This is a genomic window from Sphingobacterium sp. GW821-FHT03E03 (genome assembly GCF_059420745.1).
In genome coordinates this window covers 1-57,671 of sequence record NZ_JBWKUH010000005.1, presented here as the reverse complement: position 1 = coordinate 57,671, position 57,671 = coordinate 1, and the positions used below count along the sequence as shown (strand labels likewise).

Genomic DNA, 57,671 nt, shown 5'->3' with positions numbered 1-57,671 from the left:
ATAAAAAGCTCACTGGCGCTCTTCTTAAATGAAATCTTGTATAAAGTACTAAAAGAACAGGAAAGTGACCCCTATTTATTTGAATTCATCCATCAGTCTATCCGATGGTTAGATGAAACCCATTTAAATCTAGCCAATTTTCATCTGGTATTTCTAATCAAACTGACACGCTTTCTTGGCTTTTATCCGACCGCATCCAAACAGTCTCTGCCCTATTTTAACCTACATGAAGCAACATTTTCAAACAGTCTCCCAGAACACCCGCTTGTACTTCAGGAACCACATACTTCAATTTTCCGGGATTTAATAACATCAGAATACTCAAATTGTGATCATATCAAAATGTCTAGTACAGACCGACAATTTTTATTGGAAAAGTTACTGGATTTCTACCGTCTTCACCGCACAAATTTCAAGGAGATAAAATCGCTCTATATACTTGAAGAGATTTTTCGGTAGTGCTGTACAACTGTTATTATAAATAGGTCATCCCCAAGACAGACCTGTACATTTGGAGGAATAAAAAGATACACTCAATGGGAGACCAATGAGCACATAACATTAGGATCTATTTTAAATTAATATTAAATTGAGCCCAATGGGACTTCCATAATAATTGTTTAACCAGATAAATTCTTGGTACATTTATTGTAACAGAACCATATTAACAAATGATTTACTAACATATTTTTCACCTAAAAATCTAAAAATTATATGGAAATTAAAGATTGGTTTTTAAAAGTTGTACGGGATAACTATGCAAACTTTAATGGACGTGCACGCCGTAAAGAGTATTGGATGTTCTTTTTGGCAAACGTTATCATTGGAGTAGTCTTCGGAATACTCGGCCGAATTGCAGATGTATTTTCTTATATTTCTGGTTTAATAAGTTTAGCATTACTTATCCCAGGTATTGCTGTTGCAGTACGAAGACTACATGACACAAATAAATCGGGCTGGTTTTTACTGTTGGCTCTTATTCCATTTGTCAACTTATACCTGATTTATTTACTGGTTATTGAAGGAGACAAGGGGCCTAATCAATACGGTCCTGATCCAAAAGCGGAGGAAAATGGAACAAACCATCCATTCAATCAGCCACAAGATCCATTTGGTTCTTCACAACCGAATAACCCCTTTGGAAGTTCACAGACACCAAGCTCATCTTCAACACCTCCTGCAGATAACGATCCTTTTGCATAGGTCGTTCGAAATAAGAAAAAAGAGCTTTCATTTAATATATGAAAGCTCTTTTTTCTTATTCGCTTTTTGTCGATTGCGGAATTTTCTGCAAAAGCGAAAAATCCCTAAGATTAATGTTTATGTTTCTTTTTCTTCTGTTGTCCCGGAGCAAAATCTTTTGCTGATTGTTCTCCATAATATTTTTTTGCCTGACCAGGAGGCATACCTTTTGATCCACGCCCGTGTCTATGTCCATGATGCGAGGAATAACATGCGGACATCGAAATTGCCAGCACCACAGAAAGAATCAATACTAAAGTACGTTTCATGTTAAACTATATATTTGAAACATATTAATACAATTATCAGTCCAAAATATTTGCTCAATAAAAAAGCCCATGCTGATGGCATAGGCTTTTTCACAATAAATATATCTTGAATCTAATTAGATAACTCTTACATTTACCGCATTAAGACCTTTACGGCCTTGTTCAACTTCGTAAGATACATTGTCATTCTCACGAACTTTGTCAACTAATCCAGAAACGTGAACAAAAATTTCGCTCTCGCCTGAATTAGGGATGATGAAACCGAAACCTTTGGTCTCATTAAAGAATTTTACTTTACCTTCTTGCATGGCACTATTTTATTAATTTCCCTAAAGGTATAGAAATAAAATTAAAAATCTTAACGTTTTTATTTTTTTTATCCGTTAAACTTTTTTGTCTACTTTGGCTCCAATCTTGTAGCAATGCGACAATAGCAATCGTATTATTATAAAACTTTAAGATAGTAAAACATGAAAAAAATATTATTAGGACTGGCTTTTTTAGGTTTGATGACAAAACTAAACGCTCAACAAATGGTAAATAAAGAATTTGTATCCACAGTGGGTCGCGCTGAAGAAGAAGTGACTCCAGACATCATCTATATAGATGTTACATTAAAAGAGTTTTATGACAATGGAAACACCAAGAAAAAGGTTGCTATAGACAAGTTAGAAAAAGACTTATTTGATTCGGCAACAAAAGCTGGTGTTAAAAAAGAAGATTTTACGATCCAGAATATCTGGAGTTACAATACTCCGGAAAAAAAGAAAAAGGATACGGATATCTTGCTTTCCAGACAATACCGCATCAAGGTTACCAACTTAAACAACTTAGATCAATTATTGGATGGTGTCGATAAGGCTGGTATTCAAAGCACCTACATTAGCGAATACGATTATTCGAAGAAAAAAGAACTTGAAAAGAGCTTAAAAACAAAAGCGGTTTTAGATGCCAAATTGAATGCTCAGATTCTTGCTGAAGCAGCAGGACAAAAAATTGGTAAAGCAATCGTGCTTTCGGAGACGCCTCAACAAATTATTTTTGGTGTTCAGCCGATGATGCGTAATGCGATGTATAAAGGCGCCATGGCAGAAATGGCAGACGACGCGGGTGGTAATGGGCTGGACTTAAATATCAGACCAATGAAAGTGACCAGCGAAATCAGCGCTTCTTTCGAACTATTGTAATCATGCATAGAGAATTATCTCAAGAAGATAAGAAGAAACAAATAGACCAAGATTTCGGTTGGATCAACCGAATATCTTGGTTAATGGATAATCAATTCAAGATTGGTAATTTCCGGTTCGGATTAGATCCAATTTTGAATTTGATTCCTTTGGGCGGTGCTATTGCCGGCTTTGGCACATCACTGGTTCTGGTCATCGCCATGTGGCGAAATGGGGCAAGTCCAAAATTAGTTATCCGCATGCTACTCAATATCAGCCTCGACGCAATCTTAGGAAGCATCCCTTTTCTGGGTAATATCTTCGATTTCTATAGCAAAGCCAATGAAAAGAATATCAAACTTTTACGCGAGCACTATTATGAGGGGCGACACAAAGGCTCTGGTATAGGTATTATCCTAACGATAGTATTCCTACTATTTATCTTAATAGGAGGTACTTGTTACCTGATTTGGATTTTCTTTTCCTGGGCTTTTTCTCTTCTAAATGGGATTTCTTTTTAAGATCCAGCCTTTTTTACCCCTCCCTCCGTACACAACAAATCCTTCGTACAAAAACAATTGTGCATATCTGATATCTATTTAATAATTTTGATAGCGATAGATAATGTTTTTACCTGATCTATCAACACTAATTTTAGTATTATAAAATGAGTAAAAAAAGAATATTTGCCCTACTTCTGGTTGTCATCATGCTAGCGGCCATCCTGACAAATCCAAGCAAAGAGGAGCATGAGAAAATTGTACGTGCAAAAGCCGAGCAATTATTGAAAAGTCAGCTTCATGCAAAAGACCAGGCCTTTTTTGGATTGGGCATGCAACTTTTTGGGAACAAATTAGTTGATGATTTTGTCCAAAATTCTGTTATTATAGACAACTATTATCTCTTTTCCCTCACCAAGATCAAATGGCAAGGCACAGAGCAGATTATAGGTGGTGGCGCTTTTAAACAGATTTGGTTGAGTCCCAAGATTGATGAAAAAGCAGATGAAATCATAGCTGCATTGAAAAAGATCTAATATGTCCTTAGAAATTCTTTACGAAGACGAATCCATCGTAGCGATTAATAAACCCCATGGTCTATTAGTGCATCGCTCATCCATTGCGCGTGATACATCCGAATTTGCCCTTCAAATACTACGGGATCAGCTCGGAAAAACGGTGTATCCGGCACATCGCTTGGATCGTAAAACGGGCGGTGTGCTGTTATTTTCCCTGAATAAAGAAACAGATCAATACCTACAAAAAAGTTTTCAGGAACATCAAATAGACAAAAAATACCTCGCCGTACTGAGAGGCTTCGCCCCTGAAGAAGGGATTATCGACTATCCTTTGAAAAAAGAAAATGGCACGATTCAGGAAGCACAGACATCATTTAGACTATTGGCTAAGAGTGAGCTCGATATTCCTTTCGGGAAATTCCCAACCTCGCGTTACAGTCTTGTTGAAGCCAACCCGCTGACTGGTCGCATGCATCAATTACGGCGTCACTTTGCACACATCTTTTACCCCATTATCGGTGATCGTCCGCATGGCTGTAACAAGCAAAATAAATTCTGGAAAGAGAACTACCAGATGGATACAATGCTACTTCATGCCTCTGAATTAACCTTCAAACATCCGCTGTCAGGTGAAACTGTTCATGTAAAAGCAGCTATCCAATCCGATTTCCAGAAAGTACTTGGAATCTTAAACATACACGAATTATGTTAAAATTAATTCTCGAAGCATTTATCAGCATATCGGGCATCGCCGCAGCATCTGGGATTGTCTACAATAATGATGAACTCCATATTGTATCGGATAACAGCAATTACCTCTATAGCTACAACCTCACCCACCTACGCTTATCCAAAACAGTCTTATTTGAAGCTGAGCCCATGGAAAATATAAGCAAAGCTAATAAAATGGATCTTGAATCTATTACTTTCTATGGCAATCGTTATTATCTCTATGGCTCAGGGTCAACTGAAAAAAGAAACAATCGTTTTATTTGGGACGGAAAAAAGGTCATACAGGAAGACTATAGTAAAATCTATACGCATTTTATGCAGAAATTTGGGATAAGCAAAGAGGACTTTAACATAGAAGGCGTAGTACATATTGATGACCGGATATTGTTTTTCAATAGAGGAAATGGCCCCAAAGGCATCAATGCTGTTTTAGAATATAACAGTAATGCTGAAGATAAATATAGGTATATTCCTATTGAATTACCCAAGTTAAATGGGATCAGTACTGGTTTTTCCGATGCGACAGTTGTCGGTGATGACATTTATTTCATTGCAACTGCAGAAGATGCAAAATCGACCTATCTCGATGGGGAGATCGCCGGATCTTTACTTGGGAAAATATCAACAGATCTGTCCTCCAAACCTGAAGTATTTCAAATACCCGAAAATCACAAATTTGAGGGGATCACCTTCAAAGAGAAAACTGATAACGGTTTAATTTTCTTACTTTGCGAAGATGCTGATACAGAAGATGCTGAGTTGATGGTTTATTCGTTGAAAGTAACGAATTAAATCGTTTGTTCTAAAATAGATTCAAGGCTAGGAATCACGTATATTTTATTAAATTTGCAACTGATTAAAACTTAATTTTTATGTTAAAAAATACTGCCCTTTCGGAGACGCACATTGCTTTAGGAGCAAAGATGGTTCCCTTCGCAGGCTTCAACATGCCAGTACAATATACAGGTATCAATGATGAGCACGAAACAGTTCGTACAGGTGTAGGAGTTTTTGATGTAAGCCACATGGGCGAATTCATCCTCAAAGGAGAGAAAGCCCTGGATCTTCTTCAAAAAATTTCTTCAAATGATGTATCGAAATTATATGACGGCAAAGTTCAATATGCTTATATTCCAAACGAAACGGGCGGTGTAGTAGATGATTTTCTGACATACAGAATAGACGATAACACTTATTTTTTGGTTGTCAATGCGTCCAATATTGAAAAAGACTGGAACTGGATTTCCAAATACAATACCGATGGCGTAGAAATGAAAAATATTTCTGACCAGACTTCTTTATTTGCAGTTCAGGGCCCTAAAGCAGCGGATGCTTTACAATCGCTGACAGATATCGAGCTTGCACCAATGGAATACTATACCTTTGCCAAAGGTACTTTTGCTGGGGTAGATAACGTATTGGTATCCGCTACAGGATATACTGGTGCTGGTGGTTTCGAGATTTACGTTGCCAATGAAGATGCTCAGAAAGTTTGGGATGCTATTTTTGAAGCTGGAAAAGCTTACGGAATTAAACCTATCGGATTGGGTGCTCGCGACACTTTACGTTTAGAAATGGGTTTTTGTCTTTATGGAAATGACATTGATGATAATACTTCTCCTTTAGAGGCCGGATTGGGTTGGGTAACGAAGTTCACAAAAGACTTTGTAAACTCTGCTGCACTTAAAGCTGAGAAAGAAGCTGGACTTAAAAAGAAACTGGTTGGTTTTGAAATGATCGACAGAGGTATCCCGCGTCACGATTATGAAATCGTAGATGCTGATGGCAATGTGATTGGCCGTGTTACTTCTGGAACGCAATCTCCAACATTGAAAAAATCAGTAGGTTTGGGTTACGTAGATACTGCATTTGCAAAAGATGGTACAGATATCTTTATCCATATCCGTAATCAAAAAGTTAAAGCTAAAGTAACGAAACCTCCATTTGTAAAATAAGAACAGGTGTAGATAATATAAAAAAGAGCAGAAGACTATCGTTTTCTGCTCTTTTTGTATGTGATAAGTAAGAAACTCGCTACTATTTATTTTTTCCCTTTGCTTGCTTAGCAGCGTATTCCTGTTTTTTTTCACGATCCTTTTCTTGGATAACGACTTTTATCCGCTTGCTTAAGACAACCTTAAGGTAAATCAGAACAACCAAAAATGCGATAGACAGTCCTGTCACCAACATATTTCCGGCTTTATACCCTTCAAATCCACAATAAGCCAAAAATACAATGGCCAAGTTCAATACAATATTCAGTATAAAATATTTTGTCATGTTACTTTTTTGTTAATCCCAATACACGTGGTCGCCACACAAAGAAATAGAAAATTCCGCCGATAATATTAAGCAGTACGATAGCCAGTGCCATCAACATCCGTTCACCATTGGAAATGGTCTTGGAAAACATAATTTCTCGCAGGGCCAATATCACCCATAAAAGGGACAATAAAATAGAGAGACTACCTAATACAGGGAAGACACCTAAGTTTAAGAGCCTAGTTAATAGGGCTACGATATAAAAAGCAAGACTAAACAAGAAAGCTTGTTTAGTCTGATGCTCCAAATTTTTCATATTAATAAACGTCTAACTCTGGATCGATTTCCTCTTTCCAGGCCAAGATGCCGCCTTTTAAATTTGCTAGATTATCAAATCCTTGTTGCTCCAACAACATAATTGCCTGTGCTGAACGTTTTCCAGAACGACATTGAACGATAACCGGTTTATCCTTCGCAATCTTATCGGACTCGATCAAAATTCCCGAAAGTGGAATATTTAAACCGTCCAAATTTGAAACTTCGTATTCAAATGACTCACGCACATCAATCAATTGAAAATCTTCGTTATTATCGATCTTGTTCTTTAATTCTTGTACAGATACTTCTTTCATTGTCAAATAATTTATACTCAAATATACTACATTTTTTTCTGAATCGTCTGTCTTCAAACGCCATCAAGAACTTTCGTACCTGTTGCCAATTCAATGGATCCTCGAAAGGTTTATTGAAAGCATCTTTTCTCGGAATTCATTAACATCCTCCATTTCAACTTTCATGACCTTGAGCATAAAGATGATATGGGTGTATGGTAAGGCATTACGAATTTCCGCAAAAATTACATGCGAAATCATTATCTTCATCCGAACATTACTAACTTTATGAAATCAGCACCTAAAATATTTTTAGCCTTATCGTTAATTGCGCTATCTTCCATGACATTTGGACAGCAAGTGATTTCCGAACAACAAGGTCAGGACGTGAGTCGTATCTTAAATACGTTAGCCTCGGATAATATGCGTGGACGATCAGCCTTAACAAAGGACATTGAGCCTGCTGCAGATTTTATCGCGGGAGAGATGAAAAAAATAGGTCTTAAACCTTATGCCGAAGAGTCTTTCAGACAAACATTCCAACTGGACAAACTCTCGCCAAAAAGCAATACCGCAACCATAAATAAAAAGACAATTCCCGCGGAGCATATCATATCGCTTGGAAACCATGTGGATCTCAAATGGGATGATAAAAGTCCCATTAAAATCGTTAACATTACATCCGACTCAGATTTCGCTCAGGCCTTCCGGGAACAGTCCTTATCCAAGGAAAATACACTTGTATTGGTAGATCCATCCTTTGAAGCCTCTTTTGTTCGTTTTGGCCAGATGCTTAGCACCCCAAAATTTATTGAAGATTCAAGTATACAAAAACCCTCAATAGTTTATCTGCTAACCAAGGAAAAACCAAAAACATTCCACATTCACATTGAACGGAATCTTCAAAACTTTCCACTTTTTAATGTTGCGGGAGTTATCCCCGGAAAAAGCAAGCCAAATGAATATGTGATCTTTTCAGGGCATTATGACCATATTGGTATATTACCTGCTGTTGGACAGGATTCGATCGCAAATGGAGCCGATGATGATGCTTCGGGAGTAACAGCGATGTTGACGCTGGCAGACTATTATAAAAAGAAAAACAGCAATGAAAGGACACTTATTTTTGTGGCATTTACAGCAGAAGAGCTCGGTATGTATGGTTCAAAATATTTTTCTAATCACATCAATGCGGACCAGGTTGTGGCAATGGTCAATATGGAAATGATCGGAAAAGATTCAAAATTTGGCCCTAATACGGTCTATATAACAGGATATGATCAATCCGATTTAGGCAAATTAATGCAGGAAAATCTGAAAAACACAAATTTCAAATTTTATCCTGATCCTTATACAAAACAAAATCTATTCTATCGAAGTGATAATGCTGTGTTAGCGGCTAAAGGTGTTCCCGCGCATTCATTTTCTACATCGCAAATGGATAAAGACGAATATTACCACACCGTAAAGGATGAAGTAACCACATTAAACGTTCAAAATATTATCTCCAGTATCGAAGCGATTGCGATTGGGGCCTCAGGTATTGTAGAAGGCAAGCAAACTCCCTCGCGTGTGGAAAAATTAAAAGACTAGGAAGTGGCTGTACGATCTATTGCCAGCTGCATGACATAGTCATTCAATACATAGTCATAATAGGGAATATCAACAGTTTCAATAACCTGAAAACCCTGCTTTAAATAGAAATGGTAAGCAGGGTTATTTCTATTTACATTGAGTTCCAAAATGTCCTTACCTTTGGCTTTCGCTTTTTCAATAGCAAAGTCAATCAATGCTTTCCCAAAACCTTTTCCCTGAACATTGGGCATCAAATAGAGCTTCTCAATACGGAGTTTATCTGTAAGAGTTTTCAATGCAACAAAACCTTGGCCAATACCGTCTTCCTTCAGAATATAAAAGAACTGTCCACCGACCATTCCTTCAGCTAAGCCCTCTATGGTATAGCTTTTCTCCAGCATGAAATCAATTTGGTCTTTTGAAAGTATTTCTCCATAAGCTTCAGGCCATATAATATGCGCCATATTAGAAATGCTCCGGATATCTGTCTGTTCAGCTAATTCTATTGTTATCATGAGATTGTCTCTCCTATTAAAATATATTTTGATTTCGAAAATCTGAGGGTAAATAAGCCATCCGCTACTGTTTCATAAAGATCTTCACCAATTTTTCGAAGCCCTTCTGTCGTGATTTCTTCACCTTGGGAATCTATGTTTAGCTGTTCACCCTCCGTTTTCCATTTTGTAAAACCGGTAGGTACAAAATAGTAGCGTACCCCCTTAGCTAACAAGACCACATTGATCTGATCCAAATAGTGTTGATAGTGTGCAAGACTTATTTGATCCGTAATAATATTGACCGCCCTATACTGATGTTTAATGAGATATCCAATGGCCGATTGTAAAAAACTATCGATATATGGAATCACTTTTAAATTCTCCTGCGCTTGATTCGCTTGGGTCTGTGCAAAAACAATATCAAACTTGTATCCTCTAGCGTCCAATGGATCAACCATATTGTTTTCTATAACAATTGTTGGACTCCATTCAAGCAATTGCCCCAAATCTTCTTCGTCTATGAGAAAAAGGTCTTCAATCAGCAGAGCAGGCTCCTGGTTCTCACGAACGATATGATGCGATGACATACTAAAGATCTAATAGCCTAATCTGCGCAACGTGATATACGCCATTAGCCCTGTACTGATCTCCAACGAGGACTCGTCAACATCGAAGGTTGGTGTATGAACCGCAGAAGTTATTCCTTTCGCTTTGTTTCCCGTGCCCAGTCGGTAGAAACAAGCATTGATTTCTTGCGAATAGTAGGAAAAATCTTCAGCAGCAGGCCAAAGATCTAAATCCACGACATTCTCTTTTCCAAGATATTCCTCCGCAAAAGTACGCGCACTCTTTGTCAGTTCAGGCTCATTGATCAAAAATGGATAGCCTCTGCGAACCTCAAAATCACAGGTAGCACCCATACTTTCTGCGATTCCAACAGCCATTTTTACCATCTTCTCATGTGCTTCGGCGCGCCATTGCTCATCGAATGTACGGAATGTACCCTCGAGATAAACTTGGTCAGGAACAATATTTGTTGCACCGTTAGCGATGATTTTGCCAAAAGACAAAACCGTCGGTGTACGCGGATCTGCAAAGCGGCTTGCTATCTGTTGTAAAGCAGTAATAATATGTGCTGTGATCACAATCGGATCAATATTCTGATGTGGATGTGCTCCGTGCCCTCCTCTTCCTTTAACGGTCATAAATAACTCGTCACAGGAAGCCATATACTTACCTTCACGAAATCCGACTTTGCCAACTTCGATAAACGGCATTACATGTTGACCTATTATAGCAGAAGGTGCAGGATTTTGTAGTGCTCCTTCTTTGATCATAATGGATGCTCCTCCAGGCAAACGTTCTTCGCCTGGCTGAAAGATTAACTTTACCGTACCACCAAATTCAGCTTTCAAGCTATGTAATATCTTCGCAGTTCCTAAAAGCGAGGATGTATGTACATCATGGCCACAAGCATGCATGACGCCTGGGTTATTGGATCCATAAGGTCGTCCTTCGACTTCCTGAATAGGTAATGCATCCATATCCCCTCGCAATGCGATTACTTCATCTGAAGGGAGTTCACCTTTAATTAGTGCTACAATACCCGTATCTGCTTTTACTTCGTAAGGGATGCCTAATTGATCCAGCTGCGCCTTTACAAATGCCGAAGTATTATACTCTTCAAAGGAAAGTTCAGGGTTTTGATGAAGATGTCTACGGTTAGCGACTGTATCTTCAAAGTATTGATGGGCTAAGGCCAGGACTTTTTCTTTCGTACTTGCCATGAGGTTGTTTGATTTATTGATAGACAAAAACGCTTTCTGAAAATACGAAAACGTTACTAAAATATTGACGCAGCTCACGCATAAACGCATTTGCTTCGGAACGACTTCTAAAGTCGCCCACCTTCACCCGATAATTGGGTTCATCATAGGTGATATAGGTATCAACATCTTTATACATTCCCCGGAAACGAGTTTGCTCCGAAAAAGCTTGATTTCGACTAGATCCAGCAAAGATCTGTACGCGAAAGCCTCTCACCTTGACTCTTGTTGCAGCAGAACGTACAACAGGTTTCGAAGGAACTGTTGTGATTTTGCTTTCGACAGGATTGATTCCCATGGCAGCCCTAAAATTTTGTAGCTGTGTAATCAAAGAATCTTTGGTTACAATAACTCCACCCTTTTCTTGCGCCTTTACATTAACGATCGTAAATAGCACAAGTGCATGTATGAAAATCAATCCTCTCTTCAGCATAGTTTAACTTTTCTTATCGATTAGTTATTTGCGCCGTGGCAATTTTTATATTTTTTTCCTGAACCACAAGGACATTCGTCATTGCGTCCTACTGTATTCTCGTTGCGAACAGGTTCTTTCGGTCCATCATTCACATCTTCTTCACTGACACCTGTTGGTGAAACTAATTCTGCTTTTGTTTCAATCGTCTTTACAGGAGCTTGATTTACTTGTCTAGCCTGTAATGAAGTTGTTTCCTGTCCAGGGATCTCACCTTTGAATATAAAGCTCACGACATCCTTGTTCATAGAAGCCAACATGGATTTGAACAAGTTAAAGGCTTCCATTTTATAGATAATAATCGGATCCTTTTGTTCATAAACAGCATTTTGAACAGATTGTTTTAGATCATCCATTTCACGTAAATGCTCTTTCCACGCTTCATCGATCAATGCCAAGACGATTCCTTTTTCAAACGATTTGAAAACCTCTTTACCATTGCTCTCAATCGCTTTCTTCAAATTAGCTGAAACTTGAATACCGCGGATACCGTCTGTAAATGGAATAACCACATTTTCAACAATCTGACCGCGTTCTGCATACACATTATTTAATACCGGAACAGTCAATGCGCCAATAGCGTCAATTTTATGATGGTAAGCGTTAATTGCTTGCTCGAAAAGACGATCTGTCAGTCCTTCAATCTTACCTTGTGCAAACTCTTCAGCAGTAATTTCCGGAGTAATCGCAAAAATACGGATTACTTCGATTTGGAAGTCTTCAAAATTACCTTGCTCTTTGGCTTCAGCAACAATCTCTTCAGCAACGTCAAAGATCATATTATTCAAATCCACGTCTAAACGCTCTCCGAATAAAGCATTTTTACGTTTTGAATAGATTACTGTACGTTGGGAGTTCATGACGTCATCGTATTCCAATAAACGTTTACGAATACCGAAGTTGTTCTCCTCAACCTTACGTTGTGCACGCTCGATAGATTTGGTCAACATGCTATGTTGCATTACTTCACCCTCTTCAACACCCATTTTTACCATGATATTGGAGATTCTTTCAGAAGCAAATAGACGCATTAAGTTATCTTCCAAGGAAACAAAGAATTGTGATGATCCTGGATCCCCCTGACGACCTGCACGACCACGTAACTGACGGTCAACACGACGCGATTCATGACGCTCAGTACCAATAATAGCAAGACCCCCAGCGTTTTTAACGATCTCGGTCAATTTAATATCGGTACCTCGACCAGCCATATTCGTAGCAATGGTTACTTGGCCTGGTTGGCCAGCTTCTGCAACGATATCGGCTTCTTTCTGGTGCAACTTCGCGTTCAAGACATTATGTTTGATCTTCCGTAATTGAAGCATACGACTCAATAATTCGGAAATTTCTACCGATGTTGTACCAACCAATACAGGACGACCTTGTTCTGTCAGACGTTGGATTTCTTCCGCCACCGCATTGTATTTTTCACGTGCAGTACGATAAATAAAATCCTGTTGGTCATTTCGTTGGATACCACGATTCGTAGGGATTTCAACAACATCCAATTTGTAGATTTCCCAAAGCTCTCCCGCTTCTGTTGAAGCTGTACCAGTCATCCCCGAAAGTTTGTGGTACATACGGAAGTAGTTTTGTAATGTAATCGTCGCATAAGTCTGTGTCGCATCTTCGACTTTTACATTTTCTTTCGCTTCGATCGCTTGGTGTAAACCGTCCGAGTAACGACGACCATCCATGATACGGCCTGTTTGCTCATCAACAATTTTCACTTTACCCTCGTCAACGATATATTCTACATCATTCTCGAATAGGGTATATGCTTTCAATAATTGATTGATCGAGTGAATACGATCAGCCTTAATTGAGTAATCGCGTAACATATCTTCTTTCTGAGCGGCTTTTTCTTCCAAAGTCAACGAAGACTTTTCAATTTCCGCGATCTCAGTACCTACATCAGGTAAAATAAAGAATGAAGGATCCTCTCCTGTGGCTGTGATCAATTCAATACCTTTTTCAGTCAGTTCAACCTGATTGTTCTTCTCATCGATGACAAAATAAAGCTCGGCATCAACTTTAGGCATATTTTTATTTTGCTCTTGCATATAGTAGTTTTCTACTTTTTGCAATATAGAACGATTAGCACCTTCACTCAAGAATTTGATTAAGGCTTTATTTTTAGGTAAACCTCTGTAAGCTCTTAATAAAGCTAGGCCACCACCTTCTACATCAGAATCACCTGCAGCCAATGCTTTTTTAGCATCGTTTAATACGGTATTGATATAAGCCTTTTGGACATGTACCAAACGCTCAATACGTGGTTTCAATTGATAGAACTCATGTTGATCACCACGAGGGATCGGACCTGAAATAATCAATGGCGTACGGGCATCGTCAATTAAAACCGAGTCAACCTCATCGACCATGGCAAAATGCAATTTACCTTGCACCAATGCATCAGGTGTCTGAACCATATTATCACGTAAATAGTCGAAACCAAATTCGTTGTTCGTACCATATACGATATCTGATTGGTAAGCTTTACGGCGTTGCGGCGAGTTTGGTTGGTGTTTATCAATACAATCTACTGATAATCCGTGGAATTCAAATAATGGGGCGTTCCATTCAGAGTCACGACGAGCAAGATAATCATTCACGGTCACGATATGCACCCCTTGTCCAGAAAGTGCGTTCAAATAGGTTGGCAAAGTTCCAACCAATGTCTTACCTTCACCCGTAGCCATCTCAGCAATCTTACCACTATGTAATACAATACCACCGATCAACTGTACATCATAATGTACCATGTTCCAGGTTACCTCTGTACCTGCAGCCATCCATTTGTTTTTCCAAATGGCTTTATCACCATTGATAATAACGTTTGGCTTGTAGACAGCCAATTCTCTGTCAAAATCACTGGCAGTAACTTCCAATTCTTCATTTTCTGTCAAACGTCTTGAAGTTTCCTTCACCACAGCAAATGCTTCTGGTAAAATATCCTTCAATACCTCTTCCAACTTCTTATCACGATCTTTAGACAATTTGTCTACTTGCTCATAAATAGAAGTTTTTTTAGCCATATCGTCCTCATCTTGATCCGCCTCTTTTTTAAGCGTATCTATTTCTTGGTCAATATCTGCAAGGTAATTTTTAATTCTTTCTTTGAAGTCAGCGGTCTTGGCACGTAACTCGTCATTGGTTAGATTTGAAAGTTTATCATATTCAGCTTTGATTTGCTCTACAACTGGCTGAATCCCCTTGATATCTCTTTCGGATTTACTTCCAAATAATTTACTTAAAAACTTTAACATAATTTTTTTTCTATCTCAACTAAAGATTTTGTACAATAATGACTCCAAAGTAAAATTGCAGACAATTTGACACTAATCGGGCAAATTTAGTTATTAGATATGATATCTAACAGCTTACCCCTATTTTTTTTGCGTTATTTTTTTCAATCGGATTAGCTTGTTATTCTACTCATCTCAATTTACCGTATTATCTACGACCTCTTGTTCCGGCTATGCTAGTTATTTGATCATTAAACCCAAAAATAGTCACATTGAAACCAAACTGGTAGAGTTCCTATACAAGCGGCCTGCTCATATGGCTACTAAATATCAGTGATGATGTTATGAAAGAAACAGTTTTTTATCCGAATGTGGAATAAACCCCATTTCCTGCGCTTTCTGAAACATCTTAGTAATTGCATTACGTCCTTCGACCCCCAATTCAACGGAGTATTTATTGACATACAGTTCAATATGCTTATACATCACCTCCTCACTCATCTCTTGCGCATGACTACGGATAAACTCCAATCCGGACTTTGGATTTGCAAAAGCAAATTCAACACTTTCTTTTAAAATTGTATTAAGCGTGTCTTTCACATCTTTCGGCAACGAACGTTTTACGACAATACCACCTAGCGGAATCGGAAATTTTGTCGTACTTTCCCAATATTCCCCCAAATCGACTACTTTATACAGTCCTTTTTCTGCATAGGTAAACCGATTTTCATGAATAATAAGCCCTAAATCGATTGAGCCATCTAATAAAGTTCCCTCAATATCAGAAAAGACCAGCTCTATTTTATTGGTTAATTCCGGAAATGCTAGCCCCAACAGGAAATTTGCTGTTGTAAACTTCCCCGGATATCCCACCTTTAACTTATTGAATTCACCCAAACCGTCACCATTTTTTAGCTTCGCTTGGAGCGTTTCGGCCAAAGTCGCATCTTTTGTAATCAGCATTGGCCCTACACCAAAGCCCAAAGCACTACCTGCATCCAATAATTCATAGTCTTCAACGGCATAAGCAAAAGCATGATAACTCAGTTTAGTGATGTCCAGATCTCCTTGAAATGCCTTCAAATTTAATGTCTCAACATCCTGATATTCCACCTCAAAATCAAGCCCTTTGGTGTCAATTTTATGATGAATCAAAGCATCAAAAATAAATGTATCATTTGGACAGGGAGAAAACCCCAATGTTAATTTCATTTTATTCCTCTTAAAAAATAAACAATAAAAACTTCGCAAATAACCTTCGCTGTATAGCTCGGATATCTTTACATTTCGTTTTATACAGTCACTTTATGTGTAATTAAATATAATATCATGGCCAAAAATGTCATGATGATAATTCCTTTCCCTACCTGATCATTACCTGAACGGTATGCAAACCTTAAGAAAATCAAATTGATCAAAACGGCAATGGTATACGTTGCCATTGGCTTCTCGGGCAGAAAATGAAGTTCGATGTCGGTGAAGCGTACCAATAAAAATGCCAGCAAGGGAAAAGCAATTCCTACGCCCGAGCCTACCCAAAGATTATTTCTCACCGTTGCTGTGTTTCGTCGTACCTTCCAAATGATCAAAACTCCATGAATTGAGCTCTGGGATAGCATGATGTGCAGTCATGTCGAATTGTGTAGGAACTACTGAAACATAACCATTTGCTAATGCAAAACTATCCGTATCTTCTCCACGGTCTTGTAAGACAAACTTCCCTGTCGTCCAATAATAATCACGGTTATGTGGATCTATACGTTCATCAAATTCCTCCACCCAATGTCCTCCAGCCTGTCTGCAGATTTTAATCCCTTTAAATCCTTGTGTTTGTGGAAAGTTGACATTTAGCAGTGTATTTTTGGGTAAACCATTGGCCAAAACCTGTTCCGTTATGGAAATCACATAAGGCCTACAGTAGCTGAAGTCTGCATCATGGGAAAAATTATCCAACGAAAAGCCAACAGAAGGTATTCCCTCTATAGCTCCTTCGACCGCAGCAGACATTGTTCCAGAGTATAACACGTTAATTGAATTGTTGAGCCCATGATTAATACCGGAAACACAGATATCCGGCTTCTGTCCTTTGAAGACTTTATTAACAGCAAGCTTGACACAGTCGACCGGTGTTCCAGAACATTGGTACATCTCAACTCCCTCATAGAGATTGATTTTATCCAATCGAAGTGGTCTACCAAGCGTGATCGCATGCCCCATACCCGATTGTGCCGAATCTGGTGCTACGACAACCACATTACCAATTTTTTGCATTTCTTCTAACAACACCTTAATTCCCGGAGCTGTGATACCATCGTCATTAACAACTAAAATATTCGGTTTCTTCTTTACCATATACGAAGTTAGCAAATCTGAAAAATAAAAACCGCAAGAAAATTTGTCTTAATAGATCCTTTACATAAGTACGACATCGATTGCGTAAGATTGTATCGTTTTTGAGAAATATTAGCCCTAAATTTAGATTTCAAATAAAGAAAAATCATTCCGTTATGAGCATTAATTTTGAATCCCGCTATGCAATCGGGCCGAAAGAATACAAAACATTAGATACACAAGGATTAAGAGATAATTTTCTCATTGAAAAAGTTTTTGAAACTGATAAAGTTAACTTTGTCTACACACACTATGACCGTTACATGGCTGGTGGTGCAATGCCCGTAAATTCTAAAATTAAATTAGAAACAATCCCTGAATTATTAAAAGAACCTTACTTTCTCTCTAGAAGAGAATTAGGTATTATCAATGTCGGTGGCAATGGGCAGGTAGAAGTAGATGGAACATTGTATGAACTTAAAACCAAAGAAGCTCTCTATATCGGTCAAGGCGCAAAAGATATCTATTTTTCAAGTCAAGAAAGTGCGAATCCGGCAAAATTTTATTTAAACTCAACACCAGCGCACCATAGTTATCCTACCAAAAAGGTCACTAAGGAAGATGCTAATAAAATAGAATTAGGATCTCTGGAAACAGCCAACCACCGTACCATCAACCAGATGTTATTGAATAAAGTTGTACAGACCTGTCAGCTGCAAATGGGAATGACAGAGCTAAAGCCAGGATCCGTGTGGAATACGATGCCATCTCATACACATGACCGTCGTATGGAGGTCTATTTTTACTTTGAGTTACCAGAAGGTCAGGCTGTATCTCATTTTATGGGGCCGATAGACGAAACACGTCATATCTGGATGCATAATGATCAGGCTGTCATTTCTCCACCTTGGTCAATTCACTCAGGAGCTGGAACATCCAACTATACTTTTATCTGGGGTATGGCGGGCGAAAACCTCGACTACGATGATATGGATAAGTGCGCTATTACTGAGCTTAAGTAGTATTTAGATATTAAATGACAGATTTGAGATCTCAGTTCGTCAATCCTCCGGTTTACAAACGCTGTCTTTAATCTTTTTTCTTTAGTCCTTTATCAAATGAAAAGAACATTCATATTAAGTTTAACGCTAGGGCTTTCGAGCATCGCTTTTGCCCAAAACAATAAGACGATTACGGTTAAAAATCCTTCAGCCGTATCTAGAACAGAGCTGATCAGTATTCCTTATGCAACATTCGAAAAACATTTTGAGTTGAAGAAAAATGTCTTTACGATTGTTGATAGCAAGGATAAAGCGGAATTGGCTTACCAACTGGAACAGCTAGGACAGTCAATCCCTCAAAATGTACTGATACAAGTATCTATTGCGCCTAAAAGTGCTTTGACTTTTGGTGTAACTGGAAATAGTCCAAAAACCGTTGCTACCAAGACTTTTGCGCGTTATGTCCCAGAACGTAAAGATGACTTTGCTTGGGAAAATGACATTGCTGCATTCAGAGCCTATGGAAAGGCATTAGAAGGTAGCTCCGAAGATGCCCAAGGATTTGATTTTTGGTCTAAAAGGACGAATGATCTTATTATTGACGAATGGTATAAAACAGGGGATTATCATGCCGATCATGGTAAAGGTTTGGATTACTATTCTGTGGGTCAAACACTAGGAGTAGGCGACGCAACTCCATTTATTGATCAGCAGGTCGTCTATCACAAACATTATCGTCAATACGAAGTCTTAGATAATGGTCCTTTACGGACTACATTTAAGCTTATCTATGAGCCAGAAAATGTAAAGGGTCAACATATACAAGTTGAAAAAACAATCTCTCTGGACGCGGGAAGCCAACTGAACAAAATACGTTATGCAATCAAAAATACGACTTCAAGCAGCACCCCTGTTGTCGTTGGTCTTGCCAAACGAAAAGAGGATAAACCTCAGCTGTTAAACGACACCAAAAATGGTATTTTGGCTTATTGGGAGCCTGCTGAGGGAGATAAAATCACTGGGACCGCCGTGATCTTGCCTAATAAAGTAAAATATGTATTTAAGGATAATCCAAAACAGTTTTTATTGGCAACTTCGGTCAAAAACAACAGCCCTTTGATCTATTTTACCGGAGCTGCATTCAATAAAGCGGGAAAAATAACCAGTTTTGATCAATGGCAATCCTATATCAAAGAATTTAGAAATAACTTAAATCAACCATTAACGATAAAATACTCAAAATAATGTCCATACTGCAATCTTTTGATTTGACCGGGAAGGTCGCTTTGGTAACTGGCTGTAAAAGAGGAATAGGTAAAGCTATAGCTGAAGCATTAGCGGAAGCTGGGGCAGATATCATTGGTGTTTCGGCATCGCTGGAGACAACAGGGTCGGCAGTAGAAAAATCCATCCAAGCATTAGGAAGGAATTTTTATGCTTACAAATGTGATTTTTCAAAAAGAACCGCACTCTATCAGTTTATTGAAAAAGTAAAATCGGAGCATCCAACCATAGACATCCTGTTCAACAATGCTGGAAATATTCTGCGTAAACCAGCAGCTGAACATCCCGATGAGTACTGGGATGAAATTATCGAAATCAATCAAAATGCGCAATTCATCCTGACAAGGGAAATTGGAAAAGATATGATTTCACGTGGAACTGGAAAAATTGTATTCACGGCATCGTTATTGACTTTTCAAGGCGGTATCAATGTTCCTGGATATGCAGCCTCCAAAGGTGCAATAGGGTCATTGGTAAAGGCTTTTGCAAATGAATGGGCCTCCAAGGGAGTGAATGTAAATGGTTTTGCTCCAGGTTATATAGCAACGGATAATACGGAAGCATTGAGAGACGATCCAGAACGTTCTAAATCTATCTTGGATCGTATACCTGCTGGACGCTGGGGTACGCCAGAAGACTTTAAAGGACCAGCGGTATTCCTTGCTTCAAAAGCAGCAGATTACGTACATGGCACCATCTTTACTGTCGATGGTGGCTGGATGGGAAGATAAAAAATCAACATTTTAAGATTAGTTTGTTTTAAAAGTCTTTATCCTTCGGGGTAAAGGCTTTTTTTACGATCCTAAATCCGAGATTACTGAATGAGGCATTCGGGCTAACAGAGCCAATATAGACCGTATTGAAGGCCGAACAGCTATTTCTACTGCACCACCATGACCCTCCTCTTGCATGTGCTACATGACGCTCCCCATCTCTATTTAGCTTGCCTGAACAAAACTCAAATACATTACCGAACACATCATAAAGTCCCCATGGATTCGGTTTGAATGCCCCTACAGGGGAAGTATACATATAACCATCCGAATAGTCTGCTTTAAGGTGATCTCTGCTATGCCATATATTAGCATATTGACCTATATTTTCTTTATTCACCCCTTCAAAATAACGTCCATCATTGCCTGCTCTCGCAGCGATCTCCCACTCCTCAAAAGTGGGTAACCTACAATCAGCCCAAGCGCAATAAACCAATACGTCTTTAAAAGATATACAGGTAACAGGATGATCCATTTTGTCTACTATACCTCCACGGCTTATCCCATTTGGAAAACGCCAATAAGCAGTGCTGTCTTGCAGCCACCTGAATTCGGCAAGTCCAGGCTCAAATACCATTGCATTATGATATCGTTCTGCCAAAGTCTGATAGCCCGTCGCCTGTACAAATTTTTCAAATTCGGCATTGGTCAGTTCGTATTGAGCAATCCAAAAAGATTCTATTTGTACTGTTCTTTTCGGATTATCCATACTCATCGTATCCCCCAATTGATAATCTCCTCCGGGAATTAAAACATACCCTTTCTCCTGCCCTACTAATGATATATAGCCCAAGAGAAACAAGATCAATATGGAAAGTGCTTGTTTCACTGGTTTTTACGTTTTTTATATAGCGCTTGAGCGGATTCAATAATATACTCTTCGTTGGCTCTTGAAAAATTCACCCAGCTATCAGAATGCGTATTTTCTCCGTATAACTTGTTGTATATTTTAGACTGTTCAAATGCTCCAAAATTTGACGTTTTCAATAATTGAAGCAAAGTAGTCAATATATCTTTGTCCTTTGGATTCTTTTGATAGAAACTGACCAAAAAGGGAATACTATCCCAAGCATCAATTTCTATTAACGCTGTTTTATAATTCAATCCAAGTGTATTGCTACGTGTTGCTTGGTCTGTAATCAAGTCTATTACTCTTTTTCTATTTTTCTTCATAAAATGAAGTTGACGATCACTCCAAAAAACGCCATTATAAACAAAAAGCAAATGCCCGAATATTTTGCTTTGGGGGTCAAATACAAACATGCGCTCTGCGCAAGCCTGACTGTAAATTTCAGGATAGATCATTGTATAGGTAAACTTCTCTTCGAAGCTCAACTTATCAAAGTCAGCTCTCGAAATTCCAGCATCATAGTCTACCAATGCTTCATCCGGAAGGCTTTTCAGTCGCTGTTCAACTAAGCCTTGGACCTTTTTGAGACCAAAAGGTGGTGTACTTGTTTTTTCCCGCATGCCATAATATGCTGAATCATTTGGACGAGGTTCATCCCAGGCAACATCTTTATATTCTTGGCCAAAACTCGGATTACTGATAAAGCCCAGCAAGATCAGGCAGCAAGCCCATATTTTATTTACCTTTTTTTTCATTGTAATACCCCATTGCTCTACGATATATTAGTGCTTCGTTTTCTTGATTATAATCTAAGTAGGAATAGTAATTACTTGTCTCGCCATATAACTTTTTGAAGGATGTAGACTTCATAAATTCGCTATATTCGCCACGTTTCATCAGTAACAACAGCAAAGTTAATGCATCCTTATCTTTAGGAGTTTTCTTTGCATATTCAATAACAAATGGAATCATTTGCCAGCCATTGATCTGTTCAATCGTCTCTTTGTAATTCACCCCCATTCGTTTGCTTCTCAAGACAGACTCTTGAATCAGCTTCATAACCGAATCTCTGTTTTCTTGCAAAAAATCGATCTGTCTTTCTGACCACCAAGCTTCATTAAAACCACCGAGCAACTTACCGAATATTTTCTTGTCAATAGCTTTCTGATTTTCTGGTATATCGCAATTCTGGGCATATACCTCAGCATGAATCATGGTATACGTAAATTTTTCGCGTAAACTTAAATTCTTAAAATCCGTTGCAGAAAGAGCAAGCACACCAGTATCTGTCCCATCTCTATCCGCTACAGGAGATAATTTAGCAATCAAAGCTTTCACCTTTGCCAAACCATAAGGTGGTATTGTCATCTTTGTCCTAAGTTCAATAGCAGCGGGATCCATGATATAATTACTTCCTTCCTCATTTTCTGTCTGTGCAAAAGCCCAAGTCCAACTACTTAGGCAAATAAATAATAAAATTAAACTTCTCATAAAGTATACATAATGCTATTTAAAAGTAAGGAAATTATTTCTACCAAAAACAATTCCATTTTTTTAATCTAATACCATAAATTTTATTTATTTCTGATCTATAAAGGTATCACTTTCGATATTTCTACATGTTCCAAAGCTATGCGCTGCAAGATTAGCTTTCTAACTACGTAGAAAACAAAAATCCCTGGACTTCCTAAGAGATCCAGGGATTCACTTTGTATATTTTGCAGTCCTTATGAATAAAGCCCCTTTTTATCTATAAAATCAATTACTTTTTGCGGTGTAAAAAACTGAATATTCTTATTCTCTTTGATCGCTTTTCGCAGAAAAGTAGAAGAGAGTTCCATTAATGGTGTATCTGTCATGGTTATGGAAGGATGATCCTTAAGTTTTCCCCCATTATAACCTGGACGAGGGTACACATAAATATGAAAATCGCGCAAAATAATCTCCGGATTCTTCCATTTCTCCAATGACTCTAAGATATCCTCGCCCATCAAAAGCACAAATTCTCTAGTTGGATATTTTTCTTTTAGAAATGTTAAGGTATCTATTGTATAAGACGGTACCGGTAAATGAAATTCAATATCACTCACGCGCAAATGTTCACAATCCTCCACTGCAAGATTTAGCATCTCTAAACGATCGTAGGGATCCGCTAAGGTAGATTTTTTCTTAAATGGATTCTGTGGAGAGACCACAAACCAAACTTCATCCAGTCCAGTAAAATTGGCCATGTAATTTGCTATAATCAAATGCCCAACATGCACCGGATTAAAGGAGCCAAAAAACAAACCAATTTTTTTCATTTAACCCTTTATTTATTGATGAAGCCCATTACAATTTCTTCTGCGTCGGCACAAGCAGTCGCGAGGTCAAAATTTTTCAAGATCACATCAAACTTATTCGCATAGGTAAGTTCCAATTCCGCTTTGGCAAATCTTTCTTGTAGTTTTTCCTCCGAATCTGTGCCACGTCCGGTTAGACGTTCTTTAAGGACCTCTAAAGATGGTGGCTGCACAAATATAGAGATTGCCTGTTCTGGAAATTTAGATTTCAGGCGTAATCCCCCGACGACATCAATATCGAAAATAACATTTTTACCCTCTTTCCAAATACGTTCAATTTCGGAACGCAAAGTACCATAAAATGTGCCAGAATAAACCTCTTCAAATTCGATAAACTCTTGTTTGGCCACTTTATGCAAAAATTCTTCTTTGGACATAAAGTAGTAGTCTTTTCCATCGACTTCCTGTCCCCTTGGATCACGAGTGCTCGCAGAAATAGAAAATTCTATTTTATCTCCATGTTTACTTAAAAGGTCTCTTACTATAGTTGTTTTTCCCGCACCCGACGGTGCTGAGAAAATAATTAATTTACCGCTCATCCTTATAATACGTTGAGCAACTGCTCTTTTATTTTTTCTAATTCTTCTTTCATTCTAACCACAATCTGCTGTATACCGGCGTGATTAGCTTTAGATCCCAAGGTATTGATTTCACGGCCCATTTCTTGAGAGATAAAGCCTAATTTCTTACCATTTGAATCGGCCGAATCAAAGGCTTTTAGAAAGTAGTTACAGTGTGAACGGAGTCTAACTTTCTCTTCAGTGACATCTAATTTATCGATATAATAAACAAGCTCTTGTTCAAAACGATTCTGATCTACATTCTCTTTACCCACGCTATCATTGAGAAATTGATCTATACGTTGTCTGATCAAAGGAATACGCTCAACTTCCAGTGCTTCCACTTCGCCCAAATAGATCAAAATCATTTCAGCTCTCTTTTTTAGATCTTGAGCCAATACATTTCCTTCATCTTCACGGAATGTATTGAAATGTCTTACCGCATCATAAAAAGCATCCATCAATACGCTAGATTCTTCATCATCTACGGTATCGTCATTGTTGGTGACAACTTCGGGCATATTTAACGCCAATTCGAATAGATTGACATTTGTATCATTTAGCTCATTTGCGATCTGCTGCAATTGACCATAATATTTTTTCAGTAAATCAGCATTGATAGATGAGGCCTTGGCTGTTTGATCAGCATATTCTACGGTCACGTTCAGATTAACTTTTCCGCGTTCAATAAGCTTACTGCACTCGGTGCGCAAGGTCAATTCTTTGTCCGATACTACTTTAGGTAGACGAAGATTTAATTCAAGGAATTTTGAATTTAAGGACTTTATTTCGACACTATATTTGACTTTACCGTTCTCTTTGGAAGCCGTGCCATATCCTGTCATGGATTTTATCATATGCAAAGGTATGACTTTTCGAATAAAAGTTGAAGACGCAACATAGATTAATTGCTGATACTCCTCAAATTACCTCCAAATAGGACTGTTTATTTACCAATCATGCTTTGCAATAATAACAACAAGATAGCTTTCATAAGGACTAGCTCCCTTGCACTTCACATAACCAATCCCAATATCATATAATGATCCGTTCCATTGATCCATACCCAATAAATGCGTACGATGGTGGTAACCTGGCGCTTCTCTTCCGATAATCAATGCTTTAATAGCATCGGTTGCACTAGCACGATTAGCAGCAATGGATTCAAAGTTATTGGCGCTCCTTTTTTTTAGCCAAGACTGATTTAACTCGTATCCGGCTTCTTCTATAAAATAATTGGGTCCATAGCCCTCAGGAGAGACATGATCAAAATAAGACCGTTTGGCCATATCTTTAGCGCGATATTCTGCAACTTCGGCAAGCTGCTTGTTCCAATTAAGCTTTGTTCGTGTAATCTTTTGTAGATTGAAAAGTTTTAATTCCTTTTTATATTTCTCAGGATTTGTTCGAATTTTATTCAATAGATCGTAAGCCTCTTTTGCTTGACGCCGATCGACAGAGACACGCTGCCCTAAAGCAAGCTGTGTGACAAATAAGGTAAATGCTAAAATGAAATATTTCATATCAATCCTTTAACCTTAAAAGACTGACTTTAGTATTTAACGTTTAATCTTTTTTTGACCTTTTAACAGCTAAAAACTGTATCAACATGGGTATTAGGCTAATAAATATGACAGCTAATACAACTAGGGAAAAATTCTGCTTGAAAAAAGGAATCTGCCCAAAAAAGTAACCCGCTAGAATAAATAACGATACCCATAATATACCACCTACTATATTGTATTTACCGAAAATGCGGTATGGCATCCTGCCAATACCCGCTACAAAAGGGGCAAAGGTTCGGACAATAGGTACAAAACGAGCATAAACAATGGTTTTAGTACCATATTTAGCATAGAAATCTTGTGTTTTTTGAAGATAGGATGGTTTAAAAATTTTTGAGTCTGGTTTAAAAACTCGAATTCCAAAATATTTACCTATCTCATAATTCACAAAATCGCCAGAAATAGCCGCACATATTAGAATAAATAGGAAAAGTAATAGTGAAAGATTGCTTTCTGGTCTTGCAATAATGGCACCCAATGCAAATAATACTGAATCCCCCGGAAGGAATGGTGTAACCACAAATCCTGTTTCAGCAAAGATAACCAAGAATAGAATGAAATAAGTCCATCCAGCATAGGTATTGACAATCTGCAGCAAGTGTTGATCAATATGTAAGATAAAATCGACCAGTTGAGAAACAAACTCCATATTCGATAAATAAAACCTTCATGCTCTTTATAAGCTCCAACAGCTATGAAAATCAACTGAAGGTTCTTTCTGACTAATAGAAAACAGATACTTTCAGAAAAAAAGGGAGTCCTATTGAACTCCCTTTTTAGTTTTTATTTTTTCTTTTACCAATTCAAATATAATAGGTAGTACTGAAATAAAAATGATCAGTAGTACCACTTTCGAAAAATTATCTCGAATAATTGGAATATTACCCAAAAAATAGCCAGCTAATGTTATGCCGCCCACCCACAACACAGCTCCGACTATATTGTAAGTAATGAAAGTACCATAATTCATCTTGCCAATACCACCAACAAATGGTGCTAATGTACGTACAATGGGTACAAAACGGGCTATGACAATCGTTTTACTTCCATACTTTTCATAGAAAGCATGTGTTTTGGCAATCTGTTCATCCTTGACAACCTGTTTCCCAAAAAGTTTGAATTTTGTCAATCGCATCCCAAAATGCTTTCCGATGGAGTAGTTAAGAGAGTCTCCTGATATTGCAGCAATCAGCAGGATCAATATCATCAACCAAACATTCAGTTCATTCGGTTGTGCAGCAAGCATTCCGCCAGCAAACAGCAAAGAGTCTCCAGGTAAAAAAGGCATTACGACCACACCTGTTTCCACAAAAATGATAAGAAACAAAATAAGGTATGTCCATAATTGATAATCATTGACAATTTCAACCAAATGTTTATCAATATGGAGAATAAAGTCAATAAGATGTGTAATTATTTCCAAAACCGAAAAGAAGATTAAGCGTTATTTAACATCACTGGCATAACCAACATCAAAATGTCCTCATGATCTTCAGACGTCGCAGGAATCAATAAACCGGCACGATTTGGTGTACTCATTTCGATAACAACCTCTTCGCTTTCAAGGTTATTTAACATTTCAACCAAAAATTTAGCGTTAAATCCGATCTCCATATCATCCCCCTCAAATTGACAAGACAAGCGTTCGTGTGCTTCGTTGGAGAAATCCAGATCTTCAGCAGAGATATTCAATTCGCTACCAGATATCTTCAAACGTACTTGATGTGTTGTTTTATTTGCGAAAATAACAACTCTTCTCAAAGTGTTTAAGAAAAGTAACCGATCAACTGTTAGCTTATTTGGATTGACTTGAGGAATTACCGCAGCATAGTCAGGGTAACGCTCATCGATCAAACGACAGATAAGATTGATATTACCAAAACTAAAAAATGCGTTGGTCTGATTATATTCGATAGATACTTTTGTATCATCTGATGGTAAGGACGATTTTAATAAAGAAAGTGCCTTCTTAGGTAGGATAAGTGAAGCAGGTTTTTCAGCACTGATATCTGATCTGGTGTAACGTACCAATTTATGTGCATCTGTAGAAACAAAAGTCACATTTTTCTCAGCCAATTGCACTAAAACCCCAGACATAGCTGGTCTCAATTCATCATTACTTACCGCAAAGATCGTCTTACTGATAGCTTCCGAAAGAACCGGAGCTGGCATTTCTATAATAGATCCGTTATCAATAGAAGGAATTTTAGGAAAATCATCTGCATTTTCTCCGCTCAATTTATATTTACCATCACCTGCACTGATTTCAATAGCCAATGTATTCATGTCTACTGAAAAAGCAACGGGCTGATCAGGGAGAGTTTTTAATGTTTCTATCAAAATCTTAGAAGGCATAGCTACTCTTCCTTCTTCTTTTGCTTCAATCTGCAAAGAAGTAACCATACTCGTCTGCAAATCCGTAGCAGAAATAGTCAAGTTATTGTCTTTTATTTCAAAAAGAAAGTTTTCCAATATTGGTAAAACAGTACTTGTACTAGATGCTCCATTGATAGCTTGTAACTGCTTTAATAAAATTGATGTTGATACAATGAATCTCATTTCCTAATTACTAATTATTATGTGCAATAATACACAAATTAATCAATATTTTTCAGATTTGTAAATGCCTTTCTTTCCACATACGAAGATTTATTGCACTTAAATAAGCGATTGTATTTCAATTAATAAGCACGCTTTCAAAAGTATAGAAAGCAAATTCACCCTGATAAATCACAATATTTATTACATTTGTATAATAGCAATAGTGTATGCAGTTTAAAGATATCATTGGGCATAAAGACATTAAAGAACATCTTGTTCGTACGGTTCATGAAAACCGTGTGAGCCATGCGCAATTATTTCTAGGCCCGGAGGGCTCCGGAAGTCTTGCGCTAGCCTATGCATATGCTCAGTTTTTAAACTGTGAAAATAAACAAACTACGGATAGTTGTGGCGAATGTGCTTCTTGCCGAAAATATGGCAAGCTGATTCATCCAGATTTGCACATGTCCTATCCTTTTATTGCCAAACACAAAGAAGATACAGCGACAGATTATGCTGAAAACTGGCGAAAGTCCTTTTTAACCAATCCCTATATGGGTCTGGAATACTGGCGAAATCAGTTGGATGCAGATAATAAACAGGTCAATATTAATATTGCTGAAGCACATGGTATCATCAAGAAATTGAGTCTTAAAGCTTTTGAGGCTGAATATAAAGTTTTGATCATGTGGTTGCCCGAATACTTGGATACCCAAGGCAATGCCTTATTAAAATTGATTGAAGAACCGCCCGAAAAAACGTTATTTATTTTGGTTGCAGAGAATCAAGATAAAATTTTAAATACCATTATTTCTCGGACGCAGTTGGTCAAAATTAAGAAACTAGATCATACCGAAGTCTCACAGTATTTGAAGACTGCGCAACATCTTTCTGATCAGGAAGCATCTGAAATAGCTTTTATAGCTGATGGAAACTTACAGGAAGCGCTTAATCAACTCAATACACAGAGCAATAATCATTTTGGCATTTTGGTAAACTGGCTGCGATTTATCGTATCGGACGCAGGAACAAACATGATCTCTTTAGTTGAAGAGGATTTGTCCAAAATGGGTCGCGAAAATCAAAAGAGCTTTCTTTTTTATGCGATCAACATGATGCGGCAGATTATTTTGATTAAGGAAAGACTCTCCAGTCTCGTATTTTTACCTGCCAAAGAATTGGATTTTGTCCAAAAATTTGCAGTACATTATAGCATAGAACAAATTGAAGAAACAATAAATCTATTTGAGGAAACGCATTATTTTGTAGAAAGAAATGCAAACCCTAAAATATTATTTTTAGATTTATCTTTGCAATTAACATTAATATACAAATACAAAACGTTTCCGAAAGGAACTCAATATATATAAATAGAAAACTATGGGATGTGGCAGTTGCTCATCCGGCGGAGGTTGCGGTACTACCACAGCAAATGGTATACCATCAGGATGTCAGAATAATGGATCCTGCATGACTAGCGGATGTAATAAATTAGATGTATATGACTGGCTTTCCGATATGGATATGCCATCAAACTATAAACCTTTCAATATCGTAGAAGTACGATTCAAAGGATCTCGAAAAGATTTCTTTATTAATGTAGACAACCTATACCTTGAAATGGGAGAAATGGTCGTTGTAGAGCCCTCAACAGGGGGATATGACGTTGGCCACGTTTCTTTGACAGGTGAGTTAGTTCGATTACAATTAAAAAAGAACAATGTTACCCCTGAATTGGTGACAAAAAAGATCTATCGGAAGCCAAATGAAGTGGATGTAGAAAAGTATAATGCAGCGAAAGATCTTGAATGGGAAACCATGCATAAAGCACGTAAACTTGCTTTGGATCTAGGCTTGTCAATGAAAATTTCTGATGTCGACTATCAGGGGGATAAAACGAAAGCAACGTTCTATTATACAGCAGAAGGTCGTGTGGATTTTCGTGAATTGATCAAGAAAATGGCTGAAGCATTCCGTATACGGATTGAAATGCGCCAGATCGGTATGCGTCAGGAAGCAAGCCGCCTTGGCGGTATTGGATCATGTGGACGCGAACTATGTTGTTCTACTTGGTTAACGGATTTTAAAACCGTTTCCACCTCTGCTGCCCGCTATCAAAACTTATCATTGAATACCTTAAAGCTAGCTGGACAATGTGGTAAGTTAAAATGCTGTCTCAATTATGAATTGGATAGTTATATGGACGCATTGAAAGACATTCCTAACAATATTGACCGTATTGAAACACTAAAAGGTGTGGCTTATCTCCAGAAAACCGATATCTTCAAAAAAATGATGTGGTTTTCTTTCCCAGGAGCAGAAAACTGGATTGCAATGCCAGTTCAACAAGTCAAAGAACTTGTCGAAATGAATAAGCAGGGTATTAAACCAGAGGCCATATCAAGTGCAATAGAAACCGAAGATATCCGAGAGGAAAAAATTATCAACTACGATTACGAAAATGTAGTCGGTCAAGATAGTTTAACACGTTTGGATGACCGCAACAAAAGAAAGAAAAAACGGAAAGCCAAAAGCAATAATGCTAAACCGGAAAATAAAAGCGGTCAGAAAAATGATAAGGCTGAACAAAATCCACCAAAACAGGTAGTGGCCAAACAGCAAAGCAATCCGGATAGTACAAATCCTGCAACGGCGAGCAAAGAAAATAAAGAGGGGCAAAATAATAAACCTAAAAAACGCTTTAATCGCCATCGAAATAAAAACAAAGGCAACAATAACAATCCTGCCTCAAAAACAGAATAAAATGAATATGCCTAATTTTAAAATGTTAGGCATATTCTATTTATATAGATTTAAAATGAAACTAAAGGCTTTTCTTTTTGGAGTTTTATGTATTGGTTTATGGACATCTTGTGACCAAACTGCTATTATCAATGAAAATAAACCTATCGAAAATAAGACGTGGTTATATACCTCACATCCTAGTTTTCAATTCCATATTAGCGACAAGACAAAAAAATACGATGTACTTATAGATGTACGCCATACACCTGAATATGCTTTTTCAAATCTCTTTGTTTTGATTTACCAGCAAGGTCCCGATAAAAAAACAAATACCTTCCGTAAAGAAATTAAATTGGCAAAATCAGATGGAAAGTGGATTGGAAAATCATCAGGTAGTCTTTACAATCAGCAATCTATCATTCATCAAGATTACATATTTCCAGACACAGGATTATATACGATATCCATTGAACAGAATATGCGAAATAATCCTTTGCAGGAAATTACAGATATTGGATTGACAGTAATACCAAAATAATGTGGACTTTCTTACGATATCTGCTTCTTCCCCTCTCCATTATTTTTGGATTAATCGTATGGTTAAGAAATCGCCTATATGATTTCCATGTGTTACCAGCTCGATCTTTTCAGATTCCTACTATCGTTATTGGTAATTTAGCAGTTGGTGGTACCGGTAAGAGTCCCATGACCGAATTTGTTGTCTCATACCTTAGTCGTTACTACAAGGTAGCTATTCTCAGCAGAGGTTATGGTCGAAAAACAAAAGGATTCCGGACTGTGCAAACAGATTCTCTTGCAATAGATGTAGGTGATGAGCCATTGCAATTCAAAAACAAGCTTTCAAATGTCACAGTAGCGGTATGTGAAGATCGTTGTACTGGAATAGAAAAACTTCAGACAGATCATCAGCTTATTATCTTGGATGATGCCTATCAACATCGAAAATTATCTCCTTTATTTAATATTCTTTTATTCGATTTCCGATCCTTTTCGCAACCTATGTTTGTATTTCCCGCTGGAAATTTCAGAGACCTACTCACTGAATCTAAACGAGCACAAATCATAGTCATTACAAAATGTCCGCCTAATATTTCTAGTGAGGAAAAAATACGTATAGAAGAAAAGCTCCGTCGTTATAACAGAGAGGCCTTGATCGCGTTTAGCCATATAGACTATTTTGAACCTGTTAGTAGTGATGGGAAACCTATTGATATAGAAAATAAGGATATAATATTAGTGACAGGAATTGCCAGACCACAGCCATTACTAGATCATGTCAATAAAAAAGCAAACTCTGTCAATCATATCTCTTTTGGAGATCACCATACATTTAACGACTCCGATATTGACCAAATCATAAAAGCATTCCAAACTCTAAATAGTAGCAATAAAATAGTATTAACCACTGAAAAGGATTATCAACGGCTAAAACCATATAAAGATCGTTTCGATACTACAGAACTCGTCTATTTACCGATAGGACTTAAATTTAATGATCCAGAACAAAGAGATCAATTTTGTAATATTATAAGTGATACAGTCGCATTAAGTGTTAATCAACCTTAAATTTTGTTAAGGGCTAATATTTTAGTAAACTTTTTCGTCAAATTTATATTCAAAAGGAAAGCAAACTTAAAATATAAAGCGATGAAAAAGAAAACTTTAATGGTAATAAGTGGTCTGCTTTTGGCGACAACAGTAGCTTTTGCGCAACAGCGCCAACAACGTAGTCCCGAAGAACAGGCGAAGATGCGTGTGGAACATCTAGACAAACTACTTACACTTAATCAAGTGCAAAAAGATTCCATTTATAATCTTACATTAAGCCAAGCCCAACAGCGAGCGGCAATAAAAAGTGATGGTGGAGACCGCAAAGCCAATATGGAAAAGTTTAAACAGCTCCAAGAAGCTCAGGCAACTAAAATAAAATCCTGGCTCACTCCAGATCAAGTAAAACTATTCGATGAACAGCAAGAAAAAATGAAGGATAGAATGAAAAAACGTTCTGAAAACTAATTTTAATGAAAAAGGTCGATTATTTATCGACCTTTTTTATGAATTATTCTATGGTTAGCCAAAATAGTAGAGAGTATACTTCTCTATAGCATATTAGACCTATAAAGCCTTATAATACCATTATTAGGCCTTTTAAGGCCATTTATCCTTCCAAGCAAGCATATTCTTTCTTCTATACCAAAAGCGATTCTCCGCCCTTTATTTAAAACAAAACAATCATTATCTATTATATATTGCACCTAAAACACATATACAACTTATAATAAACAAGATACATAAACATGTAGCGTTAAAACTTTGTTAAAGTAACATACTTGATACAATATAAATCAGCTTTATTAGTTTTTATATCAAGACATCATAGTTGTAACTTTTTAAATACAATAGATATGAAAAAGCTAATTTTAACAGGTATAGGATTGTGTTTGGCACTTAGCCTAACATTCGCCCAACAGGCTACACCTGAGGAAACCGCTGCGAAAGCTACTACCGAACTGGTACAAAAGCTGAATCTGAATGATGAACAGAAAACTGCTGTATCCTCCATTCTATTGGATCAAGCAAAAGCAGAAGAAACAATTCTAAAAGATAGCACTTCCACTGCCGCTGCGAAAGGCGAAAACCTCAATAAACTTCAAACAGAAGTAGACAGCAAGGTGAGTCAATTACTTACAGAAGATCAAAAAACTATTTATCAGAAGGTAATTGCCGAACGGCCAGCAAAAGCTGTCCCTACGCGTACAGAACCTACTAAAACAGATTCCAGTGCTAATTAACAGCTTATGTAATAATTAAAACAGACGTTAATAAATTCATTGAATAATTTCATTTTAAAATTAAACATCATGAAAAAGTTATTTTTAACCGGTATAGGTTTTTTCCTAGCGATGAGCCTAATATTTGCACAGCAAACCACCCCAGAAGAAAATGCAACTAAAGTTGTGACTGAATTGGTAACAAAGCTTACACTGAATGACGAACAAAAAACCGCGGTATCACCAATTGTATTGGATCAAGAAAAAGCGATAGCAGCTGTTATACAAGATACCACAACAACAGCAGATGTAAAAAAAGAGAGCATTACGAAGCTTCAAAGTGAATCAGATAGCAAGATCGCTCTACTATTGACAGACGAGCAGAAAGTGGCCTTTAAAAAATACATTGAGGAGCGACCTGCAGTAAGTATTCCTGCCACTCCGGCACCAACAGAACAAAAGGAAAATAACAACGAAAACAGCAATCAACAACAATAATCATTCTATTCAAATTAAGAGGAATGTATTAAAACTCTGGATATGCTTAGGCATATTCAGAGTTTTTTTTTATTCCACTACCATATAGAGTACAAAAAAAGGGTTGTCTAGATAGACAACCCTTTTTTTACTTTAACTCGATACCAATCGACATTAAGATTTCAATTTCTTCATAATGTCGCTGACATAAGTTTTAAATTTCTTGTCAGTTTCAATTAAATCCTCAACGGTTTGACATGCATAGATGACGGTTGAATGATCTCTTCCTCCGAAGAATGCGCCAATCGATTTGAGCGAAGATTTTGTGTGGCTTTTTGCTAAATACATCGAAATTTGCCTGGCCTGCACGATTTCACGTTTTCTGACCTTTGACTTTACCATATCCACAGGAACCTCAAAGTATTCGCAAACTAATTTTTGAATAAAATCCATTGAAATTTCCTTATGTGTATTCTTCACAAAATTCTTCAACATCGATTTCGCCAGCCCCAAATCAATTTCTTTTTTGTTCAATGTAGATTGAGCCAATAAAGAAACCATTGCTCCTTCTAATTCACGAACACTGTTATCGATTTGTGTTGCTACATATTCCACGACATTTTCAGGTAATTCAATGCCGTCAGAATACATCTTCTTCTTCAAAATCGCCATTCTTGTTTCCAGATCCGGAATTTGAATATCTGCAGATAATCCCCACTTGAAACGACTAAGCAAACGTTCTTCTAAACCAGCTAGATCTTTAGGTGCTTTATCAGAAGTCAGAATGATTTGTTTTCCAGATTGGTGCAAATGATTGAATATATGGAAGAAAATATCCTGTGTTTTCTCTTTACCAGCAAAATTGTGTACATCATCCATGATGATCACGTCCATTGCCTGATAGAAATTAACAAAGTCATTGATTGTGTTATTTTTCAATGAATCCACAAACTGCTGACAGAATTTTTCACAGGACACATAAATGACCAACTTATCGGGAAGATTTCTTTTGATTTCATTACCGATAGCTTGGGCAAGGTGTGTCTTTCCCAAACCTACATCACCATAAATCATTAAAGGGTTGAATGAAGTACCTCCCGGTTTGTTTGCTACAGCATAGCCCGCAGAACGAGCAAGACGATTACATTCACCTTCAATAAAATTCTCAAATGTGTAGTTTTGATTCAATTGCGGGTCAACCTGCAATTTCTTTAATCCAGGAATAACAAATGGATTTTTGATATCTCTATTCAAAGATACCGGCACAGGAATAGATTGTCTCTTACCCTCTGCCCCATTGCCATTCGATGGAAGATTAGTCGTATAGGGATGAGAAGCTGATGACTTCTCAACTACAATATTGTATTCCAATCTACCTTGTTCTCCTAGAAATTTCTTTACGGTCTTTCGAAGAATACCCACATAGTGTTCTTCCAACCACTCGTAAAAAAATAAACTAGGTACTTGAATAGTCAAAACGTCACCCTCCAAACGGACTGCTTTCACAGGTTCAAACCAGGTCTTGAAACTTTGTGCTGGGATATTATCTTTGATAATCGAAAGACAATTATTCCAGACACTTGAATACGTTTTTTCCATTCTAAAATTGTTAATAAGTTGATTTACAATACGCGACAAAAAATATGTTGATAACTTTCTCTGAGAACGAAGATGACAAAAAAAAATCAGCTAAAAAACTAAAATATAAAATAATTAATAAAAATCTATATATCAGCTGTTTACCTTGTAAAATTATGGAAAACTCGCGCTAAAATTGATCTCTAAAAATAATTATTAACATTCCAAATTTATTTCAAAAAAAAGAACAAAAAAAGTAGTAAACATACTACAGCTCAGTCTTAAAGGTATAGAACTAAATTAACCAAAATAAAAGCGAAATACAACCTTTAGTTCATATATTTTTAATATTAAATTTATAAGAATTTAAACTCTACTTAACAACATTACTCAACATCTTTCTACTCTATTCTGAAGCCCTTGTGAAATAAAAAAGTATAATAATTACAGGTCGTTAAACAATCGTTTTTGTAACATGACAGAAAGGAAGACTCCAAAAAAACTTTTTCAGCAAAAAAAAAGGAAATCCCCTTAGAGGATTTCCTTTTTATGGTAAATTATAAATGGCTGAATCTATCCAACCATTGTATGGGTAAATTTTCCATCACACATCTTTTTTCCCTCTTCCACAATTGCAGCAGCATCGTAATGAGAATTTCGCCATTGTGCATTCTGTTCAGCATGTTCTACAATTCGGTCAGGAATACCTAATCGTATAATCTGACTATTGTAACCATGGTCGGCCATAAATTCCAATACAGCGGAGCCTATGCCCCCCTGCAGACAGCCATCTTCAACTGTGATTATCTTCTTGAATTTTTTAAACACTTGATGCAATAAGGCTTCATCCAAAGGCTTAGCAAATCGCAGATCATAATGTGCAGGATGTATTCCCAATTCATTCAATTGCTGTACTGCTTTGACGGCTTCATTTCCAATAGCGCCGAAGCTTAAAATAGCGAGTTCCTCGCCTTCAGTAATCACCCGTCCTTTCCCTATTTCTATTTCCGTAAATGGACGGCGCCAATCTGGCATCACCCCATTTCCTCTCGGATAACGAATAACGAAAGGCCCCTTATTAGGTAACTGTGCCGTATACATCAAGTTTCTAAGCTCTTCTTCATTCATAGGAGCAGAAACAGTCATATTCGGGACACAACGCATAAATGCAATATCATAAGCTCCATGATGTGTTGCACCATCCGCTCCCACTACCCCAGCACGATCTAAACAAAACACAACATTCAAATTTTGTAGGGCGACGTCATGGACAACCTGATCATAGGCACGTTGCATAAAGGATGAATAAATATTACAAAAGGGTAATAAACCCTGAGTCGCTAAGCCAGCACTAAATGTAACAGCATGTTGTTCGGCAATACCAACATCAAATGCTCTGTCAGGCATTGCCTTCATCATGATATTCATCGAGGAGCCAGAAGGCATTGCTGGCGTGATACCAACAATTTTTTCATTTGATTCAGCAAGTTCCACCATAGTATGTCCAAAAACATCCTGGTATTTTGGTGCAACTGGTTTCTCACTTGAAGATTTCTTTATCTCGCCAGTAATTTTATCAAATAAGCCTGGCGCATGCCACTTCGTCTGATCTTTTTCAGCAAGCGCAAATCCCTTTCCTTTCATTGTTACAACATGTAGCAACTTAGGACCAGGTATATGTTTAAGATCTTCAAGCGTCTTGGCCAACTTCTTTACATCATGTCCATCAACTGGACCAAAATATCTAAAGTTCAATGACTCAAAAAGATTAGCATTCTTCAATAAAGTACCTTTGATGCTTTTCTCCAGTTTTTTTACTATGCCGAGAGCATTTGGTCCCACTTCAGAGATTTTGATCAACACAGCAGCTATATCATCCCGAAATCTATTATATCGTTTTGATGTAGTAATACTTGTTAAATATTCTTTCAGCGCTCCAACATTTGGATCTATGGACATACAATTGTCATTCAAAATCACCAATAGGTTAGATTTAGAAATACCGGCATGGTTCAAGGCTTCAAATGACATACCGCCAGTTAAAGCTCCGTCTCCAATAACCGCAATATGTTGACGATCTTTTTCTCCTTTTATTTGGGAAGCTACAGCCATGCCTAAAGCCGCTGAAATTGATGTAGAAGAATGCCCTACGCCAAAAGCGTCGTATTCGGACTCAAAACGATTGGGGAAACCCGAAATTCCGTTTTCTATGCGATTCGTATGAAATATCTCACGACGTCCGGTCAGAATTTTATGACCATAAGCCTGATGACCTACATCCCAGATCAATTGATCATAAGGTGTATTCATTACATAGTGTAACGCCACGGTTAACTCAACGACTCCCAAACTTGCTGCAAAGTGACCACCATTCACCGAAACTTGATCAATAATAAATTGACGTAATTCCTGGCTTAGTTGTTCTAATTGGTCTTCCTTTAGCTTTTTAAGATCAGAGGGATCGTTTATTTTACTTAATAGTTCTCCAGCCTCAAATTGCATAGTACTGCTATTTTACATTAAATGTTTACACAAAGTAACGACAATTTTATTTAATCTTTAAAATAAATCGCATTTCCATATTGAGCTACAACAAATAAAAGCACCAATAGTTTCTCTATGGACAATTCCAAAAGATTTTATTATGTAAATTTGTATTAGATATGCAAGTAGAAGAAGGTTACGAAATCAAGCTTCCCCAATTTGAGGGACCTTTTGATTTATTACTATTTTTTATCGAGCGGGATGAATTGAACATTCATGATATCCCTATTTCGAAAATTACTGATGATTTTTTGTCTTACGTTAGTCAAATGCAGGCACTCAATATGGAGATGGCCAGCGAATTTATTTTTGTAGCCTCTACATTGATGCGTATTAAGGCGAAGATGTTATTGCCTAGACCAGATCTGGATGAAAACGAAAACGAAATAGATCTTAGAGAAGACCTAGTTCAGAAACTTATCCTCTATAAGCAATTTAAAGAGGTCTGTGAAGGCTTAAAGGTAATGGAAGAAAATCGTCTCCAGTTATTTAGTAGAGGCAACATCCAATATGATATACGACAACGACTACAATTGGATGCAACAGGTGAAAACCTAGACAGCTTTGACCTCTATGGACTAATGATGATCTATGAGCAAATAATGTATCAATTTCGCAATAGACCAGCAGAAGTAACACATACTGTTGTAAAGTATCCCTATACTATAGAACAACAGAAAAAGGCGATAGCTGAACTTATTGAAATCAATAAGAAATTGGATTTTCAGGAGATATTGAAAAACTCAGAAAACAAGATTCAGTTTGTATATAATTTCTTGGCCATTCTAGAGATGCTCCAACAGCGTTTATTGCAGATAGAAGTAGGTCTTGGATACAATAATTTCAATGTCGGAGAGCGAGATCCGCAACAAGAAGATCTGATACTCGAAGAGGAACTAGAGCAATAAAAAATGGCTGTCAAATTAGTTTGGCAGCCATTTTTTCTCGTTTCAACTAAACATTCCACATATAACTTTTTCAAGATCTATTCGCGGAAAACTCGTTTTTTACTTTTTGGATATCTTCTTTTTAATCCTTTTTTTTGAACGCATTCCAGCCCTGCGCTGTAATTGGATATAGATTTCCAGATTTCGAAATCATTTCACAGCCTTCTGAAGCAGCTGTCATGTAGCCTATGATACTGATATCAGGCAAATTCTTAATCTTATCGTGATCTGACTGTGCTATTGTAAACAGCAGTTCATAATCCTCTCCACCATTAAGTGCTGCAACGGTTGGATCAATACCAAATTCACGTCCAGTATCATAAGTCATCTGATCCAATGGAATTTTTTCCTCATACAATCTACAACCTTTGTCAGATTGGCGACAGATATGTAGTATTTCCGAAGCCAAACCGTCCGAAATATCCATCATCGACGTAGGTATAATGCCCAATTCTGCAAATAATTCAACAATATCTTTCCGCGCTTCTGGTTTTAACTGACGTTCAACAATATAGTCTTTACCCTCCAGATCCGGCTGCACGTTAGGATTTTCTAAGTAAATATCTTTTTCTCTCTCCAGTAGCTGTAATCCCATGTATGCTGCTCCTAAATCTCCGGATACACACAATAGATCACCTTCTTTTGCTCCGCTACGATAGACGATCTTTTCTGCATCGGCATAGCCTATACTTGTTACTGATATAACGAGACCTTGTGCTGAAGCCGAGGTGTCCCCACCCACCAAATCAACATTATACTTTTTACAGGCAATCAAAGCCCCCCGATAGATCTCCTCCACCGCCACCAATGGAAATTTGGAAGATAGACCAATAGAAAATGTAATTTGGGAGGCAATACCATTCATAGCATAAATATCACTCAAATTTACCTGTACAGCCTTATAACCTAAATGTTTTAATGGAACATATCTCAGATCAAAATGGATTCCTTCTAGGAGCAAATCAGTAGAAATTAAAGTCTTCTTTCCTTCAAAATCCAATACCGCTGCATCATCACCAATTCCTTTAATGGTAGATTTCTCGGTCAGCTCTACTGCTTTACTTATATAGTCAATTAGACCAAACTCTCCCATTTCTTCCAAATTGGTACGTTCAGTATTATCAAAATCAAACATGTTTAAAAATTTAAAAATTCAAAATATTATATTATGCATAATCAGGGCATTTCTCTCGATCCTTATCAAGATAGCTTGATTAATAGCATTATAAAATAATAATCGATATGAAAACCAATTTGTTATCATATCGATTATTATCAAAAATTATGCAAATTACTACAGTCCCAAACTTGCCGATATCTCTAACATCCGTTCAATAGGCCGTTGCGCGCGAAGTATGACATCTTCAGGAAGTAAAATTTCAGGCGATTCATATTTCAAACAATTATAGAGCTTCTCAAGCGTATTAAGCTTCATGTGAGGACAATCATTACATGCACAGGCGTTGTTCGGTGGAGCAGGAATAAAAGTCTTCTCAGGGCTTGCTTTCTGCATCTGATAAAGAATTCCAGATTCCGTGGCAACAATATAAGACTGGGCACTATCTGTCTGTGTAAACTTAAGCATTCCGGCGGTGGAACCAACATAATCTGCTTTAGCTAAAATATGGTCTTCACATTCAGGATGGGCAATAAACTTAGCTTCAGGATATTCGCTCTTGAGACGATCTATTTTATCCTGAGAAAAAATTTCATGTACCATACACGCTCCATTCCACAACACTAGATCACGTCCAGTTTTTTTCTTCACATATGCCCCAAGGTTACGATCTGGCCCAAATATGATCTTTTGGTCTATCGGAAGACTCTCGACAATTTGAACCGCATTGCTTGAGGTACATACGATATCTGAAAGCGCTTTTAATTCAGCTGTACAATTTACATAAGTAATCACCAAATGATCAGGGTATTGCTCTTTAAATTTAGCAAACAAATATGGTGGACATGAATCCGACAACGAACAACCAGCTTTAGCGTCTGGCAAAATAACTTTTTTTGTTGGTGAAAGTATCTTAGCTGTCTCAGCCATAAAATGTACTCCAGCAAACACGATCAAGTCTGCATCCGTTTTTGCTGCTTCTTGCGACAAGCCCAAACTATCCCCAATATAATCTGCAATATCTTGAATTTCAGACTCTTGATAATAGTGTGCTAAAATTACAGCATTCTTTTCTTTCTTTAATCGTTGGATTTCGGCTACCAAATCCAATGAGGGGTCAATCGGAGCATCATTATATCCTTTTGCCTGAAGCTCATAATTTACAATTTCCATACGAGTACTTTCAACAGTTTATGAACAACAAAAATAAGCATTGTTACATATATAAAAGTCAGCAAAAAGCAAATTAATCAAATATGTAGATAGAGGAAATTAAAAATAATATAAAAATTAAAGTTAAATAATTATCGTAAAAAAATATACACCAAGAAATAACTAATTTTAAAGCCTCTTAGAGTTGTATATCTAATAAATAACCAACCTATATATCCGATATCAAAAGCTCAGTGGGTTTGTTTCAGAATCTTTCCAATACAGAAAACGAATTTCTATGAATTTCTAGCCTTTTGAACGTTCTTCGGCATGTTACAAAACAAGGAAAAATATAGCAAAAACGGAAGCTTTATTTATTAACATTTTCTATTTGATCGAAATTTGCAGCCGTTAGAACCCGCTATTCAAAAACGAATTTATGAAGGAAAAAAATATTGATGTCTAGCGAAATTTAAGAAGAAACTTCAAGAACCATCCACCCTTCTAATAACTACCATATCGAGCTGCTATAGACAGTAAAAATATGTCGATTTCAAAGAGAATAGCATCCGCAAATATAAAGTCGTTTAGAATTGATTATTCCCGTGTAGGAAGTCAGCCGCGATTTTTAAAAAAATCTAAAAGACTATATTTTTAAATCAACCAGTTTTTGAAAAAATAAAAATCTAAAAAAATAGGGAAAGGATTTTCTATACACAATCCATTGTCAAATAAGGCCGCTGAGAATTGGATATTCACATACTAGCAGCTAGCGGTGAAGTTTTAAGAATACCTGAAAGACTTTATTTTAAATCAATCAGTTTTTGAAAAAATAAAAATCTAAAAAATAGGGAAAGGATTGTCTATACACAATCCATTGTCAAATAAAGCCACTGAGAATCGAATATTCACATACTAACAGCTAACGATGAAGTTTTAAGAAAACCTGAAAGACTTTATTTTTAAAAAGAGCATTTTTTAAATGCACGAATCCAAAGGGTAAAACAAGCGTAATCTAAACGCTATCCATTCTCAAATAAAGTCGCTGAGAATTGAATATCTGTCTCTATTATCAACATAATGTGCTGCAGCAAAATCTCAAAGACTTTAAATTCTCAGATAAAGTGTTTTATACCGCAGATTTCGAAAATAAAAACTTGTATTATGAATAGATCAAGACAGTCAAAAGTAGTTGATTAAGTAATCCAGAACGATTTCAAAAGTTAATCGATTCCGAAAGACAAATATTGGCTATTTAGATAAAAAGTCTTTTATAATCCCGTTTTCTAATAAAATAAGAAAGTAAAAATTATATATAGAAAGCTAGGAGGTTTGTTCTATTTATAAGGTAAAAATTCAACTAAATAAAGGCCGTAGGAATAGAATATTCATAGGAAAAATCAATAAATTGGATTTTATTCAAGCCTAACAGGCTTTGCCTATTAAACAAACCCCTTATGGATAAACTATTCGATATAATAAATAGAAAATAGGCTTATATCGGAATCTAGAACGCTCAAAAAAACTATTCCTCACATAGAAATGAATTAAGAGTTTAGAACAATGTATTCCTACTAAAGCGTCTACTAATACATTCCAATTAACTCAGAAATATATAGAAAAGATAGCGATTTCTATGCTTTCTATCAATGTAAAGGAATATCATTTAAAAAATTTCTATATAATTAAATATAAATCATATATAAAATTATATTACAATAACAATACTAATATAATTTAAAATAGTATAAAATATTATTATAATTAACTATTGTAACTTCTAAAGTCTCTTATAGGTTCTAAGAATTTAATAATTTATAGCCATCAATCCTACAATAAAAATAATCCAATCATAAAGCCTTTAGAACCCATTTTTTGGCACAAATAAACTCTTTTAGAATTGACCAAATTTAATACTTTAGAAAGTATATAACTCTATTGCATTCATAGAGACTTTATTTTAAAAATAAACTCCTTGAGATTGCCATAAAAAATATACAATATTTAATAGTGGCATTCATTAAAAGCTAAAGCACTTAAATTTTCCATTTCCAAAAATGCCCAATCGATACTGGGTCGCAAATATAGTAAGAATGTTCATTTCTCAATAAATTTTTTTAAAATAACACAATCGCACTCAATTTCATTCTTCTACTATGAAATTATGCTCGAATCAGCAAATACGCGGTTATACAATTCGATTAGCATATTTCAAATACCATTTAGAATCTATTAGCAATTTTAAAAAAAAATCCAATGGAAAATATTCAATTCTAATCGCTTCTATTTTACAAAAATTTATAATAAAGCCGCTGAGAATAGCATAAATACCAATAAATACTCCAAAAATTTGAATATCTCAAAGAAATCGCTAGTAGATCGCCATTAAATAGGTTTTTTCAAAATTTTCAATCCTATAAAACTACTTTTTTGAAAATAGTCGATCTCAAAATAAATTCTGCTTGTCTTAAAGCCAGTAGGAATCCAATAAAACGTCAAAATTATACTAACGAATCCTTTATTTGATTCTGAGACTGTGCAAAATTTCAAATTTCAAAATATAGAAATCTCCCAAAATTACGTTTGAAAATTCGATAAAAAGTCCTAGCCTAAACTATTTTAAACTTAGTAAACCAAGAATATTCCAGAAAAAAATAAAATATTAAAGCGAAAACGACCTAAATTAACAAATTTTTCCATTTAAAATGAATTTAAACGCATTAAGGCTCAGATGGAATACGAATAAAGTTATCGGAAGTGAAATATACAAGTCTAATAGGCTCAAAAACGAAATTCCAAAATAAAAAGCATAAAAATGCCAACACAAACTCTTTTATAATCTCATAAAATCTTGTTTTTAAAATTTTTAAAAAAATATTCAATTCTAAAGAGCTCAAAAATCCCTCAAGAATTTAATTTCCGAAAATAAAGCCGTTTAGAATTCGATATTTCAATAGGGGAGTTAATCACTTCCAAATATCGTAACCTAAAAAGGTTTGATTCGATATTGACAAAACTAAACAAAGATTTTCGAACGTATTCCACAATCTTCTTTTTCAATAAATACTAATATTTTAAATTAAAGAATCTCTTATTGTTTATTAAGGTGTGGAAAAGTGGTATAAATTGATTTGAATCTATTTTGAATTTAGGTTTTTATAGAGTTTTCAACAATTTTTCAACAGAAATTTGCTATTAAAGAGCTGATTTTTAAAATTCTAATTTTTCTTGTTTTTTATTTTCCATACTTTTTTGTTGAATAGTTAGTGTTCGTAAAATGTGGAAATCTATCAATTTTTTTGCGGAAAAATAATTGGAATTCGTAGTGAAAGTAGGGGATTTGTGGAATGTTAAATACTTTTCATTTTTATTTAACCTTTTATTTACACGTTTTCCACATTTTTCGTTAATTTGAACCATCACTTTTGGGGATAGTTTGTGAATTTTAAAATATATGGCAGATAGAAAGGTAGATTTTTTGGTCATTGGATCAGGTATTGCCGGATTGAGCTTTGCATTAAAAGCTTCTAAATTTGGTAAAGTGTTGATAGTCACTAAGTCCAATGAGGATGAGTCTAATACAAAATATGCGCAGGGGGGAGTGGCTGCCGTTGTGGATAAGTCAGACAGCTTCGAGAAGCATATCATTGATACTCAGATAGCTGGTGATGGTTTATGTGATTTGGAAATTGTGGAAAACGTAGTTAGAGAGGCGCCGGATCGGATTGCCGAACTTATTTCGTATGGCACCTCATTTGACAAGGAGGAATCTGGGGTATATGACCTAGCTAAAGAAGGGGGGCACTCAGCTCATCGTATTCTCCATTATAAAGATATAACAGGTTACGAAATAGAAAGAGCGTTGTTGGTACAAGCACACAACGATCCTAATATTGAAATGGTTACTCATTATTTTGCTATCGATTTGATTACCCAGCATCATATGGGGGAGTATGTTGATAAGAATAGGGAAGATATTACCTGTTATGGTATCTATGCATTTGATACCTCATCGCATCTTGTAGACAAGATTTTGAGTAAGGTGACTGTTATGGCATCTGGTGGTGCGGGGCACGTGTACTCAAGTACAACTAATCCGACTATCGCTACTGGGGATGGAATAGCAATGGTTTACCGAGCGAAGGGAAAGGTGCGTAACATGGAATTTTTGCAATTTCATCCTACCTCATTATATAATCCGAAAGATTCACCTGCTTTTTTGGTTTCGGAAGCCGTTCGTGGTTTCGGAGGGATCCTTAGAAGGATAAATGGTGAGTCTTTTATGGAGGAATATGACGAAAGGGCATCTTTGGCTCCAAGGGATATTGTTGCGCGTGCTATAGATGCTGAAATGAAGAGGTCAGGTATAGATTATGTGTATTTGGATATTACACATAGAGATAAGAAGGATATTATTAAGCACTTTCCAAATATTTATGAGAAATGTCTTTCTATAGGATTGGACATGGCTACAGACTTTATACCGGTCACTCCGGCTGCCCATTATTTATGTGGTGGAATTTATGTGGATGATTTTGGACGAAGTAGCATACGTAATCTGTATGCCTGTGGAGAGTGTTCATCGACTGGATTGCATGGGGCAAATCGATTGGCCTCTAATTCTTTGCTTGAAGCGCTTGTATATGCTCATAGGATCTTTTTGGATGCTACAAAATCCATTGGAGCTATAAGCCATGTTTCCGATGTCCCCGAGTGGGATGACTCTAAGACCTCCCTTTCTAATGAGGATATTTTAGTTAGTCATAATCTGCGCGAATGCCAAAAAATCATGAGTGATTATGTTGGTATTGTTCGGTCAGACTTTAGATTAGAAAGGGCACTCAAACGCCTACATTTGTTATATGAGGAAACAGAGGAATTCTATCGTAATACTCGGCTTTCTGTGAAGCTTTGTGAACTACGGAATGTGATCCAGGTCGCTTATATCCTAACCAAGTCGGCTATGCTTAGAAAAGAAAGCAGGGGCTTGCATTATACAACAGATTATCCACAGCATTCAGATATATTACAGGACACGATATTTTAGTAGATATGGCTCTTATTTTACCTGTTTTAGATAAGTCTCCAATGATAGCAGAGGAGTGCTTTTTGGCCCCCAATTCGACCATTGTTGGTGATGTAGAGATTGGACACCATTGTTCGGTTTGGTTCAATGCGGTAATTCGCGGGGATGTTAATTATATTCGTATAGGTCATTATACCAATATCCAAGACGGCGCTGTTATCCACTGTACTTATAAAAAATGCGGAACTACCATTGGTAATTATGTTAATATTGGCCATCAGGCTATGGTGCACGGATGTGTCGTAGAAGATCATGTTCTGATCGGGATGGGCGCTATAGTAATGGATAATGCGGTGGTAGAGTCCAATGTAATTATTGCAGCTGGCGCTGTTGTTTTAGAAAATGCCCGTTGTGAATCGGGGTATTTATATGCTGGAGTTCCTGCAAAAAAAATAAAAGCGCTGACTGATGAACAGAAAGCGCTTTTACAGCAGCTACCACATAACTATGTATTATATAGTTCTTGGTTTTAGCTTAAACGTATTAGCAATAGTTTTTTTTCTTGTTTTTTTACAATTAGTCTCAATTTTATTCCTTTTTGAGTCCACTTAATGAAAAGCTATCTTTTTGTTCCCAGTTTGCACGTATCGTGAAAACCTTATTTAGGTAGACAACAGGCTCAGGGAAAGTCTTCTTCTCAACATCTCCGGTATCCCATATTCCATTATTATTGTCATCGCGAATGACACGTATGGTATATTTTCCTCCCGGAAACTGTTTGTAAGCTACTGATGGATTAAAACTATTGATCTTATCTATTCTATATATCTTATCTTTTTTCTCATTAATCAGTTCGACCAAGTAGGTTGTATTGCTATCCAGATCCGTAAAATCAAATATTAGATCCCCATAGTTTTCACTATCATCGTAAGTCATATCGAATTTTTTCTCTTTATTTTGTTCCCCAAAATATCCTGTTATGGCACCTTCTGTAAATTCTATCTGATATTTTTTCTCTTTTCTCCAATTATAACGGATATGGTAAATATTGGAGTCATTTGTATCCACTGCCAATTGATAGTTTGTTCTTATAAGAGAATCTTCTTTGAACTTCAACTTCGCTTTATCTATATTTTTTATCGGGGTAAAAGCTGATACCTGAAGGTGATTGATCCTATCCACTTTACCATTATTTGGTGTAAATTGTGGGTCTATAACTTGTTCTATTTTCACATTTCCTCTTCTGACAAGAATAGTATCCAAAGGTTTCTCATCTTCTGTTAGAACGAGTTTGAGTGAGTCTATTTTTAAGTTGGGAAGAAACAACGTCGCAGAATCGGAACTCTTCGAGAATCGTACTATTTTATCCTTGTTATTGACTTCATCGTTCAGAATATTAAGCTTTGGTTTATCCACTCTTCTATTGAAAATGAGCAGCACACTTCCATTTTTCTCAAATTTCTTTTCCTGCGTGCGGAATTTTTTTGGAACAGCTTTGAATACTTCTAGATTGATATTGGTAAGGTCCCGTTCTAATACGATGGAATCTTTCAAAAAGCCTATTTCTTCATCGGGTGCATTATAGATCCGATCATTGTTCTTTTCTTGGAGAGCATATATACGATATGTTCCTTCACGAAGGTTATTTAGTTTGTAGTTTCCAGCAGTATCTGTTATTGTGAAAATATTGGCTTTCTTTTTTCCAAAAATAGAATCCTGGCTTGTGGGTATTAGAAGAACTTTAACTTCTTTTAATACTTCTTTTGTCATCGCACTTTTTACATTTCCTGATATACTGAGCGAATCAATTTTATCGCCTGTTGCAAATACATAAGCATAATTTACTAAGGCATTCCCTGCATTATAATCTACAAGGCCCTTACCGAAGTAGATACTATAGGTTGTATTTTTTTCCAGTGAATCTGGTAAGGTGATTTCCAGATTTTTTTTCTTTACTTTGAATTGGGGATTACTTCCCATATCCGGTGTGATACTAAATTCCTTTTGCTGATTGGCCAGCTTGACATACTCATCAAAAGTAATAACGATTTTTTTTTCGGTAAAATTCTTCGAAAAGTTCGTAGGACTTTCCATCAGAATTTTTGGAGGAATAGAGTCTTTTGGTCCTCCTGTTGGCTGCTGTATACTTGCACATTGTATTGACAAGCCAATAAGCATTATAAACATGCTTAAAATAAGTAATCTCGTTTTTAAGCTGCTTTTTAGCCTTTCTGAACTACTTTTATTACTTTTTAAAGAAGTTGTCATAAAAAATAGAATATTGTCTTAAATCGCTTATTTTAAGCTTGTTTATTTTTATTTATAATTATCTGTAAATCAATTAATTAACTCATGTGTACCATCAAAACACTGATATCTGATGGTGATACACCCGAAATTCGAGAAGCTTGACCTAATGTTCTAGGTTTGACCTTCGCTAATTTTTGTCTTGCTTCAATTGATAGTGAAGTTAGTAAACTATAATCGAAATCAGGATTAATTTCTCTATCTTCCATCTTCTTCATGCGATTGACTATTTCTATTTCTTTTTCAAAATAGCTCTCGTATTTCATATTAATTTCTGCCTGCTCTATTGTTTCATTATCAAATTGGGAAACATATTGAGCAAAGGCTTCATCGCCTTTGATGATATCTTGGATGCTAACCTGTGGTCTGGCTAGTACATTACTTAAACGAGTTTTTTGAGCAAGTGCACTGGATCCAACTTCTGCCAATACCGTATTCATCTTTTCAAGATTCGTCGAATTCTGTTTGAGGTATTCAATGATGTTATTGGAGTTATCTATTTTATCTTGCACTTTCTTTAGTCTCTCTTCTCCAACTAATCCTAGTTTATAGGCTAGTGGTGTAAGACGGATATCGGCGTTATCCTGACGAAGTAATAAACGGTGTTCTGCTCTAGAGGTAAACATGCGGTAGGGTTCCTCTGTTCCTTTTGTAACAAGGTCATCTACTAATACACCAATATAAGATTCGGATCGTTTTAAAATAAGTTCTTTATCATCATTGATACGTTGATGAGCGTTTATACCGGCAAGGAATCCTTGTGCCGCAGCTTCTTCATAACCCGTGGTACCATTAATTTGCCCAGCAAAAAATAGATGTTTTACCAATTGGGTTTCTAATGTCAGATCGAGCTGCATTGGTGGAAAATAGTCATATTCTATTGCATATCCCGGACGATACATCTTTGCATTTTCAAATCCGGGTATAAGTTGTAGTGCTTTTAGCTGTACATCTTCTGGAAGTGATGTGGAAAATCCGTTTACATAAATTTCCACTGTTTTGAAACCCTCCGGTTCCACAAAGATATGGTGTCGCTCACGCTCCGCAAAGCGATTGATTTTGTCCTCTATTGAGGGACAATAACGGGGACCTAAACCTTTAATTCGTCCAGTAAACATTGGTGATTTTTCGAAGCCCGTACGAAGCATCTCATGTACCTTATCGTTGGTATATGTAATCCAACAACAGCGTTGTGCTGTTGGCATCTCTACATCTGTATAGGAGAATCTTCCTTTCTTTTCATCACCCCATTGTTCTTCCATGAGACCATAGTTAAGACTACGGCCATCAATTCTTGGTGGAGTACCGGTTTTCATTCTACCTGATTCGAAGCCCAGTGAAACGAGCTGTTCCGTCAGTCCTGTAGCAGCCTTCTCTCCTGTTCTACCACCACCAAATTTTTTGTCACCGATATGGATTACGCCATTTAAGAATGTCCCGTTTGTTAGGACAACAGCATCCGATTCAATTTCTATTCCCATAGAAGTGATGACTCCACATGCCTTTCCGTTTTTAACGATTACCTCTTTGACGGTATCTTGCCACATATCTAGATTTGGCAGAGATTCTAATTGTAATCTCCACTCCTCTGCAAATCGCATCCGGTCATTTTGTGTACGTGGACTCCACATCGCTGGACCTTTTGAAAGATTAAGCATGCGGAATTGAATTGTTGATTTATCTGCAATGATACCTGTATATCCTCCCATTGCATCTATTTCTCTTACGATTTGTCCTTTTGCTACACCACCTATAGCGGGGTTGCAACTCATTTGAGCTATCACACCCATATTCATTGTAATAAGCAAAGTGGAAGAACCCAGATTAGCTGCTGCTGCTGCTGCTTCACATCCGGCATGCCCTGCACCTACTACAATTACATTGTATTTTTTAAACATCTCTATATCCTTGTTCCACGTGAAACGTGGCTTTTTATTTGTTTACAAATTTACTCTTTTATCTACGTTCCACGTGAAACTCAATTGAAAATTTTACATAAAATCTGCAAGATATAACCATCGTTCCGATTTTTGGTCTATCTTATCTTGCATAGTTTTGATCTCCTCTGCTAATGTTGAAAGCTTAACATGATCTGTTAATTGATTTAATTCTTCAGTCTTTGTCTTTACCTGTAGTTCGAGATTTTCTATTTCTGTTTCCAGTTTATTGTATTCAAGTTGATCCTTGTATGAGAGCTTTTTCTTTTCCTCTTTTACCTCGGGTTTAGCTTTGTCTTGACTATTTTTCTTTTGTTTTTCCTTTTCTAATTTTTGGATTTCGTCTTGTTCTGATTTAAAGTCGGCATAGTTTCCATTATAGATACGGATCTTACCTGTTCCCTCAAATATGAAAAGTTGATCTGTCAACTTATCCAATAGATATCTATCATGGGATACCAATATAAGTACGCCCCTATAATTATCAACGAAATCTTCTAATACATTTAATGTGTCAATGTCCAGGTCATTGGATGGCTCATCTAGTATAAGAAAATTAGGATTCTTCATTAATACCCGCATCAATTGAAGACGCTTTCTTTCCCCACCACTAAGTTTGTTGACAAAACCAAATTGCTTCTCTGGAGGAAACAAAAAGTGTGTGAGTAATTGAGATGCTGTAATCACTTCTCCATTTGCCATCTCAATATAATCAGCAACATTTTTTACAACATCAAGTACACGATCATTTTCATTTACTTCAAGTCCCCCTTGCTTATAGTATCCATATACAGTGGTCTCTCCTACTGCTATGATTCCGGCATCTGGAGTTTCCTCTTTTGTGATAAGATTTAAAAAGGTTGATTTACCAGTTCCGTTTTTTCCCGCTAGACCTATACGGTCACCTTTTTTGAATGTGTAAGAAAAATCTGTTATGATTTCTTTCGCTCCATAATGCTTGGATACATGTTCTAGTTCAAGAATTTTAGAACCCTGTCTACTTACTTTTACACTAAGCTGAACAGAATCATTTCCTTTTATTGATTTGGATTTTTCTTCGAGATCGTAGAAAGCTTCGATGCGGGATTTTGATTTCGTACCTCGTGCCTGAGGTTGACGCCGCATCCATTCCAATTCCTTGCGAAGTAGATTTCTGCTCTTCTCGACCATGACCGCATCGATAGTTTCTCTATCTGACTTCTTCTCCAGAAAATAGGAATAGTTCCCTTTATAAATGTAAAGATTACCCCTATCCAGTTCTCTGATTTCTGTACATATATTATCCAGAAAGTAGCGGTCGTGTGTGACTAAAAGGACTGTCTTGCTACCAGTGGTCAGCAACTTTTCTAACCATTCAATGGTTTCTATATCCAAGTGATTGGTTGGCTCATCTAGTATATATACATCCGGCTCGTCTATCAAAAGTTTGGCCAGTGCGAGTCTTTTACGTTGTCCCCCGGAGAGACTTTTTATGTCCTGCTGAAAGTCCATAATATTTAAACGATTTAAAATCGTCTTTATATTATGCTCATATTCCCAAGCATTCAATGAACTTATTTTTTCAGTAAGATCTTCTAATTTTTTTTGATCAATATCAGTACTTTCAAGAAGTTCTTCATATTCCCTGATTAGACGTTGCTGATCGTTGTCTGCACTATATATAAAATCATTGATTGATTTTAATCCTGTGAAATCAGGATCTTGTTCGAGAAAGCCTATTTTTATACCCTTTTCTTTGACAACTTTTCCTGATGTTGGCAAGGTACGATCCGCTAAAATAGATAGCAATGTTGATTTGCCTGTACCATTTATTCCGACCAAAGCCACCCGCTCTCCTTTTTGGAGTCCGAAGTGTAAATCTCTAAAAAGCCACCTATCATGGAAGGAATGGCTTACTTGTTCTGTAGCTAAAATACTCACGTTATATCACCCTAAAATTAATTTTAGTCATTTTAATACAATAAAATTCCATTCAAGAATTTATTACCCCTGATGGTTTTTTAATGTATTGAAAATCAAGTAATTGTATTGTTATATTTGATTTTCAATTATTTATATATTGAATCAATAATCTTTGTTGATTGCTGACTAATTAAATCTATTGGATGGCTTTCTATGCTATGTTTAACTAGGGGCTGAGGAACAAAATTATCCTGTTCAGCATAATCTCAGTAACAAGTTGATTTAGAATGCATGCAAAAATAAAGAAATAGTTTCTTATTCGATGCGAAAAAAGCTTCGTTGTGTGATAAATCGGCAATAATGATATTACCTTGATAAACTTAATTCAATGCATAATCCGCAATCAGATTGAAACGTGGTATTTCAACCTGGAAACTGCTATTATCCAAAGAACGGATCATATTGTAATGACCTTCCATGAAACCAAATTCACTGTTGAGATTACATCCCGAAGTATATTGATGTACTTGGCCCGGTTCGATAACAGGCTGCTCGCCTACAACACCTTCTCCCGACACTTTCCTATAGTCGCCTTTTGCATCAAATATTTTCCAGTAACGAGTGATCAATTGTACCGTGTAATCGCTCAAATTTTCTATGCTAATGTGATAAGCAAACATAAAATGTTCACGGTCGGGATTAGAATACTCCGATTGATAGATGGTTTCAACCGAGATTTTTACGCCTTCTGTAATTTGTGTGATCATTTGGATGATGTTTATTGTTGCAACAAATACTTATGCTAAAATACTAATAATGAGTTTAAAATTCGCAAACTTAATCAATTTTAACGGTTAAATTATGCTAAGTTTAAAATTACTATAGCCAAATGGTCGTTAATTAGTAGGTTTGTATATGGCAAAAGGTATATTATATTTAATTCCCGTTCCTTTGAGCGATGCTGCTGCATTCCAATCTTTTACTCCTTATTTGGTTGAGACAATCAATACATTGGACGAATATATCGTGGAAAATGAAAAGACGGCGAGAAAGTTTCTCAAACTGGCAGGATTAAAAATTCCTCAAAGTGAATTGACGATACATGATTATGGTAAACATGCGCGGGACAAAGGAAATATCAATGATTTTTTCGAGGGATTGAAGCAAGGAAAAAATGTAGGATTGATGTCGGAGGCCGGCTGTCCGGGAGTAGCGGATCCCGGTGCTTCTGTGGTTGCTCGTGCTCATCAGCTTGGGATAAAAGTGGTACCGTTGGTTGGTCCCAGTTCCATCCTATTAGCACTTATGGCTTCCGGATTTAGTGGACAGAAGTTTGCTTTCCATGGCTATTTGCCGATTGATAAAAATGAGCGTGCGAAGAAAATAAAAGATCTAGAGCTACAATCTATGCGCGAGAAGCAAACTCAGATATTTATTGAAACACCTTTTCGAAACAACCATCTTCTCGAAGATATTCTAAAAAACTGTAAATCCAATACCCAGCTTTGCGTAGCCTGTAATGTGACTTCCACTGACGAGTCTATAAAGAGTCTAACCATTGCTGATTGGAAAAAACAGAAAGAAGATTACCATAAAAAACCAACAATATTTTTGCTTTATGTCTAATAAGTTGTGTTGAGTTCTCCCCTACCCTGCTTTATCTGTTAGGGCAGTTTTAATATGAAATCTATCTTTAAACAAGTATAAAGCTAGATGTAGTTTTATGAGTAATTACTCACATACATCGTTTTCGACTGCAAAATGGAAAACGCTTATTGGAACATAGCAAATTGTTGAGTAGATTTAGGAGGAGTGACGTGTTAATTTGACTAAACATAATGTAATGAAATTTAATAAATTAGGTTATTTTATATTATTTTTTTCATTAGTTGTAGGCTTAAAATCTGTTTATGCACAGCAAACTACTTATGTTATTGTTCATGGTGCTTGGGGTGGCGCCTGGCAATTTAAAAAGACAGCAAATGAATTAGAAAAAGAAGGACATAAAGTATACCGTCCTACACTAACCGGTTTGGGAGAACGTTATCATTTAGCGGATACTTCTATTCGTTTACAGACCCACATCAACGATGTTGTCAATACGATATTATTTGAAGATCTTCGAGATATTGTATTGGTTGGACACAGCTATGGTGGAATGATAATAACGGGTGTAGCAGACAGTCTTCCGGATAGAATAAAAAAATTGGTATATTTAGACGCCATCCTTCCTGATAATCAGGAATCGGTCTTGAGTTTGATGGTAAAGCCAGGGGACAATGGTCTTTTGAAATTTGAGAAGGAAGGTTTTATTATTCCATTTTGGGTAAAAGACGAAAGTAAGTTTCCGCGGGACGTCCCCCACCCTTTGAAAACGATGACTGATAAAATCAGTTTAAGAAACCCAGAAAGGGAGAGAATTCCTGCTACTTATATCTTGACCTACGAAGAAGGTAAGGCAATGGACAAAGATGACTTTTATCCATTTTACGCGAAAGCTAAACAACGTCATTTTAAAATCGTTGAATTGGTCGGAGATCATAATCCGCAAATAAAAAAGCTGAAAGAATTAGTAGATTTGTTATCACAGGAAAAATAAATAAGAGCAAGATATTTCAATGACGCAGGAAGAATTAGTAAAAGAATTAAATAAGCCCGAAGTACTCTATACAATCTTAGGTCTAGTAGCGATACGGATTATTATTTGGTTGTTATTTGCGAATACTATTCGCAGAACTTTAAGCTTGATCGCAGCGGAAAATAGATTGATGACACCCAATCAATCTTGGTTGGTCGCGATTCCATTAATCAATATTTATTGGAATTTTCAGGTCGCCTCTCGACTGAGAGATTCCCTCATTAATGAGTTCTATGATCGTAAGATAGCTGTAGAGGAAAACCCAACCTTTCGGAAAGGATCGTTATATGCGTGGATTTATTTGGCGACAAATATCCCGCTACCTATTTCTATTTCAGGGGTACTGGTCATCTTGCACTTTGTCACATTGGCTAACTATTGGTTCAACATCAGTGCGAACCGTAGAATTTTAGAAGAACACGATAAATTTAGAGAAAAGGAGGTGATTATAAACGATGAAAATTAAAGCAGTTATTCAATACTTGGAGCAGCTGGCTCCATTGGATTTGCAGGAATCTTATGATAATGCCGGACTTATCGTAGGCGATGCAAATCAGGAGATTACCAAAGTATTAATTTCGTTGGATTGTACGGAGGATGTTGTACAGGAAGCGATCGAAAAAGGATGTAATTTAATTATTTCACATCATCCCATTGTTTTCAAAGGCTTAAAAAAGTTCAATGGCAAGAATTATGTGGAACGCACTGTCATAAAAGCTATTGAAAATAAAATTGCGCTATATGCGATACATACCAATCTGGATAACGTCACTGGCGGGGTCAATTCAAAGATAGCAGATAAACTTGGATTGGTTAATCAGGCTATATTGGAATCGAAACCCAGTGTATTGCGCAAGATGGTTGTGTTTGTGCCAAGGAGCCATGTAGAAGAAGTCAGGACTGCATTATTTGATGCTGGAGCTGGTCACATTGGGAAACATTATGATCAATGTAGTTTTAATACTGCAGGTTATGGAAGTTTCAGACCTTTGGCGGGATCTGAACCTACTATTGGCGAAATAGGAACACAGGAACGTGTTGAAGAAACACGGATCGAGGTGATCTATAGACGTTCAATTGAAAGAAAGCTGCTTTTGGCGCTTTATGAAGCGCATCCTTACGAGGAGGTGGCTTATGATCTTTTCGATTTGCAGAATACGACAGTGGAAATTGGAGCTGGGATGATAGGTAATTTACTCGAACCCATGGATGAACGGGATTTTTTAGCTTATTTGAAGGAAAATCTTAAACTAAACGTTATTCGCCATACAGCACTTCTTGGTAGAAAAGTCAGCAGAGTAGCTGTTTGTGGTGGCGCAGGAGGTTTTTTATTAGGTGCAGCAAAACGATCTGGAGCGGATTTTTTTGTGACAGCTGATTATAAATACCATGAATTTTTTGATGCCGAGGGTGAAATTATCATCGCGGATACGGGACATTTTGAGAGCGAACAATTTACGCAAGAATTATTGTACGACATTATTACGAAAAAATTTCCTAACTTTGCAACCTTAACAACAGAAATAGATACAAATCCTATAAAATACTTCAGTTGATGGAACAAACCGTAGAACAAAAATTGAAAGCACTATGGCTTTTACAAGCCGTACATACTAAAATAGACAAAATTCGCCAGGTTCGTGGGGAATTGCCTATGGAAGTTGCGGATCTTGAAGATGAGATTGCGGGTTTAGAAACTCGTATTGAGAAGATCAGAACAGACTTAGACGATTTAGAAGATTCGATCGTTAAGCGTAAAAACATGATTAAGGATGCACAGGCTGCTATCAAAAAATATGAGTCGCAGTTAAATGAGGTAAAGAATAATCGTGAATATGACGCTATTTCGAAAGAAATTGAAATTCAAGGTCTTGAGATTCAGGTTTGTGAAAAGAGAATCAAAGAAGCTGAGTTCGAGATTCGTAACAAAACAGAAAACTACGATGCTACAGTAGGTAACCTGGAGTATAGCAAAAGCGAACTTGAGGGGAAAAAGAAAGAATTGGAAACAATTACTTCTGAAACCCAAAAAGAGGAAGATGCTTTATTAGCTAAAGCTGCTGAAGCGGAAGCTAATATTGAGGAGCGTTTGGTAAAAGTTTACTACCGCTTACGTAATTCTTTCAAAAATGGTTTGGCGGTCGTTTCTATCGATCGTGATAGCTGCTCAGGATGTCACAATAAAATTCCGGCTCAGATGCAATCTGAGATTCGTCAACGTAAAAAAATCATTATCTGCGAACATTGCGGTCGTGTTTTGGTAGACGAAGGTATTGTATTGGAAATCGAACAAGAATACGGTTTTTAATCTTCGATAATAGAATATAAGCCCTGCTCAACAGCA

Annotated in this window: 58 protein-coding genes (1 of these 58 running past the window's edge); 27 read left to right on the top strand and 31 right to left on the bottom strand. The window is 36.7% G+C overall.

The window, feature by feature from the left end; translation table 11 throughout:
* On the top strand, positions 1–459 hold the 3' portion of the coding sequence (recO, locus tag AC07UV_RS08100; protein WP_495183297.1) for a DNA repair protein RecO. Its footprint begins 264 nt before the window's first position; 459 of the gene's 723 nt are visible here — the last part of the coding sequence; its start codon lies beyond the left edge, outside the window; the stop codon is at positions 457–459.
* A gap of 255 nt (positions 460–714) precedes the next feature.
* Positions 715–1,203 (top strand): DUF805 domain-containing protein, encoded by a 489-nt coding sequence (locus AC07UV_RS08095; RefSeq protein WP_495183296.1) that lies wholly within the window; start codon positions 715–717, stop codon positions 1,201–1,203.
* 110 nt (positions 1,204–1,313) lie between these two features.
* Here AC07UV_RS08095 and AC07UV_RS08090 read toward each other — a convergent pair whose 3' ends face one another.
* Together AC07UV_RS08090 and AC07UV_RS08085 are read right to left on the bottom strand one after the other, a co-directional pair.
* Positions 1,314–1,511 (bottom strand): quinol oxidase subunit 4, encoded by a 198-nt coding sequence (locus AC07UV_RS08090; protein WP_282251369.1) that lies wholly within the window; start codon positions 1,509–1,511, stop codon positions 1,314–1,316.
* Between the two features lie 116 nt (positions 1,512–1,627).
* Complete coding sequence (locus AC07UV_RS08085; protein WP_046672593.1) at positions 1,628–1,819, bottom strand: cold-shock protein; 192 nt, start codon at positions 1,817–1,819, stop codon at positions 1,628–1,630.
* 162 nt (positions 1,820–1,981) lie between these two features.
* On the opposite strand from AC07UV_RS08085, the gene AC07UV_RS08080 reads away from it, so the two are divergent.
* The 6 genes from AC07UV_RS08080 (at position 1,982) to gcvT (ending at position 6,382) form a co-directional block, all read left to right on the top strand.
* On the top strand, positions 1,982–2,698 hold the full coding sequence (locus AC07UV_RS08080) for an SIMPL domain-containing protein (protein ID WP_495183295.1): 717 nt from the start codon (positions 1,982–1,984) through the stop codon (positions 2,696–2,698).
* Positions 2,699–2,700: 2 nt separating this feature from the next.
* Positions 2,701–3,198, top strand: coding sequence for a DUF4112 domain-containing protein (locus tag AC07UV_RS08075; RefSeq protein WP_495183294.1), 498 nt, complete (start codon positions 2,701–2,703; stop codon positions 3,196–3,198).
* 146 nt (positions 3,199–3,344) lie between these two features.
* A complete protein-coding gene (locus tag AC07UV_RS08070) occupies positions 3,345–3,713 on the top strand; it encodes a DUF4359 domain-containing protein (protein WP_495183293.1) in 369 nt (122 codons plus the stop codon).
* A gap of 1 nt (position 3,714) precedes the next feature.
* Positions 3,715–4,407 (top strand): pseudouridine synthase, encoded by a 693-nt coding sequence (locus AC07UV_RS08065; protein ID WP_495183292.1) that lies wholly within the window; start codon positions 3,715–3,717, stop codon positions 4,405–4,407.
* Entirely contained in the window at positions 4,401–5,219 is an 819-nt protein-coding gene (locus AC07UV_RS08060; protein WP_495183291.1) for a DUF6929 family protein, read from the top strand. Before AC07UV_RS08065 ends, AC07UV_RS08060 begins: the two co-directional genes overlap by 7 nt.
* Before the next feature lie 80 nt (positions 5,220–5,299).
* Complete coding sequence (gene gcvT, locus AC07UV_RS08055) at positions 5,300–6,382, top strand: glycine cleavage system aminomethyltransferase GcvT (protein ID WP_120261258.1); 1,083 nt, start codon at positions 5,300–5,302, stop codon at positions 6,380–6,382.
* An 82-nt stretch (positions 6,383–6,464) separates the two neighbouring features.
* On the opposite strand, the gene AC07UV_RS08050 is transcribed toward gcvT, so the two are convergent.
* The 3 genes from AC07UV_RS08050 to AC07UV_RS08040 are packed head-to-tail and all read right to left on the bottom strand — an operon-like array spanning position 6,465 to position 7,321.
* Positions 6,465–6,707, bottom strand: coding sequence for a DUF6358 family protein (locus AC07UV_RS08050; protein ID WP_223584074.1), 243 nt, complete (start codon positions 6,705–6,707; stop codon positions 6,465–6,467).
* A gap of 1 nt (position 6,708) precedes the next feature.
* On the bottom strand, positions 6,709–7,005 hold the full coding sequence (locus AC07UV_RS08045; protein WP_495183290.1) for a PLDc N-terminal domain-containing protein: 297 nt from the start codon (positions 7,003–7,005) through the stop codon (positions 6,709–6,711).
* A 1-nt stretch (position 7,006) separates the two neighbouring features.
* Positions 7,007–7,321 carry a rhodanese-like domain-containing protein gene (locus AC07UV_RS08040; RefSeq protein ID WP_282251388.1) on the bottom strand — a complete coding sequence of 105 codons (315 nt, stop codon included), beginning with the start codon at positions 7,319–7,321 and terminating at the stop codon, positions 7,007–7,009.
* A gap of 267 nt (positions 7,322–7,588) precedes the next feature.
* Here AC07UV_RS08040 and AC07UV_RS08035 point away from each other — a divergent pair, with 267 nt between their 5' ends.
* Complete coding sequence (locus AC07UV_RS08035; RefSeq protein WP_495183289.1) at positions 7,589–8,893, top strand: M20/M25/M40 family metallo-hydrolase; 1,305 nt, start codon at positions 7,589–7,591, stop codon at positions 8,891–8,893.
* On the opposite strand, the gene AC07UV_RS08030 is transcribed toward AC07UV_RS08035, so the two are convergent.
* The 8 genes from AC07UV_RS08030 to surE all read right to left on the bottom strand — a co-directional run bounded on the left by AC07UV_RS08030 (position 8,890) and on the right by surE (position 17,270).
* A complete protein-coding gene (locus AC07UV_RS08030; RefSeq protein ID WP_282251390.1) occupies positions 8,890–9,390 on the bottom strand; it encodes a GNAT family N-acetyltransferase in 501 nt (166 codons plus the stop codon). The two genes, AC07UV_RS08035 and AC07UV_RS08030, sit on opposite strands and share 4 nt — an antisense overlap.
* Complete coding sequence (locus tag AC07UV_RS08025) at positions 9,387–9,959, bottom strand: thiamine diphosphokinase (RefSeq protein ID WP_495183288.1); 573 nt, start codon at positions 9,957–9,959, stop codon at positions 9,387–9,389. Before AC07UV_RS08025 ends, AC07UV_RS08030 begins: the two co-directional genes overlap by 4 nt.
* Positions 9,960–9,968: 9 nt before the next feature.
* Positions 9,969–11,159, bottom strand: coding sequence for a M20 metallopeptidase family protein (locus AC07UV_RS08020; RefSeq protein WP_282251392.1), 1,191 nt, complete (start codon positions 11,157–11,159; stop codon positions 9,969–9,971).
* Positions 11,160–11,172: 13 nt separating this feature from the next.
* Positions 11,173–11,631 carry an SPOR domain-containing protein gene (locus AC07UV_RS08015; protein ID WP_120261266.1) on the bottom strand — a complete coding sequence of 153 codons (459 nt, stop codon included), beginning with the start codon at positions 11,629–11,631 and terminating at the stop codon, positions 11,173–11,175.
* 20 nt (positions 11,632–11,651) lie between these two features.
* Positions 11,652–14,939 (bottom strand): preprotein translocase subunit SecA, encoded by a 3,288-nt coding sequence (secA, locus tag AC07UV_RS08010; protein ID WP_282251394.1) that lies wholly within the window; start codon positions 14,937–14,939, stop codon positions 11,652–11,654.
* Between the two features lie 321 nt (positions 14,940–15,260).
* Entirely contained in the window at positions 15,261–16,130 is an 870-nt protein-coding gene (locus AC07UV_RS08005) for a menaquinone biosynthesis family protein (RefSeq protein WP_495183287.1), read from the bottom strand.
* A gap of 80 nt (positions 16,131–16,210) precedes the next feature.
* A complete protein-coding gene (locus AC07UV_RS08000) occupies positions 16,211–16,471 on the bottom strand; it encodes a hypothetical protein (protein WP_282251396.1) in 261 nt (86 codons plus the stop codon).
* Positions 16,461–17,270: a 5'/3'-nucleotidase SurE gene (gene surE / locus AC07UV_RS07995; RefSeq protein WP_495183286.1), complete on the bottom strand. Its 810-nt coding sequence runs from the start codon at positions 17,268–17,270 to the stop codon at positions 16,461–16,463. The genes AC07UV_RS08000 and surE overlap by 11 nt, the downstream gene beginning before the upstream one ends.
* A 155-nt stretch (positions 17,271–17,425) precedes the next feature.
* On the opposite strand from surE, the gene kduI reads away from it, so the two are divergent.
* The 3 genes from kduI to AC07UV_RS07980 all read left to right on the top strand — a co-directional run bounded on the left by kduI (position 17,426) and on the right by AC07UV_RS07980 (position 20,265).
* The gene (gene kduI, locus AC07UV_RS07990; protein WP_282251397.1) at positions 17,426–18,271 is read left to right on the top strand and encodes a 5-dehydro-4-deoxy-D-glucuronate isomerase; all 846 of its coding nucleotides are present in this window, start codon (positions 17,426–17,428) and stop codon (positions 18,269–18,271) included.
* Between the two features lie 96 nt (positions 18,272–18,367).
* Positions 18,368–19,495, top strand: coding sequence for a BT3233 family polysaccharide utilization protein (locus AC07UV_RS07985; protein ID WP_495183285.1), 1,128 nt, complete (start codon positions 18,368–18,370; stop codon positions 19,493–19,495).
* A gap of 5 nt (positions 19,496–19,500) precedes the next feature.
* Positions 19,501–20,265: an SDR family NAD(P)-dependent oxidoreductase gene (locus tag AC07UV_RS07980; protein WP_495183473.1), complete on the top strand. Its 765-nt coding sequence runs from the start codon at positions 19,501–19,503 to the stop codon at positions 20,263–20,265.
* Positions 20,266–20,293: 28 nt separating this feature from the next.
* On the opposite strand, the gene AC07UV_RS07975 is transcribed toward AC07UV_RS07980, so the two are convergent.
* The 10 genes from AC07UV_RS07975 to dnaN all read right to left on the bottom strand — a co-directional run bounded on the left by AC07UV_RS07975 (position 20,294) and on the right by dnaN (position 28,183).
* Entirely contained in the window at positions 20,294–21,136 is an 843-nt protein-coding gene (locus AC07UV_RS07975; RefSeq protein WP_495183284.1) for a formylglycine-generating enzyme family protein, read from the bottom strand.
* Complete coding sequence (locus AC07UV_RS07970; protein WP_495183283.1) at positions 21,133–21,912, bottom strand: hypothetical protein; 780 nt, start codon at positions 21,910–21,912, stop codon at positions 21,133–21,135. The genes AC07UV_RS07975 and AC07UV_RS07970 overlap by 4 nt, the downstream gene beginning before the upstream one ends.
* Complete coding sequence (locus AC07UV_RS07965) at positions 21,893–22,648, bottom strand: hypothetical protein (protein ID WP_495183282.1); 756 nt, start codon at positions 22,646–22,648, stop codon at positions 21,893–21,895. The genes AC07UV_RS07970 and AC07UV_RS07965 overlap by 20 nt, the downstream gene beginning before the upstream one ends.
* Before the next feature lie 236 nt (positions 22,649–22,884).
* Positions 22,885–23,460 carry a nicotinate (nicotinamide) nucleotide adenylyltransferase gene (nadD, locus tag AC07UV_RS07960; protein WP_495183281.1) on the bottom strand — a complete coding sequence of 192 codons (576 nt, stop codon included), beginning with the start codon at positions 23,458–23,460 and terminating at the stop codon, positions 22,885–22,887.
* Positions 23,461–23,468: 8 nt separating this feature from the next.
* A complete protein-coding gene (gmk, locus tag AC07UV_RS07955) occupies positions 23,469–24,038 on the bottom strand; it encodes a guanylate kinase (RefSeq protein ID WP_120261277.1) in 570 nt (189 codons plus the stop codon).
* A 2-nt stretch (positions 24,039–24,040) separates the two neighbouring features.
* Complete coding sequence (locus tag AC07UV_RS07950; protein ID WP_495183280.1) at positions 24,041–24,916, bottom strand: YicC/YloC family endoribonuclease; 876 nt, start codon at positions 24,914–24,916, stop codon at positions 24,041–24,043.
* A gap of 93 nt (positions 24,917–25,009) precedes the next feature.
* Complete coding sequence (locus AC07UV_RS07945) at positions 25,010–25,582, bottom strand: CAP domain-containing protein (protein ID WP_282251408.1); 573 nt, start codon at positions 25,580–25,582, stop codon at positions 25,010–25,012.
* Between the two features lie 43 nt (positions 25,583–25,625).
* Positions 25,626–26,273 (bottom strand): DedA family protein, encoded by a 648-nt coding sequence (locus AC07UV_RS07940; protein WP_495183279.1) that lies wholly within the window; start codon positions 26,271–26,273, stop codon positions 25,626–25,628.
* A 111-nt stretch (positions 26,274–26,384) separates the two neighbouring features.
* The gene (locus AC07UV_RS07935; RefSeq protein WP_120261281.1) at positions 26,385–27,047 is read right to left on the bottom strand and encodes a DedA family protein; all 663 of its coding nucleotides are present in this window, start codon (positions 27,045–27,047) and stop codon (positions 26,385–26,387) included.
* Between the two features lie 14 nt (positions 27,048–27,061).
* Complete coding sequence (dnaN, locus tag AC07UV_RS07930) at positions 27,062–28,183, bottom strand: DNA polymerase III subunit beta (RefSeq protein ID WP_104384747.1); 1,122 nt, start codon at positions 28,181–28,183, stop codon at positions 27,062–27,064.
* 209 nt (positions 28,184–28,392) lie between these two features.
* Here dnaN and AC07UV_RS07925 point away from each other — a divergent pair, with 209 nt between their 5' ends.
* The 7 genes from AC07UV_RS07925 (at position 28,393) to AC07UV_RS07895 (ending at position 34,200) form a co-directional block, all read left to right on the top strand.
* Entirely contained in the window at positions 28,393–29,535 is a 1,143-nt protein-coding gene (locus tag AC07UV_RS07925) for a DNA polymerase III subunit (protein ID WP_495183278.1), read from the top strand.
* A gap of 10 nt (positions 29,536–29,545) precedes the next feature.
* A complete protein-coding gene (locus AC07UV_RS07920; RefSeq protein WP_495183277.1) occupies positions 29,546–30,928 on the top strand; it encodes a PSP1 domain-containing protein in 1,383 nt (460 codons plus the stop codon).
* Positions 30,929–30,935: 7 nt separating this feature from the next.
* Positions 30,936–31,448 carry a gliding motility lipoprotein GldH gene (locus tag AC07UV_RS07915; RefSeq protein WP_495183276.1) on the top strand — a complete coding sequence of 171 codons (513 nt, stop codon included), beginning with the start codon at positions 30,936–30,938 and terminating at the stop codon, positions 31,446–31,448.
* The gene (gene lpxK, locus AC07UV_RS07910; RefSeq protein WP_495183275.1) at positions 31,448–32,497 is read left to right on the top strand and encodes a tetraacyldisaccharide 4'-kinase; all 1,050 of its coding nucleotides are present in this window, start codon (positions 31,448–31,450) and stop codon (positions 32,495–32,497) included. The genes AC07UV_RS07915 and lpxK overlap by 1 nt, the downstream gene beginning before the upstream one ends.
* A gap of 81 nt (positions 32,498–32,578) precedes the next feature.
* A complete protein-coding gene (locus AC07UV_RS07905; protein ID WP_259185188.1) occupies positions 32,579–32,947 on the top strand; it encodes a hypothetical protein in 369 nt (122 codons plus the stop codon).
* 389 nt (positions 32,948–33,336) lie between these two features.
* Positions 33,337–33,723 (top strand): hypothetical protein, encoded by a 387-nt coding sequence (locus tag AC07UV_RS07900; RefSeq protein WP_495183274.1) that lies wholly within the window; start codon positions 33,337–33,339, stop codon positions 33,721–33,723.
* Positions 33,724–33,792: 69 nt separating this feature from the next.
* Positions 33,793–34,200, top strand: coding sequence for a hypothetical protein (locus AC07UV_RS07895; RefSeq protein ID WP_282251422.1), 408 nt, complete (start codon positions 33,793–33,795; stop codon positions 34,198–34,200).
* Between the two features lie 153 nt (positions 34,201–34,353).
* Here the strand turns inward: AC07UV_RS07895 and dnaA are convergent, their stop codons facing one another.
* Positions 34,354–35,778, bottom strand: a complete 1,425-nt coding sequence (dnaA, locus tag AC07UV_RS07890) for a chromosomal replication initiator protein DnaA (protein WP_077436883.1) — start codon at positions 35,776–35,778, stop codon at positions 34,354–34,356.
* A 552-nt stretch (positions 35,779–36,330) separates the two neighbouring features.
* On the bottom strand, positions 36,331–38,259 hold the full coding sequence (dxs, locus tag AC07UV_RS07885; protein WP_495183273.1) for a 1-deoxy-D-xylulose-5-phosphate synthase: 1,929 nt from the start codon (positions 38,257–38,259) through the stop codon (positions 36,331–36,333).
* A 161-nt stretch (positions 38,260–38,420) separates the two neighbouring features.
* Here dxs and AC07UV_RS07880 point away from each other — a divergent pair, with 161 nt between their 5' ends.
* On the top strand, positions 38,421–39,209 hold the full coding sequence (locus AC07UV_RS07880) for a segregation and condensation protein A (RefSeq protein WP_495183272.1): 789 nt from the start codon (positions 38,421–38,423) through the stop codon (positions 39,207–39,209).
* A 121-nt stretch (positions 39,210–39,330) separates the two neighbouring features.
* Here the strand turns inward: AC07UV_RS07880 and thiL are convergent, their stop codons facing one another.
* Together thiL and nadA are read right to left on the bottom strand one after the other, a co-directional pair.
* Entirely contained in the window at positions 39,331–40,383 is a 1,053-nt protein-coding gene (thiL, locus tag AC07UV_RS07875; RefSeq protein WP_495183271.1) for a thiamine-phosphate kinase, read from the bottom strand.
* A 159-nt stretch (positions 40,384–40,542) separates the two neighbouring features.
* The gene (gene nadA, locus AC07UV_RS07870) at positions 40,543–41,538 is read right to left on the bottom strand and encodes a quinolinate synthase NadA (protein ID WP_495183270.1); all 996 of its coding nucleotides are present in this window, start codon (positions 41,536–41,538) and stop codon (positions 40,543–40,545) included.
* Positions 41,539–44,971: 3,433 nt separating this feature from the next.
* Here nadA and nadB point away from each other — a divergent pair.
* Positions 44,972–46,564, top strand: coding sequence for an L-aspartate oxidase (gene nadB / locus AC07UV_RS07865; RefSeq protein ID WP_495183269.1), 1,593 nt, complete (start codon positions 44,972–44,974; stop codon positions 46,562–46,564).
* Positions 46,565–46,569: 5 nt separating this feature from the next.
* Complete coding sequence (locus AC07UV_RS07860) at positions 46,570–47,076, top strand: gamma carbonic anhydrase family protein (RefSeq protein ID WP_495183268.1); 507 nt, start codon at positions 46,570–46,572, stop codon at positions 47,074–47,076.
* A 55-nt stretch (positions 47,077–47,131) separates the two neighbouring features.
* Here AC07UV_RS07860 and AC07UV_RS07855 read toward each other — a convergent pair whose 3' ends face one another.
* The 4 genes from AC07UV_RS07855 to apaG form a co-directional block, all read right to left on the bottom strand.
* Complete coding sequence (locus AC07UV_RS07855) at positions 47,132–48,730, bottom strand: Ig-like domain-containing protein (protein ID WP_495183267.1); 1,599 nt, start codon at positions 48,728–48,730, stop codon at positions 47,132–47,134.
* Positions 48,731–48,888: 158 nt separating this feature from the next.
* Positions 48,889–50,748 (bottom strand): tRNA uridine-5-carboxymethylaminomethyl(34) synthesis enzyme MnmG, encoded by a 1,860-nt coding sequence (gene mnmG / locus AC07UV_RS07850; protein ID WP_495183266.1) that lies wholly within the window; start codon positions 50,746–50,748, stop codon positions 48,889–48,891.
* Between the two features lie 93 nt (positions 50,749–50,841).
* The gene (locus AC07UV_RS07845; RefSeq protein ID WP_495183265.1) at positions 50,842–52,707 is read right to left on the bottom strand and encodes an ABC-F family ATP-binding cassette domain-containing protein; all 1,866 of its coding nucleotides are present in this window, start codon (positions 52,705–52,707) and stop codon (positions 50,842–50,844) included.
* Between the two features lie 362 nt (positions 52,708–53,069).
* Positions 53,070–53,456, bottom strand: coding sequence for a Co2+/Mg2+ efflux facilitator ApaG/CorD (gene apaG, locus AC07UV_RS07840; protein ID WP_495183264.1), 387 nt, complete (start codon positions 53,454–53,456; stop codon positions 53,070–53,072).
* 148 nt (positions 53,457–53,604) lie between these two features.
* On the opposite strand from apaG, the gene AC07UV_RS07835 reads away from it, so the two are divergent.
* The 5 genes from AC07UV_RS07835 to AC07UV_RS07815 all read left to right on the top strand — a co-directional run bounded on the left by AC07UV_RS07835 (position 53,605) and on the right by AC07UV_RS07815 (position 57,635).
* Positions 53,605–54,315: an SAM-dependent methyltransferase gene (locus tag AC07UV_RS07835; RefSeq protein WP_495183263.1), complete on the top strand. Its 711-nt coding sequence runs from the start codon at positions 53,605–53,607 to the stop codon at positions 54,313–54,315.
* Positions 54,316–54,532: 217 nt separating this feature from the next.
* Positions 54,533–55,288 (top strand): alpha/beta hydrolase, encoded by a 756-nt coding sequence (locus AC07UV_RS07830; protein ID WP_495183262.1) that lies wholly within the window; start codon positions 54,533–54,535, stop codon positions 55,286–55,288.
* Positions 55,289–55,307: 19 nt separating this feature from the next.
* Complete coding sequence (locus AC07UV_RS07825; protein WP_495183261.1) at positions 55,308–55,793, top strand: hypothetical protein; 486 nt, start codon at positions 55,308–55,310, stop codon at positions 55,791–55,793.
* The gene (locus AC07UV_RS07820; RefSeq protein ID WP_495183260.1) at positions 55,783–56,883 is read left to right on the top strand and encodes a Nif3-like dinuclear metal center hexameric protein; all 1,101 of its coding nucleotides are present in this window, start codon (positions 55,783–55,785) and stop codon (positions 56,881–56,883) included. The genes AC07UV_RS07825 and AC07UV_RS07820 overlap by 11 nt, the downstream gene beginning before the upstream one ends.
* Entirely contained in the window at positions 56,883–57,635 is a 753-nt protein-coding gene (locus AC07UV_RS07815; RefSeq protein ID WP_282251448.1) for a zinc ribbon domain-containing protein, read from the top strand. Before AC07UV_RS07820 ends, AC07UV_RS07815 begins: the two co-directional genes overlap by 1 nt.
* Positions 57,636–57,671: the final 36 nt, after the last annotated feature.

Coding starts and splice junctions, on each gene's coding strand:
- dxs (WP_495183273.1), bottom strand. CDS start 38,259: ATGCAATTTGAGGCTGGAGAACTATTAAGTAAAATAAACGATCCCTCT.
- AC07UV_RS08095 (WP_495183296.1), top strand. CDS start 715: ATGGAAATTAAAGATTGGTTTTTAAAAGTTGTACGGGATAACTATGCA.
- AC07UV_RS08085 (WP_046672593.1), bottom strand. CDS start 1,819: ATGCAAGAAGGTAAAGTAAAATTCTTTAATGAGACCAAAGGTTTCGGT.
- surE (WP_495183286.1), bottom strand. CDS start 17,270: ATGGTAAAGAAGAAACCGAATATTTTAGTTGTTAATGACGATGGTATC.
- AC07UV_RS07940 (WP_495183279.1), bottom strand. CDS start 26,273: ATGGAGTTTGTTTCTCAACTGGTCGATTTTATCTTACATATTGATCAA.
- AC07UV_RS08060 (WP_495183291.1), top strand. CDS start 4,401: ATGTTAAAATTAATTCTCGAAGCATTTATCAGCATATCGGGCATCGCC.
- apaG (WP_495183264.1), bottom strand. CDS start 53,456: ATGATCACACAAATTACAGAAGGCGTAAAAATCTCGGTTGAAACCATC.
- nadD (WP_495183281.1), bottom strand. CDS start 23,460: ATGAAAAAAATTGGTTTGTTTTTTGGCTCCTTTAATCCGGTGCATGTT.
- AC07UV_RS07945 (WP_282251408.1), bottom strand. CDS start 25,582: ATGAAATATTTCATTTTAGCATTTACCTTATTTGTCACACAGCTTGCT.
- dnaN (WP_104384747.1), bottom strand. CDS start 28,183: ATGAGATTCATTGTATCAACATCAATTTTATTAAAGCAGTTACAAGCT.
- kduI (WP_282251397.1), top strand. CDS start 17,426: ATGAGCATTAATTTTGAATCCCGCTATGCAATCGGGCCGAAAGAATAC.
- dnaA (WP_077436883.1), bottom strand. CDS start 35,778: ATGGAAAAAACGTATTCAAGTGTCTGGAATAATTGTCTTTCGATTATC.
- AC07UV_RS08020 (WP_282251392.1), bottom strand. CDS start 11,159: ATGGCAAGTACGAAAGAAAAAGTCCTGGCCTTAGCCCATCAATACTTT.
- AC07UV_RS07900 (WP_495183274.1), top strand. CDS start 33,337: ATGAAAAAGCTAATTTTAACAGGTATAGGATTGTGTTTGGCACTTAGC.
- AC07UV_RS08025 (WP_495183288.1), bottom strand. CDS start 9,959: ATGTCATCGCATCATATCGTTCGTGAGAACCAGGAGCCTGCTCTGCTG.
- AC07UV_RS07860 (WP_495183268.1), top strand. CDS start 46,570: ATGGCTCTTATTTTACCTGTTTTAGATAAGTCTCCAATGATAGCAGAG.
- lpxK (WP_495183275.1), top strand. CDS start 31,448: ATGTGGACTTTCTTACGATATCTGCTTCTTCCCCTCTCCATTATTTTT.
- AC07UV_RS08035 (WP_495183289.1), top strand. CDS start 7,589: ATGAAATCAGCACCTAAAATATTTTTAGCCTTATCGTTAATTGCGCTA.
- AC07UV_RS08090 (WP_282251369.1), bottom strand. CDS start 1,511: ATGAAACGTACTTTAGTATTGATTCTTTCTGTGGTGCTGGCAATTTCG.
- AC07UV_RS07970 (WP_495183283.1), bottom strand. CDS start 21,912: ATGAAAAAAAAGGTAAATAAAATATGGGCTTGCTGCCTGATCTTGCTG.
- AC07UV_RS07855 (WP_495183267.1), bottom strand. CDS start 48,730: ATGTTTATAATGCTTATTGGCTTGTCAATACAATGTGCAAGTATACAG.
- AC07UV_RS08080 (WP_495183295.1), top strand. CDS start 1,982: ATGAAAAAAATATTATTAGGACTGGCTTTTTTAGGTTTGATGACAAAA.
- AC07UV_RS07920 (WP_495183277.1), top strand. CDS start 29,546: ATGGGATGTGGCAGTTGCTCATCCGGCGGAGGTTGCGGTACTACCACA.
- mnmG (WP_495183266.1), bottom strand. CDS start 50,748: ATGTTTAAAAAATACAATGTAATTGTAGTAGGTGCAGGGCATGCCGGA.
- AC07UV_RS07985 (WP_495183285.1), top strand. CDS start 18,368: ATGAAAAGAACATTCATATTAAGTTTAACGCTAGGGCTTTCGAGCATC.
- AC07UV_RS08040 (WP_282251388.1), bottom strand. CDS start 7,321: ATGAAAGAAGTATCTGTACAAGAATTAAAGAACAAGATCGATAATAAC.
- AC07UV_RS08065 (WP_495183292.1), top strand. CDS start 3,715: ATGTCCTTAGAAATTCTTTACGAAGACGAATCCATCGTAGCGATTAAT.
- AC07UV_RS07895 (WP_282251422.1), top strand. CDS start 33,793: ATGAAAAAGTTATTTTTAACCGGTATAGGTTTTTTCCTAGCGATGAGC.
- AC07UV_RS07925 (WP_495183278.1), top strand. CDS start 28,393: ATGCAGTTTAAAGATATCATTGGGCATAAAGACATTAAAGAACATCTT.
- AC07UV_RS08045 (WP_495183290.1), bottom strand. CDS start 7,005: ATGAAAAATTTGGAGCATCAGACTAAACAAGCTTTCTTGTTTAGTCTT.
- AC07UV_RS08030 (WP_282251390.1), bottom strand. CDS start 9,390: ATGATAACAATAGAATTAGCTGAACAGACAGATATCCGGAGCATTTCT.
- AC07UV_RS07830 (WP_495183262.1), top strand. CDS start 54,533: ATGAAATTTAATAAATTAGGTTATTTTATATTATTTTTTTCATTAGTT.
- AC07UV_RS08005 (WP_495183287.1), bottom strand. CDS start 16,130: ATGAAATTAACATTGGGGTTTTCTCCCTGTCCAAATGATACATTTATT.
- thiL (WP_495183271.1), bottom strand. CDS start 40,383: ATGTTTGATTTTGATAATACTGAACGTACCAATTTGGAAGAAATGGGA.
- AC07UV_RS08070 (WP_495183293.1), top strand. CDS start 3,345: ATGAGTAAAAAAAGAATATTTGCCCTACTTCTGGTTGTCATCATGCTA.
- AC07UV_RS08050 (WP_223584074.1), bottom strand. CDS start 6,707: ATGACAAAATATTTTATACTGAATATTGTATTGAACTTGGCCATTGTA.
- AC07UV_RS08015 (WP_120261266.1), bottom strand. CDS start 11,631: ATGCTGAAGAGAGGATTGATTTTCATACATGCACTTGTGCTATTTACG.
- AC07UV_RS07815 (WP_282251448.1), top strand. CDS start 56,883: ATGGAACAAACCGTAGAACAAAAATTGAAAGCACTATGGCTTTTACAA.
- AC07UV_RS07950 (WP_495183280.1), bottom strand. CDS start 24,916: ATGATAAAATCCATGACAGGATATGGCACGGCTTCCAAAGAGAACGGT.
- AC07UV_RS08075 (WP_495183294.1), top strand. CDS start 2,701: ATGCATAGAGAATTATCTCAAGAAGATAAGAAGAAACAAATAGACCAA.
- nadA (WP_495183270.1), bottom strand. CDS start 41,538: ATGGAAATTGTAAATTATGAGCTTCAGGCAAAAGGATATAATGATGCT.
- nadB (WP_495183269.1), top strand. CDS start 44,972: ATGGCAGATAGAAAGGTAGATTTTTTGGTCATTGGATCAGGTATTGCC.
- secA (WP_282251394.1), bottom strand. CDS start 14,939: ATGTTAAAGTTTTTAAGTAAATTATTTGGAAGTAAATCCGAAAGAGAT.
- AC07UV_RS07825 (WP_495183261.1), top strand. CDS start 55,308: ATGACGCAGGAAGAATTAGTAAAAGAATTAAATAAGCCCGAAGTACTC.
- AC07UV_RS07965 (WP_495183282.1), bottom strand. CDS start 22,648: ATGAGAAGTTTAATTTTATTATTTATTTGCCTAAGTAGTTGGACTTGG.
- AC07UV_RS07880 (WP_495183272.1), top strand. CDS start 38,421: ATGCAAGTAGAAGAAGGTTACGAAATCAAGCTTCCCCAATTTGAGGGA.
- AC07UV_RS07835 (WP_495183263.1), top strand. CDS start 53,605: ATGGCAAAAGGTATATTATATTTAATTCCCGTTCCTTTGAGCGATGCT.
- AC07UV_RS07820 (WP_495183260.1), top strand. CDS start 55,783: ATGAAAATTAAAGCAGTTATTCAATACTTGGAGCAGCTGGCTCCATTG.
- AC07UV_RS07905 (WP_259185188.1), top strand. CDS start 32,579: ATGAAAAAGAAAACTTTAATGGTAATAAGTGGTCTGCTTTTGGCGACA.
- AC07UV_RS07915 (WP_495183276.1), top strand. CDS start 30,936: ATGCCTAATTTTAAAATGTTAGGCATATTCTATTTATATAGATTTAAA.
- gcvT (WP_120261258.1), top strand. CDS start 5,300: ATGTTAAAAAATACTGCCCTTTCGGAGACGCACATTGCTTTAGGAGCA.
- gmk (WP_120261277.1), bottom strand. CDS start 24,038: ATGAGCGGTAAATTAATTATTTTCTCAGCACCGTCGGGTGCGGGAAAA.